Below are 57,671 nucleotides of genomic sequence, written 5' to 3' on the forward strand. Positions count from 1 at the left end.
TACTGCGTACCTGATCTGGTGTCAAAGGACCACCCTGTCCACAGCTGGCACCGCCCAATCCTGTAACCTTTGCATCGAGGTGCAAGTGAGTACCGCTGCTCTTTGGCAACTGATATGGATGTGCTGCCAAAGTCAACTCCTGCTGACTCCAAGGCAATGCTGAGGCAGACATAGTACTGTCAGAGATGAATACTACACCCTGCTGGCTGTCGTTGGTAACGGCACACCAACGAACCTCCTCGCGGTTGCCCTGTGCCTGTGGCTTAGGAAGCATGATGCCCTGCTCTGCTACCGGACTGTGGTACCAACCGATAAACTGGCTGGTCTTGCGGTCGTTGTAGTTGTTGACAGGTCCACGTCCATAATAATCATACTGATTCAACTCGCTTGGCAATACCATAGAATAGCCGATACGAGGCAAAATGACCTTAGAACGATTAGCACCGATGGCACTCTGCATCTCGATAGAACCATCCTTATAGATAGTATAAATCTGGCGTGAAGTGAACTTCAGGTCAGCATCTGTCAAGGCATGCTTGTTCTTCTCGAAGTTATAGCAAGACTCTGGGTCACGGTCGCGGTTGCTGTAATTCACATCGCATCCCTCCTTACCCTGACTCTCTACAGTAAAGTCGAGCTGGTAAGTACCATCCTTCTTGGCTGTATAGTTCCAGTTCTTCACTACATGCTGCAGGTCGTACAGACCATTCTTGAACCATGCATTGTGGTATCCGATACCGGCATCGTTGTCTGTAGGAGCACGATATGCATCGAGTTTAGGACCATTGCCATCCTTGATGATATCCTGACTGCCATACTTCAGGCTATAGATAGCACCGGTATTCAGGTCGAATGCCACCTGGAAATTGCCACCAATGATGTTGGCACGCTTAGCCGCCTTATCTACCGAAAGCTTCATCGCCTTACCGTTCTTGGCAACAGTAGCGATAGAAGGAGCAGCCACATCAGCGCCCTTCACTCTCAACTGCTCTTCCATCTGCGGATAACCCTTGGCAGCCCACGGCATATCCTTACCCAGAAGGAACTGGACTGTTACGAAGTACTCGCTCTTTGGATCGAGGCTTGCATAATCGTATGGCAAGGTATAGAAGCCCTTCTCGCGAGGACCCACGATATTCTTGGCACCCTGCAATGGCTGATTCTTTGAAATGCAGACGCCATCCTTATAGAGAGACCATACAATCTGATAATTCTTGAGAGGCTCGAAGTAGTTCTTGTTGAAGATTTCAATCTGTCCCTGCTTCATATCTACAGCCTTTACGCCTACATTCTGATAAACCTTCTTTACCTCATAGTACTGAGCCTTAGGTGAGAAGTCTGGGCGAAGGATACCATTCATACAGAACATACCATCGTTTGGCTTGTTGTCCTTACCGAAGTCACCACCGTATGCCCAGTAGGTCTGTCCGGTTACAGGATCCTGCTTATTAAGGGCCTGGTCAACCCAGTCCCAGATAGCTCCACCCATGAAGAAGTTGGTGCTCTCGATGGCATCCCAGTAATCAATCAGGTTACCGCAGGCATTACCCATAGAGTGAGCATACTCAGAGATGTGGAACGGATACTTCAGCTTGTACTTGCCCTGTACGGCTCCCTGAACCCAGGCGATGGAAGGATACTGGTTAGAACCCATATCCACGATATCATTGTTGCGCTCATACTGAACTGGGCGGCTGGTATCATAAGCCTTGATGGCATTATAGCAATCTACGAAAGTCTTGCCAGGACCAGCCTCGTTACCCAAACTCCAGATTACTACAGAAGGATGATTCACGGTAGCGTGTACCATCTCCATGTTTCTGGCGATATGAGCGTTGCGGAACTCAGGTACATGAGAAAGACTCTGCTTGCCATAGTAGTACTCATGGCTCTCGAGGTTAGCTTCATCCTCCAGATAGATACCATACTTATCGCAGAGATAATACCAGTAAGGTGCATCAGGATAGTGGCAGTTGCGCACATGGTTGATGTTTCCTCGCTTCATCAGGAAGATTTCATTCTCCATCTGCTCGCGGGTAGCAGTATGACCTAACAGTGTATTGTTCTCATGACGGTTGACACCCTTCAGCTTGATAGGCTGTCCGTTGAGATAGTAATATCTTCCAGCCAATCCGAACTCATCCTTCTCGGCAGGAGTCTCCTTGATTTCCACCTTTCTGAAGCCCACGATGGTAGAGAAGGTCTGAACCGTTCTGCCCTTGGCATCCTTCAATTCTCCTACCAGTGTATAACGGTAAGGAGCTTCTGCACTCCAGAGCTTCACCTTGTTGGCAGCATCGAGCGTAGTCTCCAGAACAATCTCGCCCTTGGAATTCAGTTTTCCTACGAGAGGAGTAGAAGCTGTAACGCCTTCCATCAGATCATTGTCGTCGGAATAGAGACGGTTGGCATAGAGTGAATACTGCAAGGTATAACCCTTGATGGCCTTCTTGGAAAGGTTCTGCAACTGGGCAGAGATATGTAAGGTGGCATGGCTGTAGGTTTCATCCAAGTCAGGAATAGCCTTGATGTCTCTTACCTGAACCTGTGGTTTGGCAACCAAAGCCACGGTGCGGAAGATACCTGGCAAGCGGAACATATCCTGACTCTCCAGGAAAGAACCGTCTGAATGGCGATAAACCTCTACTGCTACCGTATTCTCCTCACCCTCCTTATTAAGATAAGGTGTAATGTCGAATTCAGCCAGGTTGCGTGAGTTCTTGGAGAATCCCACATACTTACCATTTATATATAAGTAGAAGAATGAATCTACACCATCGAAGTTCAGATAGATCTGCTGACCCTTCCAGTCTGCAGGTACGGAGAAGGTTCTGCGATAAGATCCCACCTCATTGCGGTTGCGATAGGTCATCCAGTTGGTAGGAGGTGTACGCATCACTCCACCCTTCCAGTCGTTCATCGGCTGCCAGGAGTGCTGGAAGATGACACGCTGGTTAGAATAGAGCGGATCTCCATACTTGTTGTTTCCATCCTTCTGCAGACCTGCCAAATTCCAGTTCATCGGCACCTTGATATCGTCCCACTGAGAGACATCATAGTCTGTACGGTAGAAATCCTTGGGACGCTCATCAGGATTTGGAGCCCAATGGAACTTCCATAATCCATCGAGAGATTTCCAGTAAGAACTGTTTTCTGGTAAAACCTTTCTCGCCTCTTCGACATTGCGGAACGAGAAGAACCAAGCATGTGGCTGCTGCTTGTTGACAGCTACGGAATCAGGACTTTGCCACTCCCATCCCGTAGGCGCAGCCTGCTGATTGTAGAAGTAGCCTCCTAAAGTACCATCTGCCCATGCTGATGAGCAAATGAGTCCGGTTAAAAGTAATAAATAAGTTTTCTTCATAAGTTGATGTTATTGTTTCTAATTATATTCTTTGCAAAGTTACGCTTTTATTTTGAAAGAGCAAAATAGTAGGAGGGAAAAAGCGAGAAAATACCCGATTTTTTGAGATAAGCCTTTAATCTTTGCCCTACCCGATGATTTTTTCCCAGAAAAACTTGGCGGAATCACAGAAAAGCTGTATCTTTGTCGCATACAATCAATCTTATGGCAATATAGATATACTAAATATATTATTAATTAATAAATTCAATCTTAAACAAAGACATTTATGGTAAACAGATTCATTCTTAATGAAGTTTCCTATTTCGGTCCAGGTGCCCGCAAGGAGCTTCCTACAGTAATCGCTAGTCGTGGTTGGAAAAAAGCTTTGGTTGTAACAGACAAGGGCTTGATGAAATTTGGCGTTGCCAAGATGGTACTCGACGTATTGGACGAGGCTAACATCGCTTACGAGGTATTTGATGACGTAAAGCCAAACCCAACAGTTTCCAATGTTACTGCAGGTATTGAGGCTTGCAAGAATGCTGAGGCAGACTTCATCATCGCTATCGGTGGTGGCAGTTCTATGGATACCGCAAAGGGTATCGGCGTGGTTGTTACCAACCCAGAGTTTGCCGACATCGTTTCTCTGGAGGGAGTTGCACCTACCAAGAACAAGTGCTTGCCTATCGTAGCACTTCCTACTACAGCAGGTACCGCAGCAGAGACAACCATCAACTATGTGATTATCGACGAGAAGCGCCAACAGAAGATGGTATGCGTAGATCCTAACGATATTCCAGCCGTTGCTATCGTAGATGCTGAGCTGATGTATTCTTTGCCAAAGGGTCTCACCGCTGCTACCGGTATGGATGCGATGACTCACGCTATCGAGGGCTTGATTACCAAGGCAGCTTGGGAGATGAGTGATATGTTCGAGCTCAAGGCTATCGAGATGATTCATAAGTACCTGCCTATCGCAGTGAATGACCCTACCAATCCAGAGGGTCGCAACGGTATGGCTGTAGCTCAGTATATTGCCGGTATGGCATTCTCTAATGTAGGTTTGGGCGTTGACCATGGTATGGCTCACCCAATGAGTGCCCTTCATGATGTTCCTCACGGAGTAGCATGTGCCATCCTGCTTCCTACCGTGATGCGTTTCAATATGGAGGTAAGTGTACCTAAGTATGTACAGATTGCCAAGGTTGTTGGTGTTTACAAGGATGGTATGACCGACCAGGAGGCAGCAGAGGCAGCATGCAATGCTATCGAGGAGTTGTCTAAGTTGGTTGGTATTCCACAGCATCTCAGCGAATTGGGCATCACAGAGGCTGACATCCCTGCCCTTGCCGAGCAGGCATTCACCGATGTATGTACTCCAGGTAACCCTCGCGAGGTTTCTAAGGAGGATATCATCGCCTTGTATCACAAGATCTTGTAATATAGGCTAAAGATACAATAATTCTTTAATATTTTAATCGCCCTGAAAGGAACAAGCATAAATGATGCTTCACCTTTCAGGGCGATTTTTTATTCATTTAATCCCTCAACTTAGGCGCAAAGACGTTACTGAGAGGTTGCCATGATAGTACTGACAATGCGTAAAGCGGCTTGTAGCGCTTATTGCCTCACTATGGCACAACATTGCCCCTTACCAGGGCAATAACCTGCCATTGCCAGGCACAAAACGATACGTCGGGAGCTGGTAAAACAAGCTTTGAAAGTGGCTTGCTATTACGAAGGATTGCAAATTCGCCGGAACACCAGCGCAAGTCCGCTAGGCGTCCCGCCGGATTAAAATCCAGTGTAAAAAATGTTAACTGTATGGTTGAAACGGGCTAAGAGCTTTTGGGCTTTCAGCCCGTTTCAACCATACAGTTAGAAGTTTTTTCTTCAATCTTGTCATTCTCATAAATTGGCGAAATTGGTTTTGGTTGCGGCAAAGACAATATCGGCGAAACGACCTTTTCTATCGGGACTTCTTTTGCCTGTTTTTTATTCTTATCTTGTCGGGGCATTGTTGTTGGAGGCACGACCTCATCTTTAGGACGTGGAATAGACGGAAGTGCCTTATACTCTTTTCAAGCCTTTTCTAAAAACTTAACATATTCTGCATTACATTGAGCACGGTAATCCTCATACTCTGCCTTAGCATGTTTCCTGAATTTCTCGTATTGAGCATAGGAGTCATCCGTTTGAGCAGAAGATGTAAACATCGAAAATCCAAACAACAAACTGACCAATAAAAAACTTTTGAATCTTGCCATCACCATCTTATTTATTAAGTTTCCAACTTTTCCAGTCATTACCAATTAAAGGTGCCGACATGATAGAAGGAGATTGTAACTTACCATTCACTACTATAGATTGCTGCTCAACTTTCGTTTTAATATAATCGCCAAGTTCGCCTAACGTCACATCTCCCTTTGTCTCTCGCAATTTCTTCAATAGATAATAAGTAAACAAACCATGTTCGAACTCATTATAAGGATATGCTGTTTCATCTCCCTGCGCTGCAGAAAAAACGACCATGTTCCCTTGAGGAGCATTTTGCTTGACTTTGATGGCAACGCCACGTGTTGATGCTAGCATATCTCCATCTCGTTTTGCTCCACTAAAACATGCATCCAAAAATATAGTTACAGACTTGGATGGCATGTTTCCTAATGTTTTAAACAAGTCATCCAAGGCATAACCTGTTGTTACATCTGAACCATAACCATCTATTGGTAACAAATACCCATTTTTATTCTGTTCATCAGGAATACCATGTCCAGCATAATAGAAAATCACCTTTGCTTCTCCTCGATAAACTTTCATTACATTTTGAAGCCATTTAAGTTCATATTTGAGATTATTCAATGTTGCATCAGTCACATAATGAATGTTTTTCTCTGGCAATCCCAATGTCTTTCGGCAATACTCAGCAAATACACGTCCATCATTCTTTGCATACTGTACAGCCTTTTCCATTTGATATTTTTCATTAGCTATAACTACCGCAAAAACTTTTTCATTTTTCTTGACCACAATTGGAATATTATCATCAACGTCAACCTCCTTATAGGCTTTCATATACTTAGACAACTCAGTTTCTCCGATTTTTGCATAAAAATCAGGCGCATTCTTATTTATTGAATCATAGATTTCTTTTGCTTTTACTTTATCCCCCATTACCCAAAACAATTCTCCTTTAGCATCCATTGTATTACAAGGATAGTCTGAAATACCATTCTTTTTATAATGAGCAAGAGCCTGTTCTATTAATGCTTCTGCCTTGTCTATATTTTTCTCCACGGCATAACCATACATATACAACTTTGCCAATATACGATGCCCGACAATATCCAGAGTGTCATTTTTAATCGCCAACTCTGCATATTTTTTAGCCTGCGAATAGTCCGTTATACCTGTTTTTCCTGTATAAAACATGTCTGCTAAGAAATAATAGATGCCAGTTGTTATCCCATTATCAGCAGCCTTTTGAAACCACTTAAACGCCTCATTATAATTTTGAGCTACGCCGTCTCCTGCGTAATACATTTCTCCCAAATAGGCAAAAGCACTAGCAACCCCATTATCAGCAGCCTTTTGAAACCACTGAAAAGCCTCGCCATAATTTTGAGCTACGCCCTGTCCTTTACAATACATAACTCCCAACCCAACATAAGCATCAGCAGCCCCATTTTCGGCGGCTTTTTTAGTCCACAGAAATGCCTTTTCATAATTTTGAGCTACGCCCTGTCCGTTATAATACATAACTCCCAACCAAGAATAAGCACCTGTGACCCCATTATCAGCAGCCTTTTGATACCACTTAAACGCCTCATTATAATTTTGAGCTACGCCTTGTCCTTTATAATACATACCTCCCAACCCAGCATAAGCAACAGCAATTCCTTTTTCGGCGGCTTTTTTAGTCCATTTAAATGCCTCACCATAATTTTGAGCTACACCTTGTCCGTTATAATACATACCTACTAACCAACCATAAGCAACAGCATCTCCATTATCTACAGCCTTTTGAAACCACTGAATAGCCTCGCCATAATTTTGAGCTACGCCCTGTCCTTTACAATACATAATTCCCAACCCAACATAAGCATCAGCAGCCCCATTTTCGGCGGCTTTTTTAGACCACAGAAATGCCTTTTCATAATTTTGAGCTACGCCCTGTCCGTTATAATACATAACTCCCAACCAAATATAAGCACCTGTGCCCCCATTATCAGCAGCCTTTTGATACCACTTAAATGCTTCGTTATAATTTTGCGCTACACCAGTACCTTCATAATACATTTTTCCCAAATAGGCACAAGCTGATATATCTCCAGCATTTGCATCTTGCAAGACTTGTTTCAATTTAAATTGATCAACCTGCGCAACAGCCATTGTTGGAAAGAAGCAAATAAACAAAAGTACTATTACTGCTTGTCTTTTTACAATCCCAATCATCTCCATAATTACTCTATCTAATAGCCAATACTATAACTTTACATTTTGCAGCTGTCTGAGAGACTTATCCATATCGCTTTCAAAGAAACCTGGAGCAAACAGACCACTTGCTGCATTATTATTCAACTCCAAATAAATCTCATCATCTAAGCCTTCAGCAAAGTTACGAACATTATTTTCTATTCTATCTCTTTCTTCACTGTTTTTAGCCAAGCTATATTCTCTATCATATTGCTTTAAATAGCTATAAATTTCTTCTCGATTATTCATTTTCATCATAACCCCTCCTTGAATTATTATACATTTTCTTTTTTACTCACTATATACATCATTAATAGTAACCAATACCCCCTTCCTTCTTTCAAAAAAAGGAGTAATAACGCAATCTGTTTGGATTGTATTTACTCTACATAGATGCTTCTTACTAATCTTTTGCATATCTACAGAGATTAAAAAAGTCTAGCAAGGGCGTACAGAAACTACCTTTGCCACATGTCCCTCAGGAATTCCTGGTACTACTATCGAATAGCTAACAAGATATTTCTTTTCAAACTCCTCAATAGGAAGAGCGAATACTTTTAATTTCTTTTCCTTCATAATTTACTCCTTTCTTATCTTATTTCCTTGTTTATTTGTTACATCGATAATGCAACATTATGCTATCTTTTAAATATTTATTTTGTGCAAAAGTACACAGAAGTTTTTAAAATACCAAATATTTCCAGGTAAATCTACAAAAAAAACTTATATTTTCTTTGATTTTCAGGGAATTATTCGTATTTTGCAACGTTATAGATATAATTAGATTCTTCTAGTTCACTAGCAAACCTAACGAAAGCTACAGAAGGAATAGGTTCTTGTACCATTAGCAAGCGTAATAATCAATCGTAAAAAGCAATAGAAGTTGTCGGAACATATAGGAGAAGTTGCCGGAAAGATTAATATCTGTTTTCGGGGAAATTAATATCTCCAGCCGCACAACAGCTGTTGTGCGCTTGCATAACAGCTGATATGCGCTCGCACAACACGTGTTGTGCAAGCGGAAACCAACTGCTGTGCACCAACTTATCCAGTCTTTTCCTTTCTCGTATAATCGGACAAAACTCCTTTCACCATTAAGCTTCTGATAATCAGAAAGTATTAATGAGTGTAAAAGGAAAATTGAATTACGAATTCTTTTTTAGAATTTAGTGAAGTATAGCCTCAACATCTTAGAGCGGAGCATCATTTTATCGCCCTTGAGCTTCTCTTTGTAGAAAGCTTCTCGCAGATTATTGATACCATAGCTTCTGATGCTGTCATTCACAACGGTTGCAGGAATATCACCACCATTTTCTCCATGATCCTGATGCCAGTTGTTCTTGTAAGGCGAATGCAGAATCAGACTGTCACCAGTCTGTTCGAATCGGAAATAATAGCCACGGAAACTGTACATATTCGTGGGGGTAATACTGGCACAAGATATCAGCTTATGCTGCACTCCCCAGAATACACGTTCCCTGGAAAGGTCGAGATAGTTGCCCGTAGCCAACGTATCTACCCGTTCCAGATGCCAGAATCCATCAAGATCTCCATTATCGCTCGTCTCTAGGGTACAGGAACTCAGTACCAGACTGATAGCTGCTATCAAATATATTATTCTTTTCATTATCTTTTCTCTTTCATAAAGTTAGAACTTGACGATACCTTGTCTTGTCAGGGTAATCTGGAATCCTCTATTGTGTCCCAGCATCTCTGTACTGCCGAAATCCATTCCGTAAGCTGCCTTTACCGTATATCTTCTTAAGAAGTGGTAGCTGCCTTCTGCCATGAAGCTGACATTATGATGCTTCTTGGTAAATGGCAGGACATAGGTTCCCCATCCCTTCTGATAGGAGGCAAGTACACGATAGCCGAATTTATCGGAAGGCTGGCCATCGAATCCCAGGTGATAGGCGATGAAACGGTTATCCTTCACCTCAATCTTACCATCGGTATTATAGATTGGCGAACGATAGAGCGGATTACCCATTACCTGTCCCCAATGCTGCCAGCCAGTATAGTTACTGTGATTGTAATAATTGTCCATTCCAGCCAAATGATCAGGAATATTCACGGTATGATCATGGTTATATGGACCACTCTGATATTTGGTATGGATATACTCCAAAACAATATTTCGTAACCATCTGCCATATTTGATATTCAGTTCCGCACCCAGCATCATGTCCTGGAGGGAATACATAAAGAAGCGATGGCTTTTCTTGCTCTGCCACTCCTTTCCTTCGCCATATCCATTATAATCAAGCATAAACATCTGACTGTCATCCTCGAAGAAATGATCAGCATAAACGCCCAACTTCCAGGTGTCAGCATTATAGTTGATGCGCATGAGCCAAGACCCCAACTGGTTGCCGGCAATATTGGCATACTGACCTTCACCATCATCATGACCGCCAGGAATAAAAGCATGCCACATTCCCTTTAATCCACCTTCTGTAGCCTTGCATTTGAGTCCGCCATTTCCATCATAGGTGTATGGCTTGCCACCAAACTGTGCTGCCATTTCCAAGCCCAATTCTACACTCAAAGGGCAGAATGCGGCATCGTTTCCAATTCGCAGATAGCCTGCCTTGCTATGATAGAGCACACCTTCCGAATACTTGGATTTGCGCTGGGTGAAATCGTGCTGCCAGTTCTCATCGGTGAATTTTCCAAAAGCTATATGTCCCTTGAGTTGAACCCAATGATTAAAAATAGGTAGCGTCCAATATTCCGGCAAGGCTAACCTTACCTGCGGTACAGGTCGAGCGTTAATGCCCAGCGTCTGGCTACCACTGGAAAGCGTTTGGTTCTTCAATTCCATCGGATATTCTTTAGCACCCACACTGAGCACACCATGCAGCCATCTTACTTCTGCAAAAGCCTGCTGCACAATAAACCTGCTGGTAAAATGAGTGGGCAATGCCAAATCTACACCATAACCTACTCCCCATCTGCGCTGATTATCTGTGGATAGAGGGCGTATCAAACTACCTCTTAGATAGGCATTCGCCTCTTTCAGAGAACTTAAACCATAACGATTGGCATTGAGCCAAAGTGGTGTTTTGCCCTTTGAAAAAGTAGCCTGCATATCTATTCGGTATTCCAGGGCACTATCGAGTCTTAATTTTGTAGGTTCCGCATCTTCCTGCCAACAATATTGCGCCTTCACTGATTGCGGACACGCTACAGTGAGGAAGCAAAGCGAAACTAAACAGAAAACTTTCTTCATATCAATGTTTTATCTATAAAACTGCATAAACACTCATTTTATTGTAGTTTTTGCAGTTACTTTAACATTCCTTACGAAAAGTCGGTCTATAAACCTGGTTTGGAAAGATAAAATTCGCCAAAATACAATAATTCAACAATACATGCGTTACATTATATAAGATATAAGAATTAGATTAGTAAGGTTTTTGTAAACAAGATAAACAATGGAAAATAAAGAAGAACATCTCAAACAAATAGATGTGTTGGCAATAGCCAAGGAGATGAAGAAGCATAAGAAACTGTATCTGATAGCTCTTCCTGTCACCTTCGTACTCTCTTGCCTGCTCATCCTCTGCGTGCCAAGGTATTATTCAAGTACAGCAAAATTGGCTCCGGAAATATCAAGCTTCAGTTCGAGTTCATTAGGTGACATAGCCTCTTCATTCGGCTTCGACTTAGGAGGAAACTCTGCAAACGGTGATGCGATCTTCCCGGAACTCTACCCTGAGCTGATAGAATCCAACGACTTTATGGTCGGTATGTTTGATGTCAAGGTGAAATCTAAGGATGGAAGTATCAATACTACCTATTATGATTACCTTGCCAATCATCATAAATATCCTTGGTGGATGACAGGAATTCAAACTGTAAGAAAATGGTTTGCTGAACCAGATACAACAGTGGTAAAGAGCAAGAAGGCAAATCCTTTTCTATTAACCAAGCAACAGGATGAGATTGTCAAGCTGATGATGGATAATATCAAGTGTAATGTAGATAAGAAGAACTATGTGATTTCTATCTCCGTAGAAGATCAGGATCCTCTGATATGTGCAACCCTTGCTGATACGGTTCAGGCTAAACTTCAGGATTTCATCACCGACTATCGTACCAAGAAAGCGAAGAAAGACTTAGAGTACTACAAGAAGTTGAGCAGTGATGCCAAGTCAAAATATGAGCGCATCAGACAGCAGTATGGCAGTTATTCAGATGCCAATCAGGATGTGGTATTGGAAAGTTACCGCCTGAAAGCCAACGATATGGAGAATGAGATGCAGTTGCTTTACAACACATACACGAGTCTTCAGGCTCAGGTGCAGCAGGCTCAGGCAAAACTTCTGATGCAAACTCCAGCCTTTACGACCCTGCAGAGTGCATCTGTGCCATTGAAACCGGCAGGACCTAAGAGAATGCTATTTGTTCTCGGAATGACTTTTCTGGCTTTTATCGTCGTGACTGTATATTCAATTAGAAAAATGATTTTTAGAGAGTAGAAACAATAATAATAATAATGAGCAAAATGAATGAACATAATCACAGCAACTATTCCAAGCGAATAGCCACCAATACTTTGGTGCTATTTGCCAGAATGCTCATTATTACCATTGTCAATCTCTATACTGTGCGCTGGGTTCTGAAAGGTCTTGGTACAGAGGATTATGGCATATACAATGCTGTGGCTGGTGTGGTTACTACTGGCACCTGTATCAGCAGTGTTCTAGCGATGGCTACGCAGCGATTCTATTCTTACGCAATAGGTTTGGGTGAGAAGGAAAAGCTAACCAGAATATTCTCTGCCAGTGTGAATTTAGTTATTGTGTTTTCGATTATCACAATCCTTGTCCTTGAACTTGTAGGAAATTGGTTTGTTTCCACACAGATGACAATCCCTGCTGATAGACTGTCTGCTGCAAGCTGGGTGTTCCAGTTTTCTATATTCTCGTTTGTTTTTACCTTGCTTCAGATTCCATATATAGGAGCAATCTTCTCTAATGAAGATATGGGAGTATATGCACTCGTATCTTCTGTAGATTGTTTCTTAAAATTGATGATTGCGGCTTTAATCTGTATGTTTGGTTTCGATCATCTTATTTTATATAGTGGCGCCATGATGATGGAATCTGGCTTAGTGATGGTTGTTTATATGCTTGTTGCTTCTCGCAAATACATCGAATGCAGATATACGACAAAAGGAATAGACAAGGAGCTATACAAAGAATTGATATCATTCTCTGGATGGACATTTTATGGTGCTTTGTCTGGAATGGGCATGACTCAGGGAAGTATCATTTTGCTCAATATCTTCTTTGGTCCACTGGTAAATGCTGCATTTTGTATTGGCAACCAATTATACAATGCCATCAACACGTTGAGCAATAGTATAGTTGTTGCATTCCGGCCAACATTAATTAAATCCTATTCGTGCCAGGATATGCTATATATGCAGCAACTTTATTTTTATGCCAATAAGGCAATTTTGTATTTACTGTGTTTGGTTGCAATGCCTTTGATGTTGGAAACGGAATATGTACTGCAATTCTGGTTAGGATACAGCACTCCGGAAATCATACTCTTTTGCAGACTCTATATTATATATACGATAGTTTTGACTTTACATAATCCGATTACTATCATTATACAAGCTACAGGAAAAATCAGAAAGTATAGTTTATATGTAGAAAGTCTTACCATTATGAACATTCCAGTTTGTTGGGGACTATTTATACTAGACTGTCCTTCTTATACTATCTTTATCGTAATGATAGTCTTGTGTCTGATAGCTCATAATATAAGATTGGTGATGCTGAGAAAAGCTATTCCTGAACTGAAGCTGAGAAGTTATTATAAACATCTGATACTTCCAGCCTTCTTCATACTGGGTATAACGAGTATGTTGGAACTGTTCTTGCTTCAGTTACCGATAGCAGGTTTTCAAAGATTTGGGCTAATCGTGATTTCTTCAGTCATGGTAATGTCTATATTGATATACGTATGGGGCTTTTCGGAAGCCGAACGAAAATTATTGCATTCACTGATTCATAAGGTAGTGAATAAAAGGCAAACAATATTATAAAGGAAACAATAAATTATGGGATACATTTTACTATCAGTACTTTTGATAACGATTATACTTTGTTATCTGGAAGATTACATCAAGAGATATAGATTTTTTCTATATATCTTGATGGGATTCGTTATGGTTCTCATAGCAGGATTACGCGAAATTGGTCTGGATCCTGATTCTGAAAATTACGAGTATTCTTTCCAGCATTATTATCAGAGTTCTGAGATGGGTATGGTAGAACCATCGTTTACTCTCATATCTGCTATTCTAAATGTATTTACAGATAATGTGCATCTTTTGTTTTTAGTTTATGCATTACTGGGTGTCACTATCAAGCTATATGCATTCAAAAAAAACTTGCAATGCATTTTCGTGCCGTTGATGTTATATATAAGTTTCTACTTTGTATTGCATGAAATGACACAAATCAGAGCTGGAGTTGTGTCTGCTTTATTCTTGTTGGCTGTGTACTACATTGCTAAAAAAGAAAAAAGAAAAGCTTTGCTGCTAATTATAGTTGGTTCATTCTTCCACTATTCCTCCTTAGCTCTGCTACCAACACTTATGTTTGGCAATAAAGATTTCAACCGCAAAGAAAATATAATGATAGCGTTACTCATCCCCCTAAGCTATCTCATATATTTCGGTGGTATCAGTATGCTGCTGAATACAGATATTCCACTTATCGGTAACAAACTAGCCATCTACCAGCAGGCAATGGAAAAAGGAAAAATGACAGTAAACATAAATGTCTTTGATCCTGTACACCTTGTCTCCGTGATGTTGTTTTACTACACATTATATTTTCGAAAGACAATCACTGCCTTCAATGAAAACTATAATGTTGTAATAAAAATAGTGGCACTAGGGCTGTTCTTGCATACAAGTTTGGCTTTTCTCCCAGTTCTAGCTTTGAGAATCAGTCAGTTATACTGTATCGTTAACATTTTCTTATTTTCAGGGATCGTATATACATTCAAACAGAAATGGATGGGAATTACAATCCTGGTGTTATTATCGATATTCCAAATGTATCTCGCTTTACCTCATTATGGATTAGGTGATATCGTGAGATTTTAAATAAAGAAATACAATGAAAGCAAGAGTTATAGCTTTTTATCTGCCACAGTTTTACCCGATTCCCGAAAACGACAAGGTATGGGGACCGGGATTCACTGAATGGACGAATGTTGCCAAGGCTCGTCCGGTATTTCATGGGCACTATCAGCCTAGAATACCGGCAGATTTAGGTTTCTATGATCTTCGTTTGCCAGAGACTCGGGAGCAGCAGGCTCAGTTGGCACGCGAAGCAGGTATAGAAGGTTTCTGCTACTGGCATTATTGGATGGGTAATGGCAAACGTTTGTTGCAGCGTCCTTTCGATGAGGTACTGGATTCCGGCAAACCGGACTTCCCGTTTTGTCTCGCATGGGCCAACCATGATTGGAAAACAGGAACATGGGTGAACAAAGGTGGTAATCAGAAGATTTGCGAGCAGAAATATCCTGGAGACGATGATTATATTGCCCATTTTCATTATGTTCTTCAAGCTTTCAAAGACCATCGCTACATTACCGTAGATGGAAAGCCACTGTTCTTGATATTCGACCCTTACCACTTTAAGGATGTCCGTCATTTTATCCATCTCTGGCGTGACTTAGCCAAAGAAAGCGGATTGAAAGGTATTTACTTCGTTGCTATGTGCTCAGCCACAACCACCATAAAGCGCAATGAAGATGGCACTTTGAGCAGAGTAGTTCCTAATCTGGACAGTGCTTCTGAGGTTTATGAAAGCTTTATCAAACTAGGATTTGATGGCATTAATCCAATGGGGAAAAACCGCGCAGAAATGGTGTATCAAGGAAAATATTGCCGCATCATTCGAAGAGCATTACAAAAGAAGTTTTCCTTTCTGCCTCCGTTGAAATATGATTATCCGAAAGTGATGAAGCATTTCTATATGCCCGAAGACCAATGGAACAATGTATTCCCTACTCTCTTCCCACAATGGGACAGAACTCCAAGAGCAGGCAAGCATGAGGGGATATATGTAAACGCTACCCCACAGAATTTTGAGGAACATATCAGAGGGGCACTTCAAATTATTAGAAACAAACCGGAAGATAAGAAAATCTTATTCTTGCGTTCTTGGAACGAATGGGGGGAAGGAAACTATGTGGAACCAGACTCATTATATGGCCACGGTTTTCTAGATGCCATAAAAAATGAAATAAAAGCGGAATAAAATGGAAATAAAAATAATCCCGACAGGAGGACTTTGCAATCGACTGAGAGCTATCGCAACTACCATTACGATAGCAAAGCACTATAACTGTTCGCTATCCATCTATTGGAACAACAGTAGAGGGCTCAAGGCAAACTTTGCCGACTTATTCGAACCTATTCATATAGAAAAAGTGCATCTGATAGAGAATACGCAATGGCTATATCATATCAACGGAACCAAGGATTACCTTTTAAGAAAATGGTTCCTTCGGTTGGGTAATGAGCAAGTCGTTTTCAATCATAGCATCTATACACAAGGAGATATCTACCAGAAGTTGAAGAGTAATTATAAGGGCAACCTGCTCTTGATTTCTTGCTATCCTATGTGTACGGATTATCAAATTCAGAACATATTCGTTCCGAAAAGAGATCTTCAGCTGCGGATTGATCAAATAACCTCGACTTTCTCGAAAAATATGATTGGTGTTCATATCAGAAGAACAGACAACATAGCTTCTATCAATTCTTCACCAATAGATGTTTTTGTCCATCTTATGCAACTTGAAATAGAAAAAGATGATACAGTGAAGTTTTATGTGGCTAGTGATGATGAGAAGGTAAAAAAAGAACTGCAAGATAAATTCCCAGGAAGAGTCATTACATTAATGGATGATACCAGTAGAGACTCTCTCGAAGGTATGAAATTCGCAGTAGTGGATTTATTCTGTCTAAGTAAGACTAAAAAAATATTGGGTAGCGTGGCATCCTCCTATTCACAAATTGCAGCAGAAATTGGCGGTATCAAAGTAGAATATGCTAAATGTAATGAGAATTAAATAGTTTATGACACCAGAAATAAGTATCATCATACCAACTTACGCTCCTGGGGAATTACTCAGAATGTGTTTAGATAGCCTGGAGCAGCAAACTTTAGGCAAGGATGCGTATGAGGTTTGCCTCGTTTTGAATGGAGACAAAGAACCTTATTATGCCAATATAAAGGAGTATCTGAAAAATTATAAGATGAAGGTTCATTTGATTTATAGTGAGCACAAAGGTGTTTCGTTTGCTCGAAATCTAGGCATAGATTTTGCAAAAGGTAAATTCCTTACTTTCATTGACGATGATGATCTTGTAAGTCCAAACTATCTGGAACAATTAAGCAAAAACAGTTGCGACAATGGAATCACTGTTGCCAATATGATTGCTTTCAGAGGACAAGTTGAAAATGTGGCAGATCATTATCTCTCTTCGGCTTATCAGCGATATGATGTAGGGAAGAAAAAGAATGTTTTCCGTCATCGCAGCCTGCTGTCTAGTGCTTGCTGCAAGCTTATTCCCCGCCCATTGATTGGTGATATTCGCTTTAGAACGAATTTATCTCATGGCGAAGATTCCTTCTTTATGTTTATGGTATCGGCAGGTATCAAACAAATAAACGTTACACCTCCATCCGCCATTTACTATATTCGCAAGAGAGACGGCTCATCCTCAAGAAGCAAGGAGAATAGGCGCAAAAAGCAGAAAATGGAGATCAAGCTCTTCTATTTCTATACAAAAGAGTATTTCTCACATATAAAAAAATATAATTTGCTATTCTACGTAAGTCGCATTGTTGCAACTGCTTACAAATTGTTTCTAGAAGATTACGTAAGACCTCTGTAAAAGCATCTTGCTTCTTTTACAATATTAAGCTGTTTTGTTCGTTATAATATAAAAGGATAAAAGAGAATGGATAGGAACAGGTTAGTATCAGTTATCATGCCCACTTATAATGCCGGCAAATATCTTGCCGACAGCATAAGTAGTATCCTTGACCAAACCTATCTTGACCTGGAATTGCTGATTACAGATGACGGTTCCACGGATCCGGTAACTCTGGATATTCTGCACAAGATAGAGGAAAGGGATAGCCGGGTGGATGTGCTCTATCTTGACCACAACCATGGAGCAGGATACGCCCGGAACAAGAGCATAGAACGTGCCAGGGGAAGATACATCGCTTTCTGTGATAGTGACGACCGTTGGACACCGGATAAACTGGAAAAGCAAATCGCATTCATGAACCAGAAACAGTGTGCTCTATCCTGTGCCTCATACATCATCTTCAATTTGAACGAACAAAAATCTGTAGGCATCAATATCGCTCCGCCTAAAATCACCTTCTCTATGATGAAGCGGGATAATAAAATAGGTTGCCTCACTGCTATCTATGATACCCAACTGCTGGGCAGAAAATACTATATGCCCACTTTGCGCAAGCGACAAGATTGGGCACTCTTCCTGCAAATCCTGAAAGATTGCAAGGTGTGTTATTCCTACCCCAACCAGCCGCTGGCTGTGTATTGCCGCCACAAGCATTCCATATCCAGCAGCAAGATATCACTTGCCAAATACAATATAGCTGTTTATCGTAGCATTCTGGGGTATGGATGGTTGAAGGCTTGTTTCTACTTTGCTTTTTTGTTTTTGCCAACATACATTCTGAAGCTAATGAAGCGAAAACAGGATAGTTACTGCTTTGTTAAAAGAAAAGGATAGCTAAATGTAATATATCGCACAACTTTACGTTTATATAGTAAATGGAATAACTCTATATGAGAAATAGTATTGTTAAGACAAAAGTCATAGCAGATGGAATGAGTGCTATGGAGCGAAACGTCAAGCGAGCTGGCGACTTTCTGTTAGCAACAATCAGCTTACTGCTCGTTTCGCCTCTCATGCTTCTAATATATATAATGGTAAGATGTGAAGATGGTGGACCAGCTATTTTCAAGCAGGAACGAATCGGACGGTTTGGGCGCCCTTTCAACATCTATAAATTCAGAAGCATGACGGTGGATGCAGAAAAGAACGGTCCTCAGCTCTGTTCCCATAAAAAAGATAAGCGGCTTACCCATATCGGCAAGTTTCTGAGAAAACACCATCTGGATGAACTTCCTCAACTCTGGAACGTGATTTGTGGCGATATGTCGTTTATTGGTCCAAGACCCGAACGAAAGTTCTACATAGACCAGATTATGGAGCGTGACCCTAGATATAAGAATCTGTATCAGATTCGCCCTGGTGTTACTTCCTACGCAACCCTCTATAACGGATACACAGATACGATGGAGAAGATGTTGCGCCGCCTGGATATGGACCTATACTACCTGGAGCATCGTTCATGGTGGTTTGATGCCAGAATCTTAGGCAAGACTTTCATCAAGATTATCTTCGGAAGAGTGTTCTAAATTCATATAGAAAAGATTCGACCTGTACGGTTGAAATTACCCAATATGCCCTGAAAGGACAAAAGCTCTGAAATTGAATGCTTTTGCCCTTTCAGGGCGACTTTGTTGTATTTATTCTAAAACCCAGGGCGCTGCCCTGGGCTAAGAGCTTCTGCCCTTTCAGGGCGTATGGGATGTGGTTTATGACACACCCTCTTTTTTTGTTTCTTACAGATGATTCGAAAGCCCCAGCAAAGCCAAGGCAGCCTCATTATATTCATTGATGACATCAGCCTGCTTCATACCCATATCTATCGCTTCCTGCAAGGCATTGGCATACTCCACATAGCTGATTTCGCCACTCTCATACTCGGCAGTACTAAGGCGAACGATTTCTTTTGCCTTGGAAATGTTCTCGCCGTTATAATAAGCCATGCGTTTGGCTGCATTCTGGAAACGGTTGTAGCCTAGGCGATAATCACGTTCCTTTTCTCTCCGCTCCTGCTGCATCTCCAGTTCTGCTACCTCACGATTCTTCTTGGCAGCCTTCACCTTTGCCTTGATAGCACCATAGAAGAGAGGCACGCCTACTCCAATCTCAAAGCCGAAGAAGTTACCCTCGGTAAAACGCTGACGGTCGATGTGGTAAGGATCCCAACTGGAAATGAGTGCCTGGGTGCGAAGCGTAAGCGAAAGTGATGGCGCATAACCCGTCTTGGCGCACTTCACCTCCTTATCGAGTGCCTTCAGCCGGTCTTGCTGATACTGCGCATCAGCAGTCTGCTGATAGTTGAAGGTTCCGCTGACAGGAGATTGCAGTGCAATGAGATAAGATTCTGCTGGCAAAACTGGCTGATCGGTATTCAATAATGCCATCAGTTCTAACTGCTTGTTCTCAGCCACACTCTTCACATTTACCATCTCTAAATGGTTTTCATTACGCAAGCGCTCGGCAGTAAGGAACTCCAGCTGTCTGGCTTCGCCTGCCTTGTAACGCTTCTCGGCAACATCGCAATAACGGTCGAGGATAGAATCCTGACGCTGAAGGATACTCAGACGATGAGTCTGATAGAGCATCGCATAATAAGCAGAAGCAATCTCAAGCTTAATCTGCTGATTAGTTACACCCAGACGACTTTTTTCTGCCTGAGTTTCTGCCTTCAGCTGACCACGGCGGGCGGTATAAACCGTTGGAAATTCGATGCCCTGTGAAAATGCAAGAGCATTATCGGTATCGCCGCTTGAAGCCGGATTCTGTCCGAAAGCAATCTCTGTCTTGTCCACATCCCATGCCGTTCCTTCCATTACCTTGGCACGTTCTATCGATTTTCGTCCAGCCTGCAACGTCAGGTTCTGCTTATCTGCCAACTGGAAACACTGCTCCAAAGTCATCTTCGTGCCGGGAATGGTGGCATCGAAAAGCTGAGCCTTTGCCTCTGAAGGGGCCAGCAGCATCAAAACTGCTGCCAGCCCGAATATAGTTTTCTTTTTTCTCTTGTTCATCCTAAATGTTTTATGTTATCTTCTTAATTGCCTATTTCTTGGTGAATGTCTTGTAGATAGCAGGCAACACCAGCAAGGTGAGCAGCGTACTGGTTATCAGACCACCTATCACCACCGTAGCCAGTGGGCGCTGTACCTCTGCTCCATCACCCTGGGAAAGTGCCATTGGCAGGAAACCCATAGAGGCAACAAGTGCCGTCATCAAGACAGGACGCAAGCGAACCATACAGCTCTCAATGATGCGATGATGAATTAACTCTGTCACTCCACTGGATGCTGACAGTTTGTCAGCAGTCTTTTCTTCACGCTGCATCTGGTTCATCTGTCCGATAAGTACGATTCCATTGAGCACCGCTACACCAAAGAGGGCTATGAAGCCGACACCTGCCGAGATGCTGAAAGGCATACCTCTGAGCCACAAAGCCCAGACGCCTCCGATGGCAGCCAGCGGAATGGCAGAGAAGACGAAAAGCGACTCACGGACATTCTTCACCGTAGCATAGAGCAACAGCAAGATAATGACAAGCGCTATCGGTATTACTACCATCAGACGGTTGGTAGCACTCTGCAGGTTTTCAAATTCACCACCATAATTATAATAGTAGCCATCCGGCAACTTCAGCTTTTCATCGAGAATCTCCTGGATGTCCTCCACGGTACTCTGCACATCCCTGCCCTTCACGTTGAATCCAACATAGATGCGGCGGGCACCATCCTCATGAGAAACCTGAGCCGGCGCTGGTGAATAATCAATATCTGCCACCTGAGACAACGGAATGTCCGTACCATCCTTGAGAGGTATGCTCAATTGCTCAAGCGACTCTACGTTGCGCTGCGAAGGATCCATACGCAGCACGATATCAAACTTCTTGTCACCTTCGTAGAGAGAACCAGCCACGGCTCCGGCAAAGGTGGTTTCCAATATCTCACTGATATCATCCACACTAACCCCGTAGGCAGCCATCTTTTCATGGTTGTATTTTACCTGGATTTGAGGCAAACCGGCAACTTCCTCCACAAAGATACCGCTCACGCCCGGCACATCTTCTATCATTTTCTTCACCTTGCCTGCCTGCTGAGTGAGCACGTCCAGATCATCACCAAATATCTTGATAGCCACATCCTGCTTGATACCTGTCAGCAACTCATTGTTGCGCATCTGAATAGGTTGAGAAATCTCAGCTTCCAATCCAGGAATGGCACTCAAGGTTTCCTCCATCTTCTCCATCAGTTCTGGAGTAGTCTTGGCAGAGGTCCATTCAGCCTTCGGTTTCAGTGCAATCATGATGTCGGCACGTTCTACCGGCATCGGGTCGGTAGGAATCTCTGCACTACCTATACGGCTTACAACCTGCTTAATCTCAGGATATTCCTTCTTGAGCAGCTTTTCAGCCTTGCTACAACTCTCCACCATCTGCGACAATGAAGTTCCCTGCGACATACTCATCTCCACGGCAAAGTCTCCTTCTTCCAGACTTGGGATGAATTCGCCTCCCAGAAATTTGAAGCCCACGACACTGACGCAGAAAAGAGCCACAGCACCAGTGATGACATCCTTGTTACGTGCCAAGACCCAGACGAGAACCGGTCGGTACCATGCCTGCAACTTTTCTATCACGCGGTCGGAGAATGTTTTTCGGGTATGTACCTTTCTACTTAACATTAGCGAACTTGCCATCGGCACATAGGTAAGCGAGAGAATGAAGGCTCCCAGAATGGCAAAGAATACAGTAAGTGCCATAGGACGGAACATCTTTCCTTCGATTCCTACCAGTGTCATCAGCGGAATATATACAATCATAATGATGATTTCACCGAACGCAGCACTCTGACGGATTCGGGAAGCAGAGAAATGAACTTCCTCGTCCATCTGTTTCTGGGTCAGGGCAAATGGGGTTGCTGCTCCACCATTCTGACATTGAGCAAGATAAGCAGCACGAACTTCCGGCTGCGAGAAATGACCGGTATTGATATGTGTCACCACAGCTTCAACAATGATGACCGCAGAATCCACTATCATACCAAAGTCGATGGCTCCCAGCGACATCAGATTTCCGTCGATGCCAAAGGTCTTCATCATACCGAAGGCAAAGAGCATACTCAGTGGGATGACACTTGCTACAACAAGTCCGGCTCGCCAGTTACCTAGGAAGATAACAAGTACGAAAATGACGATAAGTCCGCCTTCAATCAGGTTGCGGGCGATGGTGCCCTCTACTCGGTCCACCAGGTTGGTTCGATCGATAAACGGTTCGATAACTACTCCTTCCGGAAGCGATTTCTGAATCTGATTGATTCGTTCCTTAACATTTTTGATAACTTCCTGGAAGTTCTCGCCCTTGAGCATGATGGCGATACCAGCCACCACCTCGCCTTCGCCATTGCGGGTGACGGCACCGAAACGGGTGGCATGGCCCAACTGAACCTTTGCCACATCGCCCACCTTGACAGGTGTTCCATCCACCGTCTTTACCGTGATGTTGGCAACATCCTCCAGATTCTTCACCACACCGATGCCTCGGATATAATACTGGTTGGAATTCTGCTCGATGTAGCTGCCACCCGTATTGGCATTGTTGCGCTGCAAGGCTTCAAACACCTCGTTTACGGAGACTCCGCTGGCGTTCAGTTGGTCGGTATTGATAGCCACCTCATATTGCTTGACATAGCCGCCCCAACCGCTTACTTCGGCAACGCCCGGGGTTCCGGAAAGCTGTTTACGCACAATCCAGTCCTGCATGGTTCGGAGCTGGGTGAGCGAGTATTTATGCTCGTATCCCTCCTTGGCACGAATGGTATAGTGGTAGATTTCGCCCAATCCGGTGGCAATAGGTCCCATCTCGGTTTCGGTGTTCTTTGGCAGTTCTTTCTCCAACTGTTCCACTACCTGACTCACCTGCGAACGTGCCCAATAGATATCGGCGGCATCGTCGAAGACAAGCGTGATGACCGAGAGTCCGCTTCTTGAAATGCTACGGCGTTCCTGGATGCGGGGGATATTTGCAAGCGCCATTTCTACAGGAGTGGTTACATATTGCTCCACCTCCTGAGCTCCCAGCGAAGGAGCCTGAGTGATGACCTGTACTTGATTATCTGTAATGTCCGGGGTGGAATCGAAAGGAAGATGCACCAGCGACCAGACACCCCATATCGCCAGGGCTATAGAGAGTACTCCAATCACCAGTTTGTGGCGAATGGAATAAGTAATAAGTTTCTGAAACATAAGCTTTAATCTAAAAATGATTCGTTGAAAACTATTAAAGCTTAATGTGCATGCTCGCTATGTTCGCCTGTAAGCGAAGCCAGATAATAAGCGTTCGCAGTTACAATCTTCTTGCCGGCAGCTCCATTCTTACCCTTCAGTAGATGGTTGCAAAGCTTCACCTCTGTATATTTACCATCCGAAGCGCCTGTGGTCACCTCATGACGGGAGAAGCTGTAGTTACCCTTGCTGGGAGCTCCATTGAGAGCGAAGACATACTGCTTTCCATCTGCGCTCACAATTGCATGGGATGGCAAGGCGAGACACTGCTGGCTACCTGTAGCTATCTTTCCGCTTACATACATACCTGCGAAAAGCTTTCCGCCATGGCTATTGCCTGAAGAAGAATGCAGATAACTCTTCACGCTTGCTGCATCCAGCTTTACGTGAACAGCAACGGCTTTCGAATTATCGTTAAAGTATTGGTTCATGCCATATACCGTGCCTGAAAGCTTTACGCCAGGCTGATTAGTCAGGTTTATGGTCACCCGATTGCCCACCTTGACCTTCGCCAAATCCTTCTCGAAGACATTGAGGTCGCATTCCACTGCCTGGGTGTTTCTAATCTTCATCAGAGGAGTCTGCATATCAGCATAACTACCCAGACTGGCAGTCATCTCGCTCACGATGCCGGAGATAGGCGCATGCAAAGGGAACGCTGTGGTAAACTTGCCTTTGGACACAGCGGAAGTAGAAATACCCATCTGGCTGAGCTGTCTGCCAATACCCAAAAGATTGGCATGAGCCACTTGGTAATCTTTCTTTGTCTGCTGTAAGGTACGCTTCACACCTGCTCCCTGCTTACTGAGCAGAAGTTGGCGCTCCAAATCAGCCTTGGCAAGTTCGCACTCCTTGGCAGCAGAGTAATACTCACGCTGAAGACTTACCACATCTGTATTTTCAACGGTAGCAACAACCTGTCCCTTATGAACAAGCTGCCCTTCTTTTACAGAAATAGATTTCACGATACCGCCCATCAAAGAGGCAACATCACCCATCGCCTGTGCACGCAGTACGAGCGATCCTTTCGCTTCTATGGTGGCATCCATCTCACGCTCCACAGCTTCACCCATCTTCAAATCTACGGTGCTGACCTGCTTGGCAGTCAACGGAATATGATCAAAATCTACTTCTTCTTCATGTTCATGCTCATGTTCCTCATGTGCATGAGCCTCTGAACCGGTTTGTTTCGCAAAGAAAGCGAATCCAGCCCAGGCAATCGCCGTAACGGCGACAATCAAAATTACTCTTTTCATGTTTGTATTTTCCTTCTATTTTATAATTCTACACTACAATTTGACACAACGAATCTTATCAAAAATCCGTTGGCAAAAGTACACAGAAAATCTTGCAACTCAGTTGCATTCGAATCTTCAAACCGATTTTTGCAACCGAGTGGCAAACTTGTAAAATCATAAAATAGAAGGAGGGCCCCGTCTGCTATAGCCTGCCGCCAACCCCTCAACAAGCGGAGAAGCTGCCACATGCTGCCATCTCACTGAAATGAGTGAGAGACGAGGGAAGGTTAAAAGGGAAGAACAAGACAGGATCATGAACTGATGGCTCTCATCTACCAGCAACTTGCGGATACCCTTCACCATCTTGGAATTGACGACAAACTGATGCATTTGACGAACGCTGCAGTTCTCACGATCGCTATTATTTTCCTGATTATGATGTTCGGTATGTTCATCATTGATGTTGCCATCCTGCTCGCATTGCTCCTGAATCATACAGATACGACCCATGTGGTGATGATGGGGCATCACCGTAGATAGCAATATACTCAATGTAGCTATCCATAGACCAAATATGTATAATCTTCTTTTTCTCATTCGCAAATTGGCTACAAAAATACAGAATTTTTGTTATATTACCAAGAAAGAAAGATGATTTTATAGCATTTTTTCTAAAAAAAACTAAAAGGCAAGTACCTATACTCCGATGATTGCCGTGTTTTAAGTAAAATTTAGTATCTTTGCAATCAAAATTAGTACATAAATAAAAATGAAAAAGTTTATTGCAGTTTTACAGTTACTCTTAGTAGTAATGTTGGCTCATGCGCAGATGATGAACCCTGTGAAGTTCTCAACCTCGCTCAAGACCAATGGAACCGCTGTAGCGGAAATCGTGTTTAATGGAAAAATCCAACCGGGATGGCATGTCTATTCTACAGGTTTGGGCGCAGACGGACCTATTTCAGCCACTTTTAACGTAAACAAGCTTGACGGTGTAGAACTCGTAGGCAAGTTGCAGGCTCGTGGCCATGAAATTTCAAAGTTCGACCCTCTCTTTGAGATGAAGTTACGCTTCTTCGAGGGTAGCGCCACTTTCGTACAGAAAGTGAAGTTCACCAAGCCTAACTATCGTATCGATGCTTATTTAGAGTATGGCGCTTGCAGCGACCAGAATTGCCTTCCTCCTAGCGAGGCAAGCTTCAAGCATAGTGGCAAATCTCCTGCTGTAGATGGCAAGGATGCTGTCAGCCCTGAAGATGCGAAAGCTAACGGAATGACAGAAGATCCAGCAGCTATCGCTAAGGCGAAAGCAGACTCTTTGGCTCAGCTTGCCGTAGCAGAGAAAGTAGATAGCACAGCTAATATCGATTCTTCATTCTCTGTAGATGGTGATGATGCTAAGGCTTGGTGGAAACCGGTTGTAAAGGAGCTTCAGGCGTTTGGTGGCAACAATGACATTGCCAACCATTCACTCTTCTATATCTTCATTATTGGTTTTGTGGGCGGTTTGCTCGCTCTTGTAATGCCATGTATCTGGCCTATCATTCCTATGACAGTAAGCTTCTTTCTGAAGCGTGCCAAGAATGACAAGAAGAAGGGTATCCGCGATGCGATCACTTATGGTTTGAGTATTGTCATCATATACTTGGCACTCGGTCTCACCGTTACTGCCATTGCAGGTCCTAGTACCCTCAATGCGCTTAGTACAAGTGCGGTATTCAACATCATCCTCTTCTTGCTTCTGGCAGTCTTCGCATTCTCATTCTTCGGATGGTTTGAAATCAAGTTGCCAGACAGTTGGGGTAATGCTGTAGATAATAAAGCTTCCAGCACAACCGGACTCATCAGCATCTTCCTGATGGCGTTCACACTCGTGCTCGTAAGTTTCTCTTGTACCGCTCCTATCATCGGCTTGCTTCTGGTACAGACAGTTACATCGGGTGACTGGTTGGCACCAACCATTGGTATGTTTGGTTTTGCCCTTGCTCTCGCCTTGCCATTCACCCTCTTTGCACTCTTCCCATCTTGGTTGAAGTCAGCTCCTAAGTCTGGTTCTTGGATGGAGACCATCAAGATTGTGCTTGGTTTCATTGAGCTTGCTTTCTCTTTGAAGTTCTTGTCTGTAGCAGATTTGGCTTATGGCTGGCACATTATGGATCGCGAGGTATTCCTCTCACTCTGGATTGTCATCTTCGGCCTGCTCGGTCTCTACCTGATTGGCAAGTTGAAATTCCAGGTAGATGCCATCGGCGGTGACCTCAACAAGCCAATGCCAGTAGCTTGCATTATGCTTGGTCTTTGTTCTTTGGCTTTCTCTGTTTATATGATTCCTGGTCTTTGGGGTGCTCCATGCAAGGCTGTAAGTGCTTTTGCCCCACCAGTAAATACCCAGGATTTCAACCTGAACACCAAGGTGGTAGAACCGGCTTATAAGGACTACGAGGAAGGTATGGCAGCAGCAAAGGCAGCAGGCAAGCCTGTACTGATTGACTTTACCGGCTACGGTTGTGTCAACTGCCGTAAGATGGAGGCTTCAGTCTGGACAGACCCTAGTGTTACTGACATTTTGACAAAGGACTACGTACTCATCTCTCTCTATGTAGATGACAAGACTCCATTGCCACAGCCTATGGAGGTGACTTTCAATGGCGAAAAGCGTACATTGAGAACCATCGGTGACAAGTGGAGCTACTTGCAGGCAAGCAAGTTTGGTGCTAATGCCCAGCCATTCTACATTCCTGTGGATAATGAGGGAAATCCTCTGAACGCTGCATTCAGCTTCAAGGAGGATGTCAGTGCTTATCTTGACTTCTTGCATAAGGGTCTTGATAACTATCGTAAGTAATAATTAACTTTTCATAAGGCGGGAGTGGCATGTTATTTGCTATTCCCGCTTTTGTAATTAAAGTATAACACTATAAAAAGAGGAATTTATGAACAATAAAGAAGTTCCAGTCCTGCTTTTGACAGGCTATCTGGGCAGTGGTAAGACTACCCTGCTCAACAAGATTTTGGCTAACAAGAAGGGTATCAAATTTGCCGTTATCGTCAACGATATCGGTGAGGTGAATATTGATGCAGCTCTCATAGAGAAAGGTGGTGTGGTAGGTCAGAAGGATGATTCCCTGGTTTCACTCCAGAATGGATGTATTTGCTGTACCTTGAAGATGGACCTTGTAGAACAGCTCAAGGAAATCGTAGATATGAAGCGTTTCGACTATATTGTAATAGAGGCAAGCGGTATCTGCGAGCCTGCACCTATAGCACAGACCATCTGCTCTATCCCATCCCTGGGTCCTCAGTATATCAAGAACGGTATCTTGCGCCTAGACAGCATCGTTACTGTAGTTGATGCACTTCGTATGAAGGACGAGTTTGCCAATGGTTCTGATTTGATGAAGCCAAACCTTGATGAGGAGGATCTCGCTTCTCTCGTCATCCAGCAGATGGAATTCTGTAACATCATCCTTCTCAATAAGGCCGCAGATGTAGAGCCTAAGGAGTTGGAGCACCTGAAGCAGATTATCCGCGCTATCCAGCCTAAGGCAGAGATTTTCGAATGTAACTATGGTGATGTAGATCTCGATCTGATTGTCAATACTCACAAGTTTGACTGGCAGACTGTTGCATCATCAGCAGGCTGGATTCAGGAAATCGAATCTGAACGAAGCGGAGAAGAGGACCATGAAGAAGAAGAGCATGAGCATCATCATCACCATGATGAAGACGATGACGAGCACGAGCACCACCACGATCACGAGGATCATGAACATGGTCACCACCATCATCATCACGATCATGACCATGACCACGAAGGTGGCGAGGTCGAGGAATATGGTATTGGAACCTTCGTATATTATCGCCGCAAGGCATTCGACCTGGGTCTCTTCGATGAGTTTGTTGCAAGAAAATGGCCTCGTGACATCGTTCGTGCCAAGGGTATCTGCTATTTTGCTGATGAACCAGACATGTGCTATGTTTTCGAGCAGGCAGGTCAGCAGAAGACTGTCAAGCAGGCTGGTCAGTGGCTCGCAACAATGCCAGCCGACCAGCTCGCAGAACTGCGCAAGAACAATCCGCAGCTTGAGAAGGAATGGGATGAGAAACTTGGTGACCGTATGATCAAGATTGTATTCATCGGTCAGCACATCAAGGACCAGAAGGATGCTATTATCGCCGAACTTGATAAGACTTTAGCACTCTAAGGGAAGTCGCCCTGTCAGGCAAAAGCATGAAGATATTTATGTTTTTGTCCTCACAGGGCGTTATATTTTACTTGTAAAACTTAAGAGATAATAGCGCATTTTAACTACCGAAAAGATGAAAAAACCAGAAATTAAAGGAAAAATGCGGGTAAAAATGCAGTTTTTTCTTCGTTTGTACTTTTAATTCGTTTTTTTTTGTTAAATTTGCACCCGATTAATAAATAATTAAGTGAATATACAAAGAAATGAAGACCGATTTTCGACCTGCATATATTAAGGACTTTGAGGCGTGTTGGAACATCATTGACCAGGCTCGTCGCTCTATGATTGCATCAGGACGTCATCAGTGGACTAATGACTATCCTGCCGAGCACGATATAAAAGACGACATCAACAATGGTAACGCATACGTACTTACCGTAGATGGCGAGGTGGCTGTCTATGGTGCAGTAGCACTCAATGGTGAACCACAGTACGATTTTATCGATGGCGACTGGCTTACCACAGGCGATTATTATGTAATACACCGCTTTGCTACGTTGCCTAAATATCAGCGTGAGGGTTTCGCACGTATATTTATTAATAAGGTGAATAGTCTCTGCGAGGTAGAAAAGGTTCCTAGCATCAAGGTAGATACCAATTTCGATAATCTTCCGATGATTAACTTGCTCTCTTCCATGGGCTTCTGCATCTGCGGAAGAATCAACTATGGGAACAGAGGTATGCGCTTTGCTTTCGAAAAGCAAACGATACAGCCACAAATACAATAACGATTTACAGACATTATGGAGGATAAATTAAATAGAATGAGAAGCTTGGTCAATCAACTGAACCAAGCTTCTGATGTTTATTATAACGGCAAAGGTGAAATCCTTACCGATTACGAATGGGATGCCCTGTTTGACCAACTCAAGAAGCTGGAAGAGGAAACCGGCGAAATTCTCCCCGATTCCCCTACCAACAAAGTTTCTGAAGATACGATCGTCGGTCAGAAGGAAGAACACGAGTTCGCAGCTCTCTCTCTGGCAAAGACCAAGAAGGTCAGCGACCTCGTCAAGTGGGCAGAAGACCGCCCTATCTGGATTTCCTGGAAGCTGGATGGCCTCACCTTGGTTGTGACATACGACAATGGCAAACTAACCAAGGTGGTGACTCGCGGTAATGGTCATATTGGCACCAACATTACGCATCTGGCACCAGCTATCAGTGGTATTCCGCAGTCCATCAGCGAAAAGGGACATCTCGTGATTCGTGGCGAGGCTGTCATCTCCTATGCCGACTTCGAGCAGTTTATCATCGAAAGCGAAGGTGATTACGCCAATCCCCGCAATCTTGCATCCGGATCTCTTTCTTTGAAAGATGTAGAAGAAGTAAAGCAGCGCCATATCCAATGGATTCCTTTCACCCTGGTTTATTGCGAACAGGAAATCACATCATGGGGCAAAAGAATGCAGTGGTTGGAAGAACAGGGTTTTCATCCGGTAGAACGCCAGAAGATAGAGCAGCCAACTTCTGATAACATCCAAAAGGAAATTGATGCTTTTACGGCTAAGGTGACCAACAAAAAGAATCCTTTCCCTGTAGATGGGCTCGTCATCTGCTACGATGATACCTCCTATGCAGCTACTGGTTCCGTAACAGGTCATCATGCAACAAGAGCTGGTTACGCCTTCAAATGGCAAGATGAGCACGCCGATACCGAACTCGACCACATCGAATGGTCGTGTGCAGCCAATACCATCACTCCTGTGGCTGTCTTCAAGCCTGTAGAACTGGAAGGCACAACTGTTCAGCGAGCCTCTCTCTGCAATGTAAGCGAATGCGAGCGTTTGGGTATCGGAGGCAAGGGAACCCGATTGCAGGTCATCAAGGCCAACAAGATTATCCCAAAGGTAATCAATGTGACAGAATCACTGGGTGTCTTTGAAATTCCTAAAGAGTGTCCTGTCTGTCATGCAGAAGCTATCGTCAGAGAAAGCGAAAGCGGCACGAAAACACTGCATTGCACCAACCCGCATTGCGCGGCGAAGCAGTTGAAGAAGTTCACGAGATTCGTGAGCAAGGAAGGTTTGAACATAGAAGGTATTTCAGAACAGACTATCTGGAAACTGGTAAACGAAGGCCTGATCAGTGAATATGCAGACTTTTATCATCTTTCCGATCATGCCTATGTCATCTCTTCCTGGGAAGGATTCGGAAAGAAGAGTGTAGGCAATATGCTGGAAAGCATCCGCAAAAGCCGAAATACAGATGGGCGTCACCTGCTCTATGCGCTGAACATCCCGCTGTGTGGAGGTGATGTTGCCAAAAAGCTGATTGAACGCTATCCTGTCAAGGAACTGATAGAAACCGCACGGCTCTGTATGTTTGATGATGAGTTTGCCAGCATCGATGGCATCGGTCCTGAAAAAAGCGCCAAATTCATCGCCTGGTTCAAAGATGACAACAACTTCGCTCATGTACAGCATCTGATGAAGGAACTGACCATTACAGAACAGGCACCTGTAGAAAAAGGTACGCAGTGTGATGGACTAACCTTCGTTGTAACGGGTGATGTTCATCATTATAAAAACCGCAACGAGTTGAAGGCCTACATCGAGAGTCAAGGTGGCAAGGTGACGGGAAGCGTAAGCAAGAGCACCAACTATCTGATTAATAACGATGCAGCCTCGCAAAGTTCAAAGAACAAGAAGGCTCATGAACTCAACATCCCTATCATCACGGAAGATGAGTTCGTTGAGAAATTCGGATAAAAAGAAATCCCTTAGACTTCAATAAGCCTAAGGGATTTTTATTTGGTTATTCTTGAATTAGTGCGTTCCGCAATATTGTCCCATAAAAAGGATACCGCCACTCTGGCTGTCCTGAATCATATACACGAATGGACGGTCAGCGATGAACTCCACATTTCTTGTCTCCTCAGGTGCCATGGCAGTCAGCATCACGGCAGCTGTTACAGCAGCAGCCTTTGTTCCCTGCTCATTCACCTCTATCTTTGCCTTCTGGAGCATCTTGCTTACAGAGAAATTGCCGTCAGCAAAATGACTGAAGTTCGCTTTGCCTGCCACAAACATAGAAGGAGCACCCAAATCACTGATGATCGCATTCAGAGGCAGTTCCTGCTCGATGGTAAATTTAGGCAACTTGAGATTCACCATACAGTTTTCCATATTCTGCGAAATCTGATTCAGCTTCTCTTCATCCAATCCTTTCATCATTTCCTGGATATTCTTGCCCTCATTTGGCAGAAGTACCAGCATGCGATAGCTGCCATTGCCATAAGGAAGATCTACAGCCTTGAAATCCTTGTTCTCAGCATAGAAGAGCTTCTTTACCTGATGCATCATTTCTACTTTCTGGATATCACGTGTATAGCCACGGAAGTTCTCCAGCTTAGTGTCCTTGGCATTGAACTTGTTCTGCCATGTTCCCTTGAAATAGATGGCATTCATCAAATACGATACTGCATCGGCTGAAACCTGATCAATAATACGGGGAATCATGCCGTTGGTCTTTTCCTTACACCAGCCATTGATGCGGTCTGTTGACTTGGAAGAGGTGAAATCCAGACTTTCGATACCTGCCTGATAGTTATCACTTACCTGCTGGGAGAAATCCTTGTTCAGCTTGAAGTTCTTGTTTACTGCGATATAATTGGCAATATTAACAGTTGTCTGCTTGTCTTGATGACTGGCATTAAGAAGCATAGCCTTATAAAGCTCATTCAGATCGTTGACAGAAATTCCTTCGCAACCGATAGCTTTCAATATCTCCTGCTGCGTGATTCCATCCGCACCATTTGCCAGCATTCCCATCAGATAAGACACGCTCATAGGTGAAATCACCTTAGACTCCATATCTGTAACCTTATTGAAGAGGCGAAGCGCAAATGCATTGTTTTTCTTCACTATATCCTGCTGAGCGTCAGAAAGAACGAGATAGCTATTATCCAAATCCTCTTCATTCTTACCCATTTCGCTGTCCTTGCTTGCATTGGAATCACCGTTTATTTTCTTGCTGCTAGCACAAGAAGTCATAGCCATTGCAGCCATCATCATCAGGGCTGCCATAGTTATCTTACTGTCATTTCTCTTTTTCATAATCTTTTAATTTTGTTGATAATCTGTCTATGAAATGCAAGTTGCTGCGATTCCTTGCATCGGAAGGCTAAAATTTAAGACTCGTTAACTGCCTCCTTACCTGGCAACACACGCAAATGATATCTGTTACCATCAAAGTCAACACGCATCAGACTCTGAGGTTTGGTTATCTTGGCTAACTCAAGAGCCACATGCCCCATCGTTCTGCGAAGATTCAATTCGATACAAGATACAAGCTCTAACTGGCCATCCTTTGCAGCAATCATCATATCTACTCCAAACGGACCATTATAGTTTTCCTTTAACGCAGGTTCAACTATATCTATAATCTTCTGTCTTGCAGAGAAAAGCGCATCTTCACTGATGTATTTCTTCATTATATCAATCTTCTCTTCTTCAGAGCAGAGCAAGTTGCCAGTATAGGCATTTTTGACAGTATCGAAGAGCGAGAGTCCCAGATAGTGAACCTTGCCGTCACGCATCTCGAATTCCATACCGAAATCTTTCACCTTATTATAATATGGCTCTACGGTAACGCCACCCTGTCTGAAGATGATGTTGCTTACCCAGCGTTGGAAAGCCGGATATTCACCATTTGTCCGGAACTCATCGGCAGAAACATATTTCACGCCTCTACCACTGCTGCTCCAAGGAGCCTTGACAACAGCCTTGCCCCACTTCATTACGCATTCCTTAACCAGAGCAAAGTTATCTGCATATACTACATCCTGCTGCAAATGTTCAGCGGCCCATTGGCGGCTGCTTATCGCGCGTACCTTATCTAATACCTCATCAGTAGGCAGCATGATTTCCGGCAAACCGATACGTTCCAGCTCGCCTTTCAGACTCAAGTCCCATCCCCAAGGATGCACGCAGTCTATAAACTCCGTCTTAAGCAGATGTTCAAGCTGCAGTTTGGTTATAAACTCAACTTTTTCCAACAGATGCTCACCCAAATGGCGCACCTTGTCGCGTGCATTGTCGATGTCGTCAACAAGCACCAAGTCACCCTGATCTGCCCACAAGGCAGGAATAAATGCAAGGTCGCTTCGCAACTGTCTTCCTGCATGAGGCGCGGTAAACTGTCGCAAATGAGCGGCCAATGCCAAATCGTGTTCTGGATTGAAGATATGTAGTTTCATACTGCAAAGATACAAATTATTGAGATAAAAACGGCAAAAGAAGGTAAGTTTTACTTAGAAAAGTGCTAAATAATGAAAAAAATGTTAGTTTTTGCTATCTAGAGTTTGCAAATTTAAAATATATTATTACCTTTGCATCGTAAAAAACAAATATGAATCAATATTAAACGCATGGAAGAAGCATTCTTCAGAACACATACATATCTAGTTGAGCATATAGATGCTCCAGTCAGACGAACCTTGATGGATGAGATTGACTGGAACGACCGTATGATTGGCATCAAAGGCACTAGAGGCGTAGGTAAATCTACCTTTCTCCTCCAGTATGCCAAGGAACACTTTGGACCATACGATCGCAAGTGCTTGTATGTGAACATGAACAACTTCTATTTCCAGAGCAGAGGTATTGCCGATTTTGCAGGTGACTTTGTGAATCAAGGTGGACGAACACTTCTGATAGACCAGGTGTTCAAACAGCAGGACTGGAGCAAAGAACTCCGCAAATGCTACGATTTGTATCCTGAGTTGAAAATTGTGTTTACCGGTTCCAGCGTAATGCGCTTGAAGGAAGAGAATCCAGAACTCAATGGCATCGTGAAGAGTTACAATCTCCGTGGCTTCTCATTCAGAGAATATATCAATCTGAAGACGGGCAACGATTTCCAGCCATACGAGCTCGAAGATATTCTCCGCAATCATGAACACATCATCAAGCAGATCCTTCCCAAGGTGAGTCCGATGAAATACTTCAATGATTATCTGCATCATGGCTTCTACCCATTCTTCTTGGAACAGCGTAACTTCACAGAGAATCTACTAAAGACAATGAACATGATGACCGAGGTTGACATCCTCCTCATCAAGCAGATAGAGCTGAAGTATCTGCCAAAAATAAAACGCCTGTTCTACGAGTTGGCTGTCGAAGGCGCCAAGGCTCCCAACGTGAGCCAGCTGGCCGAAAGCATCAATACAAGTAGGGCAACCGTGATGAACTACATTAAGTATCTGGCTGATTCCAGACTCATCAACATGATCTATCCAGAGGGGCAGGATTTTCCGAAGAAACCATCTAAGGTGATGATGCATAATACTAACTTGATGTACGCTATCTATCCTATACAGATTGACAAGCAGGAAGTGATGGAAACATTCTTCGTCAATTCACTTTGGAAAGACCACAAAGTTCATCAGGGCGGTAAAGACCACTATTATACAGTGGATGGCAACAGGAAATTCAGAATCTGTGATGCACAAACTCCCAACAAGATGCGTAGTAATCCAGATACCATCTATGCCCGTTACAATACGGAGGTGGGCAAGGACAACAAGATTCCGTTATGGCTCTTGGGATTCCTGTATTAACGAAATTTCGAAAAGAAGAATTAAATACAAAACATTTTTAATATTTTATCTAAAAGTAAAATGGCTAAAGAGAAAAAATTTATCACTTGTGATGGTAACACAGCTGCCGCACACGTAAGCTACATGTTTACAGAGGTTGCTGCTATCTACCCTATTACTCCATCATCACCAATGGCGGAGCATGTAGATGAATGGGCTGCCAAAGGTCGTAAGAACCTTTTCGGTCAGCGAGTTTCTATCCAGGAAATGGAGTCTGAGGCTGGTGCTGCTGGTGCAGTTCACGGTTCTCTCCAGGCTGGTGCCTTGACTTCAACTTACACTGCTTCTCAGGGTTTGTTGTTGATGATTCCTAATATGTACAAGATTGCTGGTGAGTTGCTCCCTTGCGTGTTCAACGTATCAGCTCGTACATTGGCTTCTCACTCACTTTGTATCTTCGGTGACCACCAGGACGTAATGGCTTGCCGCCAGACTGGCTTCGCTATGTTCTGCTCAGGTTCTGTTCAGGAGGTTATGGACCTCTCTGCAGTTCCTCACTTGGCTACATTGGAGACAAAGGTTCCTTTCATTAACTTCTTCGACGGTTTCCGTACTTCTCACGAGTACCACAAGATCGAGGAGATGGATATGGAAGACATCCGTCCATTGGTTAAGGAAGAGTTCATCGAGGACTTCCGTAACCGTGCTTTGACTCCTGAGCGTCCTGTTACTCGCGGTACCGCTGAGAACCCAGAGACATTCTTCACACACCGTGAGGCTTGCAACCCTTACTACGATGCAATCCCTGAGGTAGTAGAGAAGTACTGCCAGGAGATGACTAAGATCACTGGTCGTGAGTACCACCTCTTCAACTACTATGGTGCTGAGGATGCTGAGAACATCATCATCTTGATGGGTTCTGCTACAGAGCCAGCTCGTGAGGCTATCGACTACTTGAACAAGCAGGGCAAGAAGGTTGGTATGGTTGCAGTTCACCTGTTCCGTCCATTCTCTGTTGACTTCTTGAAGAAGACTATCCCAGCTACTGTTAAGCGTATCGCTGTTCTCGACCGTACTAAGGAGCCAGGTGCAGAGGGTGAGCCATTGTACCTCGACGTTAAGTCAGCTCTCTACGATGACGAGCGCAAGCCATTGATCGTTGGCGGTCGCTACGGTCTCGGTTCTTCTGATACAACTCCAGCTAAGATCGTTGCAGTATTCAAGAACCTCGAGTTGCCACAGCCAAAGAACCACTTCACTGTAGGTATCGTTGATGACGTTACATTCACTTCTCTCCCAGAAGAGGAGGAAATTCCAATGGGTGGTGACGATTTGTTCGAGGCTAAGTTCTACGGTTTGGGTGCTGATGGTACTGTTGGTGCTAACAAGAACTCAGTTCAGATTATCGGTAACAATACCAACAAGTATTGCCAGGCATACTTCTCTTACGACTCTAAGAAGTCTGGTGGTTTCACCTGCTCTCACTTGCGTTTCGGCGACAGCCCTATCCACAGTGCTTATCAGGTAAATACTCCTAACTTCGTAGCTTGCCACGTACAGGCTTATCTCCACATGTACGATGTAACACGTGGTTTGCGTAAGAACGGTTTCTTCCTGTTGAACACTATCTTCGACGGTGAGGAGTTGGTTAACTTCATCCCTAACAAGGTAAAGCGTTACTTCGCTCAGAACAACATCACAGTTTACTATATCAACGCAACTAAGATTGCTCAGGAGATTGGTCTCGGCAACCGTACCAACACCATCCTCCAGTCTGCATTCTTCCGTATCACAAAGGTTATTCCTTTGGATCTCGCTGTAGAGCAGATGAAGGCATTCATCGTTAAGTCTTACTCTAAGAAGGGTCAGGACGTTGTTGACAAGAACTTCGGCGCTGTTGACCGTGGTGGTGAGTACAAGCAGTTGACAGTAGATCCAGCTTGGGCAAACCTCGCTGACGATGAGGCTAAGGAGGATAACGCTCCAGCATTCGTTAAGGAGCTCGTTCGTCCTATCAACGGCCAGGCAGGTGACCTCTTGAAGGTTTCTGACTTCGTTAAGCACAACACAGTTGACGGTACATGGCAGAATGGTACAGCAGCATTCGAGAAGCGTGGTGTTGAGGCATTCGTACCAGTATGGAACGTTGAGAACTGTATCCAGTGTAACAAGTGTTCATTCGTTTGTCCTCACGCAGCTATCCGTCCATTCGTATTGACCGATGAGGAGCTCGCAGGCATCGAGGGTCTCGAGACTCAGGATGTAAAGGCACCTAAGGCTTTGGCTGGAATGCACTTCCGCATCGAGACTTCAGTACTCGACTGTCTGGGTTGTGGTAACTGTGCTGACGTCTGCCCAGGTAAGAAGGGTGAGAAGGCGTTGACAATGGTTCCATTCAACGTTGACGCAGAGGATATGGTCAAGGAAGCAGCTAACTGGGAGTACCTCGTACACAACGTAGCTTCTAAGCAGGATCTCGTTGACATCAAGCAGAGCCCTAAGAACTCTCAGTTCGCTCAGCCATTGTTCGAGTTCTCTGGTGCTTGCTCTGGTTGTGGTGAGACTCCATACGTTAAGTTGATTTCTCAGCTCTTCGGTGATCGTCAGATGATTGCTAACGCTACTGGTTGTTCTTCTATCTACTCAGCTTCTATCCCATCTACTCCATATACAAAGAACGCTAAGGGTCAGGGTCCTGCATTCGACAACTCATTGTTCGAGGACTTCTGCGAGTTCGGTCTCGGTATGGTAATGGGTAACAAGAAGATGAAGGAGCGCATCGCTCACTTGCTCGAGGAGGCTAAGGCTCAGGAGCATGTTCCTGCTGAGTTCGTAGCTGCTGCTGACAAGTGGATGGCTAACATGAACGATTCTGAGGGTTCTAAGGAGGCTGCTGCAGAGTTGAAGCCTCTCATCGCTGCCGGCGCTGAGAAGGGTTGCCCTATCTGCAAGGAGCTCAAGACTTTGGATCACTACCTCGTTAAGCGTTCACAGTGGATCATCGGTGGTGACGGTGCTTCTTATGATATCGGTTACGGTGGTCTCGACCACGTATTGGCTTCTGGTGAGGATGTTAACATCCTGGTACTCGATACTGAGGTTTACTCTAACACTGGTGGTCAGTCTTCTAAGTCAACACCTCTCGGTGCTATCGCACAGTTCGCTGCTCAGGGTAAGCGTATCCGTAAGAAGGATCTCGGTTTGATGCAGACTACATACGGTTACATCTACGTTGCTCAGGTAGCTATGGGTGCTGACAATGCTCAGACATTGAAGGCTATCCGCGAGGCTGAGGCTTATCCAGGTCCATCACTCATCATCGCTTACGCACCATGTATCAACCACGGTTTGAAGCGTAAGGGCGGTATGGGTCGTTCACAGCACGAGGAAGAGTTGGCTGTTGAGTGTGGTTACTGGCACTTGTGGCGTTACAACCCACTGTTGGCTGATGAGGGTAAGAACCCATTCACACTCGACTCAAAGGCTCCAAACTGGGAGAACTTCCGCGACTTCCTGCTCGGTGAGGTTCGTTACCTCTCTGTACAGAAGGCATTCCCTAAGGAGGCTGATGAGCTCTTCTCTCAGGCAGAGAAGATGGCTAAGCTCCGTTACCAGACTTACGTTCGTAAGAGCCAGGAGGACTGGAGCGAGCAGATCTAATCAAAGAAGATTTTAGATTCTAACATAATGGGCCTTGGTTGCTATTTTGGCAACCAAGGCTTTTTCTATCTTCCCCTGATGCTGCCATGATACCTAGCGTGCGAGGTATCTAAGAGGGTGTTCAGTATTCAGTATTCAGTTTTTTCGCGATAGTTACCCTTTCTATGGTTATAAATTATAAGTAATTATTTTATATTATATATATATATAATATACTATCTATACAGAGGGTGGTAACAAGAGCGAAAAAAACTGAATACTGAATACTGAATACGTTCCCCTATAATCGGGTATTACTTCGTAATATGCTGATTTATATCGCAAAACATAGTTTTCGATACCGCAAAAACATAGAGATGCGCCCCATAAGAAATAGAGTCCGTTTTTTAACGAAGTTTCAAATCGTAAGTGTTTTGCTGAAAATCACTCCTTATCACATGCAAAAATTTGGTAGATGCCGAAAATCTTCGTACCTTTGCACCAGCAATCGAAGGAACAGCCTATTGTGCCGAAAACCGGTCATCTATGAAGACCAGGGCGGGGCTTAAATGATGGCAGACGCCGGTCATCTATGAAGACCCAGAACCGGTCATGGTTATTCCCAGTTATTTTCATTGTATATTACTTTTTTTTTCGTATCTTTGCAACAAATTTCGTAAAAATGAGTTATTATATAATAAATAGCTAGTTATAGGATCATAAATGAATAGGAAAATCATGAAGATGAAGATAAATAAAATGAGGAAACAGTTCATCCTCTTCCTTCTGCTTGTTACGGCAGCAGGTTCAGCCTTCGCACAGACTTCCACCATGACCGATGATCAAGTGATGAGTCTGGTAGTGAGAGAGCATGAAAGGGGGTCATCAAATGCCCAGATTGTTACCAAACTGATGCAGCAGGGTGTAGATATCTCTCAGATTCGACGGGTAAGAGACAAGTATCAGCGCCAGTTGAAGCAAGGTGGGGTTACTGGTACTTCCGCCCAACTGCAAGGGAAGGAAACCTCTCGTCTTCGTACCAACAATGGTAAACACCGTGAAGATTATGGTAAGGGAATCAGCGAAGAATCGAAGAACTACAGCAACTATCGCATCACTGCACAGAAGGATGATCAGTATAAACATACTTTCGATGAGAATGACGAGGAGTATATGGATTTCCAAAACGAGATGGATGGTATCATCCCAGATACTGCGATGATGATTAAACGTCTCCTTGCTGAACGGGAAGCGAAAATCAAGAAGGTTTTCGGAAGAGACATCTTCAATAATAAGGAGTTGAGTTTCGAGCCAAATATGAATATTGCCACTCCACAGAACTATCGCTTAGGTCCTGGAGATGCGGTTATCATTGACATCTATGGCGCATCCCAGAAAACCATAGAAAGCACCGTTTCTCCTGATGGCGAAGTTACCATCGAAGGCTTTGGACCTGTATCGGTGGCTGGTTTGACCGTAGCTCAGGCAAATGCCCGACTTCGCAATACACTGGGTAGCAGATACCGTTCGAGCAAGATAAAACTCACTGTAGGACAAACCAAGACCATTATGGTCAATGTGATGGGCGAAGTAAAAACTCCAGGCACCTATACCCTATCTGCCTTTGCCACCGTTTTCCACGCACTCTATATGGCAGGAGGCACCAACGACTTGGGTACATTGCGAAACATCAAGGTTTATCGCCATAACAAACTGGTTACCGTGGTAGATATCTATGATTACATTCTCAATGGCAAACTGACCGGCAATGTACGCCTGGCAGATAATGATGTCATCGTTGTGGGAGCCTACGACTGTCTGGTTACGATTACCGGAAAGGTAAAGCGCCCGATAATTTATGAAATGAAGAAAAACGAGAGCGTGAACTCTCTTCTTAAATATGCTGGCGGATTCACAGGAGATGCTTACAAGAAATCAGTTCGCATCCATCGCAAGACTGGCAGAGACTATTCAGTATATAACGTAGAGGAATTCGATTTCTCCAGTTTCCATATCGACGACGGCGATTCTGTAAGCGTAGATTCCATTCTCCCCCGCTACAGCAACACCGTAGAAATCAAGGGAGCCGTCTTCCGACCAGGTATGTACAATCTAGGAGATCAGATCAACAGTGTCCGCACATTGGTAGAACACGCAGAGGGATTGACAGAGGATGCCTTTACGGCACGTGCCGTCATGCATCGAATGAAATCGGACAGATCGCTGGAAGTAATAGCTGTAGATATTGCAGGCGTGATGAATGGTACTGTGGCTGACATTCCACTCAGGGAAAATGATGTCCTTTTCATTCCGACAAGACAAGAAAAGATTTCAGAGAGAACGCTCACCATCCGCGGAGAAGTACAATATCCGGGAATCTATCAATATGCAGAAAATGAAACGATTGAGGATTTCGTGCTGCAGGCTGGTGGACTGACCGACAAGGCTTCAACGATTAATGTTCTGGTAAGCCGAAGAGTAAATGACGCTAAAGCCACAAAACCAGACAGCATTATAGCCAAGACCTACACGCTCGCCCTGAAAGATGGTTTCGTGGTGGATGGCACACCAGGATTCAAGCTGATGCCTTTCGATGAAGTGAGCATCCGCAAGAGCCCAGCCTATACGGAACAGCAGAACGTGATGATTGAAGGTGAAGTGATGTTTGGAGGCACCTATACCCTTGATCGCCGCAATGCCAGATTAAGCGATCTCTTCAAGAAGGCTGGAGGAAGCACAGACCAGGCATATATCAAAGGCGCCCGTCTGATGCGTAAGGCAAATGAAGCTGAAAAAACACGCATGGAGGCAGTCCTGAAAATGCAGAGAGAACAACAGCAGAAAAATCTTCTGCAGTTGGCTGCAAGCAGTAATAATGCCAGTGCCATTACCCAGACTGCAAAAGATGCGCAGAATGCTGATCTGTTGAAGTTCAGCGTTCCAGAAGAATATCCTGTAGGCATCGACTTAGCCGAAGCGCTCAAGCATCCGGGCAGTGATGCAGATATGATTTTGCGTGAGGGTGACAGGCTGATTGTTCCACAATACAATGGAACCGTGAAAATCAACGGTTCTGTGATGTACGCCAATACGGTAGCCTATGAAAAGGGCAAGAGCATTGCCAGCTACATAGATGAGGCGGGTGGATTTGCATCTGATGCCAACAAGAGCAAGGCTTATATTATCTATATGAATGGTAAGGTGGCTAAGGTTGGGCATGGAGCCAAGGCTCAACCTGGTTGCGAGATTGTTGTTCCATCCAAGATGAAACGCAAGATGACAGTGGCTGAAACCATGAGCATGGGCAGTAGTCTTTCCAGCATCGCTGCCATGATTGCAACAATTGCCAATCTCAGCAAATAATGATAATGAAAATCCAAAGAACAAAAAAGCAGGTAACGATCTTCCGTTACCTGCTTTTTTCTTATACTTTTTATACTTTTTCCTTGTTCTTTGATTATTATATGGACATTTTATTGTTGCTTCAGATACTCTGCACACATTTCTGCACATCTTTCGCCATCCACACCTGCTGAAACAATGCCACCTGCATATCCGGCACCCTCACCACATGGGAAGAGACCTTGGATACGGACATGCATCAAGGTTTCTCTGTCACGTACGATGCGGACTGGTGAAGAGGTGCGGGTCTCCATCGCAATCAGAGTTGCCTCATTGGTGAGAAAACCATGCGCATTCTTTCCAAAAGTCTTAAAGCCTTCCTGCAGGCGCTTGGAAACAAAAGATGGCATCCAGAAATGAAGCGGACTGCTGATCAAACCAGGAGCATAACTGCTTTTTGGCAAATCATAGCTCAAACGGTTGTTTACAAAATCAGCCATACGCTGAGCCGGAGCAGTCTGCTTCATATTCGCCTGCTGCCAGCACTGCTTCTCTACCCTTTCCTGGAAATGCATCATAGCCAGAGGATCCTTCAATTCCTCTTCCGACTGTACAACATCTTCAGGATGTGTCTCTACCACCATACCGGAATTACTCCAGGCAGTACCACGGTTGCTAGGACTCATACCATTCACCACCAGCTGCTCCGGACCAGTAGCTGCAGGAATCACAAAACCGCCAGGGCACATACAGAAACTATATACACCATGACCATCTACCTGAGTTACAAAACTATACTCGGCTGCAGGAAGATACTTTCCTCTGCCGTTCCTGTTGTGGTACTGTATCTGGTCAATGAGCTGGGAAGGATGCTCCAGTCGAACACCGACGGCAATACCCTTGGCTTCGATTTCAATCTTCGAAGAAGCCAGATAGCGATAGACATCCCGGGCACTATGACCTGTTGCAAGAATCACCGGTCCACGATAATTCTCCTCTGCACCTGTTGCCAGGTTAACAGCTTCAACCCCAATCACACGGTCACCTTCCAGGATAAAACGAGTCATCTTGGTCTGAAAATGCACCTCACCGCCACTATTGATAATCGTATTGCGCATATTCTCTATCACGCGAGGCAACTTATCTGTACCGATATGAGGATGGGCATCTGCAAGGATGTTCGTATTGGCACCATGCTGGCAGAAAACATTCAGAATCTTATCCACGCTACCACGCTTCTTGCTTCGGGTATAAAGCTTGCCGTCGCTATACGCTCCTGCACCACCTTCACCAAAGCAATAGTTACTCTCACTATCCACCTTCTGAGTCTTGGTGATGTTGGAAAGGTCCTTTTTACGCTCACGCACGTCCTTGCCGCGCTCCAGGACAACAGGGCGATATCCCAGCTCTATCAAACGTAAGGAAGCAAAGAGACCGCCGGGGCCCTCTCCTACCACAATGACTCTCGGACGCGAACTTACATCAGGATATTCCGTATGGACATACTGATCATCCTGAGGCATTTCATTGATATAGGCACGTACCTTCAGATTCACGAAAATGGTACGTTGGCGGGCATCAATACTGCGTTTCAGTACACGCACCTTATTCAAGGTTCTTGCATCCAATCCTTTTTCTTTAGCCAGATAGCGCTTGATACCCTCTTCATTGGCTGCCTGCTCTGGCAGAATTCTAATCTGATATTCCTGAATCATAGTTTTAATTTTGAACTTTGATATTTGAACTTTGATTTCTAAAGTGTCATTGTTGCCAACACATCAAATGTATCCAATTGATACATTGTAAATTTACCATTCTCTAAAGTAGCAAACGTTGGCACATTACCACCCTTAGGGAAGGTGATGCTACCCGTGTTGACAATAGCTTTTCCTTCGTCATTGTGAGACAGTTCCCAAAGATGCGAATGGCCATAAATCATTGCATCGTAAGGACCCTTTGGCATATTATCCTTATTGTAAATATGTCCATGGGTCAAGAGATAGCGCTTACCATTATCTACCAGCAGCGCATAGGTTTCCATAATTGGGAAGTCGAGGAGCATCTGATCTACTTCTGCATCACAGTTGCCTCTGACAGCAACTATCTTGTCAGCCAGGGCATTCAGTCGTTCCACAATCCCTTTAGGATCAATACCTTCTGGGATTCTATTACGCGGACCATAGTTGATGATGTCACCCATGATACACATCATATCACACTTTTCCTTCTCAAAGAAATCGAGAACTTTTTCCAAGGCTGGCAAGCAGCCGTGAATATCTGAGAATAATAAATACTTCATTGTGCTTATCTATATCTGTTTCTGTTTCAATTTAACATCCGCAAAAGTACGCAAATTATCCGAAACCTCCAAACTTTTCGAGAAGATTTAACGCTTTTATCATATATAATAATGTATAGAAAGTATTTTAAGCTATAAAAAACTACAAAAGAATGAAAAATACCTGCAAAATGCCACTTTTTCTTAGTTTTCTTTGGCAGTTTGCTATATATTTAGTACTTTTGCCCACAAGTTCTGCTTCGGCCCCGGTCGTTTCGGGGGGAGCATTACAATACCAACGCAAAATTCAATAACGTATGAAAGTATTAAAATTCGGCGGAACATCAGTTGGTTCCGTAAAAAGCATCCTCAGCTTGAAACGTATCGTTGAAAATGAGGCAAAGAAACAGAGTGTAGTGGTTGTCGTGAGCGCACTTGGCGGTATCACTGACAAACTCTTACAAACCTCTCAGCTTGCCCTCAAGGGTGATGAATCATGGAGAGTCGAATTCGATGCCATGGTTGATCGCCACCATAAGATGATAGATACCATCATCACCGACACAGCGGATAGAGAAAATCTTTTTAAATCAGTTGATGCCCTCTTCGAACAGTTGAAGAGCATCTACTTCGGTGTGTATCTGATTCACGACCTCAGCGAGAAGACCCAGGATGCTATCGTGAGCTATGGAGAAAGACTCAGCTCGAAGATTGTTGCCACACTGATTCGTGGTGCCAAGTGGTTTGATTCACGTAACTTCATCAAGACAGCTCGCCTCAATGGCAAGGGGAAACATACCCTCGACAGCGAGTTGACTAACAAATTGGTGAAGGATGCCTTCGCTGACCTGCCTCGCATTTCTCTCGTTCCGGGTTTCATCAGCCGTGACAAAGATACAGATCGTACCACAAACCTCGGTCGTGGTGGTAGTGACTATACGGCAGCTATCATTGCAGCAGCATTGAATGCGGAAGTCCTTGAAATCTGGACTGACGTAGATGGATTCATGACAGCCGATCCACGTGTCATCAAATCAGCTTATACGATCAACGAACTGAGTTATATTGAGGCTATGGAGCTTTGCAACTTCGGAGCAAAGGTTATCTACCCTCCAACCATCTACCCGGTTTGTGTCAACAATATCCCAATCAAGGTAAAGAATACCTTCAATCCAGATGCTCCTGGTACCATTATCAAGAATAAGATAGATAGTGACCAGAAACCTATCAAGGGTATCTCTTCTATCAATGGTACTGCGCTCATCACTGTAACCGGTCTTTCCATGGTGGGTGTCATCGGTGTAAACCGCCGTATCTTTACTGCTCTGGCTAACGAGGGTATCTCTGTATTCATGGTTTCACAGGCTTCTTCAGAGAACTCTACATCTATCGGTGTACGAGAGCAGGATGTAGATGAAGCAATCAACGTATTGAACCGCGAATTCCACAATGAGATTGCAGATGGAGCCATGTATCCTATGCATGCAGAAACCGGACTTGCTACCATTGCCATCGTGGGTGAGAACATGAAGCATGCTGCAGGTATTGCCGGTAAACTCTTCGGTACACTGGGTAGAAGCGGTATTTCTGTCATTGCATGTGCTCAGGGTGCTTCTGAGACCAACATCTCTTTTGTTGTCAAGAGCGATTACTTGAGAAAGTCACTCAACGTATTGCACGACAGTTTCTTCCTTTCAGAATATAAGGTTCTCAACCTCTTTATCTGTGGTGTAGGTACCGTAGGCGGAAAATTGATTGAACAGATCAAAAAGCAGTCGGCAGACTTGATGGAACGCAGCAAGTTGAAGTTGAATGTTGTGGGTATTGCTTCTTCCAAGAACGCCATCTTCAATCGTGAGGGACTCGACCTGGAGAACTATCAGGCAGAACTGAAGAATTCCTTGCCTAGTACACCGGAACTCCTTCGCGATACCATCCTCGCCATGAATATCTTTAATAGCGTATTCGTAGATTGTACAGCAAGCAAGGATGTTGCAGCCTTATACCAGAGTCTTCTGGAGCATAACGTAAGTGTGATTGCAGCCAACAAGATAGCAGCTTCAAGCGAATATGAGAACTACGAGAAGTTGAAGAAGACTGCCATTCAGCGTGGTGTATTCTTCCGCTTCGAAACGAATGTGGGTGCAGGTCTTCCTATCATCGGAACCATCAACGACCTTCGAAATTCCGGAGATAAAATCCTTAAGATAGAGGCGGTTCTCTCAGGAACGCTCAACTTTATCTTTAATGCCATTTCAAGTGTTGTTCCATTCTCTGAGACTGTGAAACTGGCAAAGGAGAAGGGTTACAGTGAGCCAGATCCACGTATCGACCTCAGTGGCATGGATGTCATCAGAAAGCTTGTCATCCTCTCCCGTGAGGCTGGATATCGTGTAGAACAGGAAGATGTAGAAAAGAATCTTTTTGTACCTAACTCTTTCTTCAAGGGTAGCATTGATGACTTCTGGAAGAAACTGCCACAGCTCGATGCCGACTTTGAGGCTAAGCGCAAGACTCTGGATATGGAGCACAAACGCTGGCGCTTCGTTGCCACCCTTGACAAGGGAAAGACCAGTGTAGGTCTGCAGGCTGTAGGTCCTGAGCACCCATTCTACAATCTGGAAGGTTCCAACAATATCGTATTGCTCACCACAGAGCGCTACAAGGAATACCCTATGATGATTCAGGGATATGGTGCCGGTGCCAGCGTAACAGCAGCCGGTGTCTTTGCCAACATCATGAGTATTGCCAACGTTTAATTTCACCGTATCAATCAATAAAGGATAACAATTATGAAGCATATTATTATTTTAGGCGATGGCATGGCCGACCACCCAGTAGAAAGACTGGGTGGAAAGACCTTGCTTCAATACGCCCATACACCATATATGGATATGCTTGCCAAGAAAGGCAAGACTGGAAGACTCATTACTGTACCCGACGGTTTTCTGCCTGGTTCAGAGGTAGCCAACAGCTCTATCATGGGTTACGACCAGAATGAGGTTTACGAAGGACGTGGTCCACTGGAGGCAGCCAGCATCGGCTACGAGTTGAAGCCAACCGACCTGGCGCTTCGCTGCAACATCATCAACGTGCAGGATGGCAAGATCATTACGCACAATGGTGGTAACCTGGAGACAGAAGATGCTGATGTACTCATCAAGTATCTCAATGAAACCCTGGGAAAGGACTATCCTGATGTAGAATTCGTAACAGGTATCCAGTATCGCCATCTGCTCGTGGTGCATCATGGCAACAAGCACATAGAATGTGCTCCACCTCATGATCATCCTAACGAGAACTGGCATGATTTGCTCGTAAAACCTATCCTGCCGGAATCAGAAATAGAAGAGGGACATATCTCATGCAGCGATACAGCCGCTCTTCTGAACGAGTTGATTATCAAGAGTAAGGAACTCCTGGAAAATCATCCTTTCAATATAGAACGCAAGAAGCGTGGCGAGCGTATGGCAAACCTGATCTGGCCTTGGGGCGGTGGTTACCGTCCACACATGCTGACTCTTTCGCAGATGTATCCTCAAATCAAGAAGGGCTCTGTGATCTCTGCCGTTGACCTGATTCGTGGTATCGGTCATTATGCTGGTCTTCGCAACATCATCGTAGAGGGCGCTACAGGCCTTTCTGATACGAATTACGAAGGCAAGGCTGCAGCAGCTATCCAGGCTTTGAAGGATGGAGACGACTTTGTCTATGTCCATGTGGAAGCAAGTGATGAGGCAGGTCATGATGGTGATTTGGAATTAAAGCTCAAGACTATCGAATATCTCGACCAGCGCTTGATCAAACCTATCGTTGATGAGGTGAACACATGGATAGAACCTGTCTGCATTTCGGTTTTGCCAGACCATCCTACCCCAGTGGAGGTCCGTACTCACGTGAAGGAACCAGTTCCTTTCCTCATCTACTATCCAGGTATCGAACCTGATCAGGTAGAGGAATACGATGAGGTGAGTTGCGTAAGCGGTAGCTATGGATTGCTCCAGCTGCAAGACTTCATGAAAGTCTTTATGGCAATCAATTAAAAAATAACAACTTAATGATAGTTATCCGAAAGCTAATCATCAAGTTCAAAGTTCAAATCTCAAAGTTCAAAGTAAAAATGAAATATTATTCAACAAATAAGAAAGCACCGATCGCCGATTTACACAAGGCGGTAGTTAAAGGTTTGGCAGAAGACCGTGGTCTCTATATGCCGGAAATCATCAAGAAGTTGCCACAGGACTTCTTCGACCATATCGAGAAGCTGAGCTTCCAGGAAATTGCATACCAGGTAGCTGATGCCTTCTTCGGCGAGGATGTAGATGCAGATTCTCTGAAGAAGATAGTATATGATACCTTGGCATTCGACTGCCCTGTTGTAGAGGTAGAGCCAAATATCTACTCTTTGGAATTGTTCCATGGCCCTACTCTCGCCTTCAAGGATGTAGGTGCCCGTTTCATGGCTCGCCTGCTCCAGTACTTCGTTCGTCAGGAAGGTAAAGAGGAAGTCAACGTTCTCGTAGCAACATCGGGTGATACAGGTTCTGCCGTTGCCAATGGTTTCCTCGGTGTAGAGGGAATCCACGTTTACGTGCTTTATCCAAAGGGCAAGGTGAGCAAGATTCAGGAGAGCCAGTTCACTACCCTCGGTCAGAACATCACAGCCCTTGAGGTAGATGGCGTTTTCGATGACTGCCAGGCGCTGGTTAAGTCTGCGTTCATGGACGAGGTGTTAAACAAGCACATGAAGTTGACTTCTGCCAACTCTATCAATGTAGCCCGCTTCCTGCCTCAGGCATTCTACTATTTCAATGCATACGCCCGCATGAAGGAGAAGGGCTTGGCAGACAAGCTGGTCATCTGCGTACCTAGCGGTAACTTCGGTAACATCACAGCCGGACTCTTCGGTCATGAAATGGGCTTGCCAATCCATCGTTTCATCGCTGCCAACAATGCCAATGATATCTTCTATGAGTATCTCCAGACCGGCAAATATAATCCACAGCCTAGCAAGCAGACCATAGCCAATGCTATGGACGTGGGTGATCCTTCAAACTTTGCCCGCATCTATGACCTCTACAAGGGTAATCACGATGCCATCGCTGCATACATCAGCGGAGCTACCTACAAGGATGAGCAGATAGCAGACACGATGAAGAAGTGCTATAATGAGACCAAGTATGTACTTGATCCTCACGGAGCTTGTGGCTATCAGGCTTTAAAGGAACAGTTGAAGCCAGGTGAGGTCGGTGTATTCCTGGAGACTGCTCACCCAGCCAAGTTCAAGGAGAAGGTGGATAGCATCCTCGGAACCGACATCGAAATTCCTGCACGTCTTGCAGAATTCATGAAGGGTGAGAAGAAGAGCATCCAGATGACCAAGGACTTTGCATCATTCAAGAATTATTTGATGAACGAATAAGTATGAAAATCGTTATCTTAGACGGCTATGCAGCTAATCCAGGAGATTTGGATTACCATCTCCTGGAACAGCTTGGCGAGGTAGTGGTTTATCCCCGCACTTCTGATGAAGAAAAAGTGGAACGTGCCAAGGATGCAGACATCATCTTGTTGAACAAGGTACAGATGGATGCAGAAACATTGGCACAGCTTCCTAACTTGAAGTACATCGGAATCCAGGCTACTGGTTTCAATGTAGTGGATATAGCTGCTGCCAAGAAACAAGGTATCATCGTTACCAACATCCCAGCCTATAGCACGGATAGTGTGGCACAGATGACCTTTGCCCTCATTCTCGCTGTTACCAACCGTGTAGAACATTACACTCAGGAAAATAGAAACGAGCGATGGGCTTACAACAAGGATTTCTGCTATTGGGATACCCCTTTAATGGAACTTGCAGGCAAAAAGCTTGGCATTATGGGATTGGGCAACATCGGTATGAAGGTTGCAAATATCGCCCGCCAGTTCGGTATGGACGTTTGCGCCTGCACCAGCAAAAACTCTAGCGACCTTCCTGAATGGATTCAAAAGGTCAGCAAGGATGGACTGCTTGCCACAAGTGATATTCTCACCCTGCATTGTCCTCTCTCAGATGATACCTATCACCTTATAAATAAGGAGAATATCGAAAAGATGAAGGATACGGCCATTCTGGTGAATACCGGTCGCGGACCATTGGTAGATGAAGAGGCTGTTGCAAAGGCTTTGCACGACCAGAAACTCGGTGCTTATTGTGCGGACGTGATGAGTCAGGAACCACCTTCTAAAGAGAATCCTCTTTTTAAGGAGCCTAATGCCTATCTCACTCCTCACATTGCCTGGGCTACCTTTGAGGCTCGCAAGCGCTTGAATAGCCAGGTAGCTGCCAACGTAAAGGCTTTTCTTGAGGGAAACCCAATTAATGTGGTGAACCCATAAATTGTATATTTATTTCGATAAAATAAGTAAACCGCTTATTCCCTAGATTTTATGGGGGGATAAGCGGTTTCATCAGCTGGATTACTGGAACCTATCGTCTTCTTACCAGAATATAGATGATAACAGGTGCACCAAAAAGAGGAGTAACGGCATTGAGCGGAACGATTCCCCCATCTGATGGCAGTGAACAGAGAAGATTACATAGAAGGGCAATAGCCGCCCCCATCAGCATTGTAACTGGCAGAAGCTGTCGATGATTTTCCGTACCAACCAGCAGACGTGCTATATGAGGAGTGGCAAGTCCAATAAAGGCTATAGGACCACAAAAGGCAGTAACTACTGCAGTAAGCATACCGGTTATGATGAGCAGGGCTATTCGAAGTTTCCTGATAGGAAAACCTAGATTCTCCGCATATTGCTCCCCCAACAGCATTGCATTAAGCGGCTTGATGAGTAAAAGGGAGACCAATAGACCGAGGATGGCAAATGGCACAAACCATCTCACCTCGTCCATAGAAACATTGCCGAAACTTCCCATTCCCCATATCAGATAGGATTTCACACCTTCTGCCGTACTGAAGAAATTCAATAACGAGATGGCGCTGCTGGCAAGATAACCTACCATCAAACCGATAATAAGAAGGACTGTATGACTTCTAACAATGGCAGAAAAAGCTGTGATGATTCCCATCACCAGCATTGCACCTGCAAAGGCTGACACCAGAATAGCCATGAATCCACCAATAGCATAACCACATTCTTCATCCAGAAAACCCAGACAGAGATTATTCAGACTAATGTTGCCTCCAAAGGCTAACATAACGATGGCAACAGCCAATCCTGCTCCACTGCTGATTCCAAAAACATCCGGTCCTGCCAGAGGATTACGGAAAGCTGTCTGGAGCAGTAAACCGCTTGTGGCAAGAGCTGCACCAGAAAGCAAAGCCGTGATGGCCTGCGGAAGACGCGATTCGAGGATAATATAGCCATAAGTATCAGAGACAGCCTGATTCCCCGTCAATGCACCTACCACCTCCCTGTATGGAATGCTGACGCTACCCCATATCAAATTACCGAAGAACAGCAGAACGATGGCAACCACCAGGACAATAGAGATAATGACCTTGTTCATGGTTTCTATTGTAATTGACGATGATAGAATCTCAAAGCTCCCAACATTCTGATATCCTTTGCATACTTCGAGAACTTAGCGTGATCAGCAGGATGTGAAAGGAGGATAAACTCACGAAGCAGGATTTCAGGATGAAAACTGGTGAGTTCAAAATAGGGCTCTGTACTGGTGTCCACTTCGTAAATCTGCGGATTGGCAAAGCAATGAAGAGCTTTGTAGCCATCATACTCCTGAAGCAATTGGGCACGTGTTAATGGTGCACCGCCGAAATACTTGAATGCCCAGACATCAATATCTTTGCCTTTTGAAAGAATCTGCTCAGGACTCATCGCAAGACTTCCACTATGCGAATCGTCTTCAAAGACATAACGGGCGTTGGCATCCTTTAACAAAATACCTATAGTACTCTGTCCTCCAGGTACATACCATACGCTTCCCGTTTTTCTTTCGGTCAACACCGACAGACCTTGCGGCAACTTCTTGGCAACAGCCTTCAGCTGCTGATAATCCTGTTCTATGCGCGTAAAGAGCGAGTCCGCATTCTTATCAAAAAGCATCCCATAAAACTTCATCCATTCTGCTCTCCCCAATGGCGAAGTCTCCATATAATCGGCAGCTTCAATGATGGGAATATGAAGTTTATCCAACTTACCATACCCTCCGCTGTTCTCGAAAGGAGAAACCAGGAGAGCCTCCGGCTTCAAGGAGATGATACGTTCAATATCCGGTTGCATGCTGGAACCACAATCCACCACTCTCTTCCTGATATCTGGAATATTGATATAATTCATATCACATACGCCACTAATGGCATTCTTGCAACCCAGTTCATACATCAGCTGACAATGAGGTCCCGTGAAGACCACGCTGCTAGTTACCGGGGTACGGACCGTATCAGTAGCGCATCTGGCAGATGATGAACGGCGCTTGGCAAGTTGGGTTACCGTTTCATTACCCTCTTTCCCTTTAGGCACCAGAATGTAGCGATGCAGAAGAGTTCCCTCTTTCCAAGGATTGGCAAGAATCACCTCAGTATATTCTTCTCCGTGCTTCACCATCGTGAGATGCTGCGCATACTTTAACGGGATGGTATCCCCTGCATCCATATTATCTCCAGCCTGCGTCTTACCCATCTGGCAGGATGCAAAAAGAGAAGCTAGCCCCAAGAACAAAGCTGACTTAAAAATCCTATGATTGATAAATATCTGTTTCATCGTTAAACATAATTATAAAATCCGTCTGCAAAAGTACAAAGAAAAAATAAGGCAGACAAGTTTTCTGCAAAAAAAAATGCTCCGGGAAAGTATTGGAACCTTTCCCGGAGCAATAATCATTATTTCTAAAAGAGTTCAGGCAATATTACTTGCTCTCCTCCTCAGCCTTCTTGGTCTCAGCAGCTGTAGGACCATAGTAGCCATAGTAAGCCTGGTAACGAGTGTAACCCCAGTTAGCCTGAGTCTTCTCTGGGTCGAGCTCCTTAGCCTTGTCGAGAACCTTGATAGCCTCCTGGTAAACCACCTTGCGGCCATTTGGATCCTGCAAGTTACCAGCCTTGCTGTTGTAGCAAGCACCGAGGTAAACCAAAACTACAACGTTGTCTTGCTTTGCGTCAAGAGCCTGCTTGAGGCACTTGATAGCATTGTCTGCATCATTCTTCTGGATATACATCATACCCTTGTTAGCGAGAGCAACGAAGTTCTTAGGATTCTTAGCGATAGCGCCATCCAAAAGCTCCATCTGCTCCTTCTCCATCTTCATAGAAGAATACATAGCGTTCAAACCATCAAGGATGACATCGTTAGTCTGATCCTTATCGAAGAGAGCCTTCAGCTTGTCAACATAAGCCAAAGAATCAGCCTTAGTCTTCAAACCATCCTTCATTACATAGAGCTTGAGGTTGAGAGCATCCTTAGCCTCCTTCTCGCTTGTCATAGCGATGTCGCAATACTTCTCGCAACGAGCAGCATCCTTAGCCTGATAAGCATAGCGAGCAGCGAAGAGAGCTACCTGACCGATATAATCCTTCTCAGCATCCTTCTGCTTAGCATCAATGCCAGCGAAGAGAGGATCAGAATCAGTATCGAGGAATGCACCCCAGTACTTCAACACCTCATCTGCCTTATTGTTCTGAGCTGCAGCCTGACCTGCGTTTACGAGCTGCTGACGTGCACCCCAAACACGTGATGCATTGCCATTGAACTTAGGAGCCACCTTACCCTTAGCGTTAGGAAGCTGATCGTACTTATAGCACTCAATAGCATTCATCAATGCATTGTAAGCACCCTCGTTCATAGCATTCTCATCCACTGGATCATTCTTCTTCATGATCTGATTGGTCTGCTGGATGCTCTGCTGGTCGTTGAAAGCCTTCATTCCGAGATCAACAAGCTTGTTGTAAGCCTTTGCCTTCTCAGCATCGTTAGCCAACTGACCCAAATTCTGCTTAACCAAAGCCTCAGCCTCAGCATAAGTCTTAGCCTTCAGCACTGCCTTGAGGGCATCGCTGTCTCCTGCGAATGCTGATGTGGTACCTAGTACCATCATTGCAGCAACGATTAACTTTTTCATTTTGTTTAAAGTTTAAAAAGTTGAAATTTATATTTTTTTACGCGTCTTCAATATAATGTGAACGAGCGTTCAGGATGTTACTCCTGAACGTTCTCGTCTTCTTGATTCTCCAACTCAGTTTCAGCCTCGACAACTTCTTCTGCTGTCTTGGCACCCACTGTGTCATTCTCAATCTCCTCGCTCTTCTTGGCCCAGGCAGAACGGCTCTCCTCCTCTACCGAAGCTTCAAGCTCTGAGCTCATCACCTTACATACGCTGGCAATGACATCATTTTTCTTTGTCAGATTGATGAGGCGAACACCCTGAGTTGCACGACCCATCACGCGGCAGTCTGCCACTGCAAGACGAATCACGATACCACTCTGGTTGATGATCATCAGGTCGTTTTCATCAGTAACGTTCTTGATAGCAACCAGACGACCGGTCTTTTCGGTGATGTTGAGTGTCTTCACACCCTTACCACCACGGTTGGTAACACGGTAATCAACTACGTCTGAACGCTTACCATAACCCTGCTCACTTACTACCATGACCGTCTCCTTCTCTGGATCATTGACTACAATCATACCAATCAATGCATCATCACCCTCATCGAGACGCATACCACGAACACCGGTAGAAGTACGTCCCATGGTGCGGATCTGATTCTCATCGAAGCGAACGGCACGACCATTGCGGTTAGCGAGAATCAACTCATTATGGCCATTGGTCAAGCGAACATCTACCACCTCATCGCCTTCAACGATATTGATGGCAATCACACCGTTGGCACGAGGACGAGAGTATGCTTCCAGACAGGTCTTCTTGACTGTACCATTCTTGGTAGCGAAGACTACATAGTGGCTATTGATGAACTCTGCATCATTCAATCCCTTCAATCGGAGGAATGCGTTTACCTGATCATCGCTCTCAATGTTGAGGAGGTTCTGGATTGCACGACCCTTGGAGTTGCGGTCGCCCTCTGGAATCTCGTAGCACTTCAACCAGTAGCAGCGGCCCTTCTTGGTGAAGAACAGCATCGTCTGGTGCATTGTTGCAGGATAGATATACTCGGTAAAGTCCTTATCACGGGTGCGGGCACCCTTGGCACCAACACCACCGCGAGCCTGCTCACGGAACTCTGACAATGGAGTACGCTTGATGTATCCGAGATGACTGACTGTGATAACCACAGGATCGTTTGGATAGAAGTCCTCTGGATTAAACTCGTGATCGTCTGGCTTGATCATAGTACGACGTGCATCGCCATACTTCTCCTTCACCTCATTGAGTTCATCCTTCATCACCTTCTTGCAAAGTTCTGGATCGTTCAAGATCTGGTTCAAGTAGTCGATGGTCTTCATCAACTCATTGAATTCATTGTGCAACTGCTCCAGGCGCAAGCCAGTTAACTGGCTGAGGCGCATGTCAACAATAGCCTTACTCTGCAGTTCGTCGAGTTCAAAACGCTTCTCCAAGTTGCGCTGAGCATCAGAAGGAGTCTTGCTGGCACGGATGATATGAACCACCTCATCAATATTATCGCAGGCGATAATCAATCCCTCGAGGATATGAGCACGCTCCTGTGCCTTCTTCAATTCAAACTGGGTACGACGGATTGTAACATCATGACGATGTTCAACGAAGTACTTCACGCATTCCTTCAAACTCAGAAGACGTGGACGGCCATTAACAAGAGCGATACAATTTACTGAGAAAGAGCTCTGAAGAGCTGTCAACTTGAAGAGTTTGTTCAAGAGAACATTAGCATTCGCATCACGCTTTACATCAACCACGATACGCATACCCTGGCGGCCAGACTCATCGTTAACATTGGCAATACCATCCACTCTGCCTTCCTTGGCAAGATCAGCAATAGCCATCACGAGCTGCTCCTTGTTGACACCATAAGGAATCTCGGTGATGACAATCTTATCATGATTTTCACCAGACTCGATTTCTGCAGTAGCACGTACCACGATTCTACCCTTACCGGTCTCGTAGGCATCCTTCACTCCCTGGATACCATAGATGGTAGCACCAGTAGGGAAATCAGGAGCAGGGATATACTGCATCAAGCCGTCTGTATCAATATCATTATTGTCGATGTAAGCACAGCAGCCATCAATTACTTCACCCAGGTTGTGGGTAGGAATATTGGTAGCCATACCTACAGCAATACCGTTACCGCCATTTACCAGCAGATTAGGTATCTTGGTAGGCATTACGGAAGGTTCCTGGAGTGT

39 protein-coding genes (2 of these 39 only partly in view) are annotated in these 57,671 nt (G+C 44.4%); 20 read left to right on the forward strand and 19 right to left on the reverse strand.

What is annotated here, in order from left to right:
• Positions 1-3,364, reverse strand: partial view of a glycoside hydrolase family 2 TIM barrel-domain containing protein gene (locus CFT61_RS00765; RefSeq protein WP_089542589.1) — the 5' portion only. 551 nt of this gene lie to the left of the window's left edge; the window shows 3,364 of its 3,915 coding nt (coding positions 1-3,364); the start codon lies at positions 3,362-3,364; its stop codon lies off the left edge, out of view.
• Between the two features lie 268 nt (positions 3,365-3,632).
• Between CFT61_RS00765 and fucO the strand changes: the two genes are divergently transcribed.
• Entirely contained in the window at positions 3,633-4,787 is a 1,155-nt protein-coding gene (gene fucO / locus CFT61_RS00770; protein WP_089542590.1) for a lactaldehyde reductase, read from the forward strand.
• Positions 4,788-5,427: 640 nt separating this feature from the next.
• Here the strand turns inward: fucO and CFT61_RS00775 are convergent.
• The 6 genes from CFT61_RS00775 to CFT61_RS00795 all read right to left on the reverse strand — a co-directional run bounded on the left by CFT61_RS00775 (position 5,428) and on the right by CFT61_RS00795 (position 11,054).
• Positions 5,428-5,613, reverse strand: coding sequence for a hypothetical protein (locus CFT61_RS00775; RefSeq protein ID WP_176425458.1), 186 nt, complete (start codon positions 5,611-5,613; stop codon positions 5,428-5,430).
• A 7-nt stretch (positions 5,614-5,620) separates the two neighbouring features.
• A complete protein-coding gene (locus tag CFT61_RS00780; protein WP_089542592.1) occupies positions 5,621-7,807 on the reverse strand; it encodes a caspase family protein in 2,187 nt (728 codons plus the stop codon).
• 24 nt (positions 7,808-7,831) lie between these two features.
• Positions 7,832-8,080: a hypothetical protein gene (locus tag CFT61_RS00785; protein ID WP_089542593.1), complete on the reverse strand. Its 249-nt coding sequence runs from the start codon at positions 8,078-8,080 to the stop codon at positions 7,832-7,834.
• A 180-nt stretch (positions 8,081-8,260) separates the two neighbouring features.
• A complete protein-coding gene (locus CFT61_RS16750; RefSeq protein WP_176425459.1) occupies positions 8,261-8,398 on the reverse strand; it encodes a hypothetical protein in 138 nt (45 codons plus the stop codon).
• Positions 8,399-8,981: 583 nt separating this feature from the next.
• Positions 8,982-9,449: a lipocalin-like domain-containing protein gene (locus CFT61_RS00790; protein WP_089542594.1), complete on the reverse strand. Its 468-nt coding sequence runs from the start codon at positions 9,447-9,449 to the stop codon at positions 8,982-8,984.
• Positions 9,450-9,470: 21 nt separating this feature from the next.
• Positions 9,471-11,054, reverse strand: coding sequence for a capsule assembly Wzi family protein (locus CFT61_RS00795; RefSeq protein WP_089542595.1), 1,584 nt, complete (start codon positions 11,052-11,054; stop codon positions 9,471-9,473).
• A 205-nt stretch (positions 11,055-11,259) separates the two neighbouring features.
• Here CFT61_RS00795 and CFT61_RS00800 point away from each other — a divergent pair, with 205 nt between their 5' ends.
• The 8 genes from CFT61_RS00800 to CFT61_RS00835 all read left to right on the forward strand — a co-directional run bounded on the left by CFT61_RS00800 (position 11,260) and on the right by CFT61_RS00835 (position 19,336).
• Positions 11,260-12,306 carry a hypothetical protein gene (locus CFT61_RS00800; protein WP_089542596.1) on the forward strand — a complete coding sequence of 349 codons (1,047 nt, stop codon included), beginning with the start codon at positions 11,260-11,262 and terminating at the stop codon, positions 12,304-12,306.
• A 17-nt stretch (positions 12,307-12,323) separates the two neighbouring features.
• On the forward strand, positions 12,324-13,886 hold the full coding sequence (locus CFT61_RS00805) for an oligosaccharide flippase family protein (RefSeq protein ID WP_142990520.1): 1,563 nt from the start codon (positions 12,324-12,326) through the stop codon (positions 13,884-13,886).
• A gap of 15 nt (positions 13,887-13,901) precedes the next feature.
• Complete coding sequence (locus tag CFT61_RS00810) at positions 13,902-14,957, forward strand: EpsG family protein (protein ID WP_089542597.1); 1,056 nt, start codon at positions 13,902-13,904, stop codon at positions 14,955-14,957.
• Positions 14,958-14,970: 13 nt separating this feature from the next.
• Positions 14,971-16,122: a glycosyltransferase WbsX family protein gene (locus CFT61_RS00815; RefSeq protein WP_089542598.1), complete on the forward strand. Its 1,152-nt coding sequence runs from the start codon at positions 14,971-14,973 to the stop codon at positions 16,120-16,122.
• Between the two features lies 1 nt (position 16,123).
• Positions 16,124-16,939 carry a hypothetical protein gene (locus tag CFT61_RS00820; RefSeq protein WP_089542599.1) on the forward strand — a complete coding sequence of 272 codons (816 nt, stop codon included), beginning with the start codon at positions 16,124-16,126 and terminating at the stop codon, positions 16,937-16,939.
• A 7-nt stretch (positions 16,940-16,946) separates the two neighbouring features.
• Complete coding sequence (locus CFT61_RS00825) at positions 16,947-17,768, forward strand: glycosyltransferase family 2 protein (protein ID WP_089542600.1); 822 nt, start codon at positions 16,947-16,949, stop codon at positions 17,766-17,768.
• A 66-nt stretch (positions 17,769-17,834) separates the two neighbouring features.
• Positions 17,835-18,644: a glycosyltransferase family 2 protein gene (locus CFT61_RS00830; protein WP_089542601.1), complete on the forward strand. Its 810-nt coding sequence runs from the start codon at positions 17,835-17,837 to the stop codon at positions 18,642-18,644.
• Positions 18,645-18,700: 56 nt separating this feature from the next.
• Complete coding sequence (locus tag CFT61_RS00835) at positions 18,701-19,336, forward strand: sugar transferase (protein WP_089542602.1); 636 nt, start codon at positions 18,701-18,703, stop codon at positions 19,334-19,336.
• Between the two features lie 207 nt (positions 19,337-19,543).
• On the opposite strand, the gene CFT61_RS00840 is transcribed toward CFT61_RS00835, so the two are convergent.
• The 4 genes from CFT61_RS00840 to CFT61_RS00855 form a co-directional block, all read right to left on the reverse strand.
• On the reverse strand, positions 19,544-20,818 hold the full coding sequence (locus CFT61_RS00840; protein WP_089542603.1) for a TolC family protein: 1,275 nt from the start codon (positions 20,816-20,818) through the stop codon (positions 19,544-19,546).
• A 31-nt stretch (positions 20,819-20,849) separates the two neighbouring features.
• Entirely contained in the window at positions 20,850-24,041 is a 3,192-nt protein-coding gene (locus CFT61_RS00845) for an efflux RND transporter permease subunit (protein ID WP_089542604.1), read from the reverse strand.
• Between the two features lie 41 nt (positions 24,042-24,082).
• Complete coding sequence (locus tag CFT61_RS00850) at positions 24,083-25,336, reverse strand: efflux RND transporter periplasmic adaptor subunit (RefSeq protein ID WP_089542605.1); 1,254 nt, start codon at positions 25,334-25,336, stop codon at positions 24,083-24,085.
• Positions 25,337-25,492: 156 nt separating this feature from the next.
• A complete protein-coding gene (locus CFT61_RS00855) occupies positions 25,493-25,870 on the reverse strand; it encodes a hypothetical protein (protein WP_142990521.1) in 378 nt (125 codons plus the stop codon).
• Positions 25,871-26,087: 217 nt separating this feature from the next.
• Here CFT61_RS00855 and CFT61_RS00860 point away from each other — a divergent pair, with 217 nt between their 5' ends.
• From CFT61_RS00860 to ligA, 4 genes are all read left to right on the forward strand, one after another.
• Positions 26,088-28,163 (forward strand): protein-disulfide reductase DsbD family protein, encoded by a 2,076-nt coding sequence (locus tag CFT61_RS00860; protein ID WP_089542607.1) that lies wholly within the window; start codon positions 26,088-26,090, stop codon positions 28,161-28,163.
• A gap of 88 nt (positions 28,164-28,251) precedes the next feature.
• Entirely contained in the window at positions 28,252-29,523 is a 1,272-nt protein-coding gene (locus CFT61_RS00865) for a CobW family GTP-binding protein (RefSeq protein ID WP_089542608.1), read from the forward strand.
• A gap of 245 nt (positions 29,524-29,768) precedes the next feature.
• Entirely contained in the window at positions 29,769-30,293 is a 525-nt protein-coding gene (locus CFT61_RS00870; RefSeq protein WP_089542609.1) for a GNAT family N-acetyltransferase, read from the forward strand.
• 15 nt (positions 30,294-30,308) lie between these two features.
• Positions 30,309-32,276 (forward strand): NAD-dependent DNA ligase LigA, encoded by a 1,968-nt coding sequence (ligA, locus tag CFT61_RS00875; protein WP_089542610.1) that lies wholly within the window; start codon positions 30,309-30,311, stop codon positions 32,274-32,276.
• Between the two features lie 57 nt (positions 32,277-32,333).
• Here the strand turns inward: ligA and CFT61_RS00880 are convergent, their stop codons facing one another.
• Entirely contained in the window at positions 32,334-33,623 is a 1,290-nt protein-coding gene (locus tag CFT61_RS00880) for a serpin family protein (protein ID WP_089542611.1), read from the reverse strand.
• A gap of 74 nt (positions 33,624-33,697) precedes the next feature.
• Positions 33,698-34,765 carry a hypothetical protein gene (locus CFT61_RS00885; RefSeq protein ID WP_089542612.1) on the reverse strand — a complete coding sequence of 356 codons (1,068 nt, stop codon included), beginning with the start codon at positions 34,763-34,765 and terminating at the stop codon, positions 33,698-33,700.
• 171 nt (positions 34,766-34,936) lie between these two features.
• Here CFT61_RS00885 and CFT61_RS00890 point away from each other — a divergent pair, with 171 nt between their 5' ends.
• From CFT61_RS00890 to CFT61_RS00900, 3 genes are all read left to right on the forward strand, one after another.
• Positions 34,937-36,127, forward strand: a complete 1,191-nt coding sequence (locus CFT61_RS00890; protein ID WP_089542613.1) for an ATP-binding protein — start codon at positions 34,937-34,939, stop codon at positions 36,125-36,127.
• A gap of 60 nt (positions 36,128-36,187) precedes the next feature.
• Entirely contained in the window at positions 36,188-39,766 is a 3,579-nt protein-coding gene (gene nifJ / locus CFT61_RS00895; RefSeq protein ID WP_089542614.1) for a pyruvate:ferredoxin (flavodoxin) oxidoreductase, read from the forward strand.
• 738 nt (positions 39,767-40,504) lie between these two features.
• Positions 40,505-43,108, forward strand: coding sequence for an SLBB domain-containing protein (locus CFT61_RS00900; RefSeq protein WP_089542809.1), 2,604 nt, complete (start codon positions 40,505-40,507; stop codon positions 43,106-43,108).
• Positions 43,109-43,218: 110 nt separating this feature from the next.
• Here CFT61_RS00900 and CFT61_RS00905 read toward each other — a convergent pair whose 3' ends face one another.
• Positions 43,219-44,802 carry an NAD(P)/FAD-dependent oxidoreductase gene (locus CFT61_RS00905; protein WP_089542615.1) on the reverse strand — a complete coding sequence of 528 codons (1,584 nt, stop codon included), beginning with the start codon at positions 44,800-44,802 and terminating at the stop codon, positions 43,219-43,221.
• A 38-nt stretch (positions 44,803-44,840) separates the two neighbouring features.
• On the reverse strand, positions 44,841-45,386 hold the full coding sequence (gene yfcE / locus CFT61_RS00910; protein ID WP_089542616.1) for a phosphodiesterase: 546 nt from the start codon (positions 45,384-45,386) through the stop codon (positions 44,841-44,843).
• A 296-nt stretch (positions 45,387-45,682) separates the two neighbouring features.
• On the opposite strand from yfcE, the gene thrA reads away from it, so the two are divergent.
• From thrA to CFT61_RS00930, 4 genes are all read left to right on the forward strand, one after another.
• Positions 45,683-48,124 (forward strand): bifunctional aspartate kinase/homoserine dehydrogenase I, encoded by a 2,442-nt coding sequence (gene thrA, locus CFT61_RS00915; RefSeq protein WP_089542617.1) that lies wholly within the window; start codon positions 45,683-45,685, stop codon positions 48,122-48,124.
• 33 nt (positions 48,125-48,157) lie between these two features.
• Entirely contained in the window at positions 48,158-49,408 is a 1,251-nt protein-coding gene (locus CFT61_RS00920) for a cofactor-independent phosphoglycerate mutase (protein ID WP_089542618.1), read from the forward strand.
• Positions 49,409-49,485: 77 nt separating this feature from the next.
• Complete coding sequence (gene thrC / locus CFT61_RS00925; protein ID WP_089542810.1) at positions 49,486-50,787, forward strand: threonine synthase; 1,302 nt, start codon at positions 49,486-49,488, stop codon at positions 50,785-50,787.
• A 2-nt stretch (positions 50,788-50,789) separates the two neighbouring features.
• The gene (locus CFT61_RS00930) at positions 50,790-51,746 is read left to right on the forward strand and encodes a D-2-hydroxyacid dehydrogenase (protein WP_089542619.1); all 957 of its coding nucleotides are present in this window, start codon (positions 50,790-50,792) and stop codon (positions 51,744-51,746) included.
• A 91-nt stretch (positions 51,747-51,837) separates the two neighbouring features.
• Here CFT61_RS00930 and CFT61_RS00935 read toward each other — a convergent pair whose 3' ends face one another.
• The 4 genes from CFT61_RS00935 to gyrA form a co-directional block, all read right to left on the reverse strand.
• A complete protein-coding gene (locus tag CFT61_RS00935; RefSeq protein ID WP_089542620.1) occupies positions 51,838-52,878 on the reverse strand; it encodes an iron ABC transporter permease in 1,041 nt (346 codons plus the stop codon).
• Positions 52,879-52,883: 5 nt separating this feature from the next.
• On the reverse strand, positions 52,884-54,092 hold the full coding sequence (locus CFT61_RS00940; RefSeq protein WP_089542621.1) for an ABC transporter substrate-binding protein: 1,209 nt from the start codon (positions 54,090-54,092) through the stop codon (positions 52,884-52,886).
• 145 nt (positions 54,093-54,237) lie between these two features.
• On the reverse strand, positions 54,238-55,446 hold the full coding sequence (locus CFT61_RS00945) for a hypothetical protein (RefSeq protein WP_089542622.1): 1,209 nt from the start codon (positions 55,444-55,446) through the stop codon (positions 54,238-54,240).
• A 77-nt stretch (positions 55,447-55,523) separates the two neighbouring features.
• Positions 55,524-57,671 carry the 3' portion of a DNA gyrase subunit A gene (gyrA, locus tag CFT61_RS00950; protein ID WP_089542623.1) on the reverse strand. It continues 465 nt past the right edge of the window, so 2,148 of the gene's 2,613 nt are visible here — the last part of the coding sequence; its start codon lies off the right edge, out of view — the gene reads right to left on this strand; it ends in the stop codon at positions 55,524-55,526.

Source organism: Segatella copri, assembly GCF_002224675.1.
In the GTDB taxonomy this organism is placed as follows: domain Bacteria; phylum Bacteroidota; class Bacteroidia; order Bacteroidales; family Bacteroidaceae; genus Prevotella; species Prevotella copri_U.

What these genes read in the sequence shown, in the direction of transcription:
- CFT61_RS00830 (WP_089542601.1), top strand. Translation starts at nt 17,835, where the DNA reads ATGGATAGGAACAGGTTAGTATCAGTTATCATGCCCACTTATAATGCC.
- CFT61_RS00825 (WP_089542600.1), top strand. Translation starts at nt 16,947, where the DNA reads ATGACACCAGAAATAAGTATCATCATACCAACTTACGCTCCTGGGGAA.
- CFT61_RS00885 (WP_089542612.1), bottom strand. Translation starts at nt 34,765, where the DNA reads ATGAAACTACATATCTTCAATCCAGAACACGATTTGGCATTGGCCGCT.
- CFT61_RS00820 (WP_089542599.1), top strand. Translation starts at nt 16,124, where the DNA reads ATGGAAATAAAAATAATCCCGACAGGAGGACTTTGCAATCGACTGAGA.
- CFT61_RS00790 (WP_089542594.1), bottom strand. Translation starts at nt 9,449, where the DNA reads ATGAAAAGAATAATATATTTGATAGCAGCTATCAGTCTGGTACTGAGT.
- CFT61_RS00870 (WP_089542609.1), top strand. Translation starts at nt 29,769, where the DNA reads ATGAAGACCGATTTTCGACCTGCATATATTAAGGACTTTGAGGCGTGT.
- CFT61_RS00865 (WP_089542608.1), top strand. Translation starts at nt 28,252, where the DNA reads ATGAACAATAAAGAAGTTCCAGTCCTGCTTTTGACAGGCTATCTGGGC.
- CFT61_RS00795 (WP_089542595.1), bottom strand. Translation starts at nt 11,054, where the DNA reads ATGAAGAAAGTTTTCTGTTTAGTTTCGCTTTGCTTCCTCACTGTAGCG.
- thrA (WP_089542617.1), top strand. Translation starts at nt 45,683, where the DNA reads ATGAAAGTATTAAAATTCGGCGGAACATCAGTTGGTTCCGTAAAAAGC.
- CFT61_RS00775 (WP_176425458.1), bottom strand. Translation starts at nt 5,613, where the DNA reads ATGGCAAGATTCAAAAGTTTTTTATTGGTCAGTTTGTTGTTTGGATTT.
- CFT61_RS00785 (WP_089542593.1), bottom strand. Translation starts at nt 8,080, where the DNA reads ATGATGAAAATGAATAATCGAGAAGAAATTTATAGCTATTTAAAGCAA.
- CFT61_RS00935 (WP_089542620.1), bottom strand. Translation starts at nt 52,878, where the DNA reads ATGAACAAGGTCATTATCTCTATTGTCCTGGTGGTTGCCATCGTTCTG.
- fucO (WP_089542590.1), top strand. Translation starts at nt 3,633, where the DNA reads ATGGTAAACAGATTCATTCTTAATGAAGTTTCCTATTTCGGTCCAGGT.
- CFT61_RS00815 (WP_089542598.1), top strand. Translation starts at nt 14,971, where the DNA reads ATGAAAGCAAGAGTTATAGCTTTTTATCTGCCACAGTTTTACCCGATT.
- CFT61_RS00940 (WP_089542621.1), bottom strand. Translation starts at nt 54,092, where the DNA reads ATGAAACAGATATTTATCAATCATAGGATTTTTAAGTCAGCTTTGTTC.
- CFT61_RS00905 (WP_089542615.1), bottom strand. Translation starts at nt 44,802, where the DNA reads ATGATTCAGGAATATCAGATTAGAATTCTGCCAGAGCAGGCAGCCAAT.
- thrC (WP_089542810.1), top strand. Translation starts at nt 49,486, where the DNA reads ATGAAATATTATTCAACAAATAAGAAAGCACCGATCGCCGATTTACAC.
- yfcE (WP_089542616.1), bottom strand. Translation starts at nt 45,386, where the DNA reads ATGAAGTATTTATTATTCTCAGATATTCACGGCTGCTTGCCAGCCTTG.
- CFT61_RS00945 (WP_089542622.1), bottom strand. Translation starts at nt 55,446, where the DNA reads ATGAAAAAGTTAATCGTTGCTGCAATGATGGTACTAGGTACCACATCA.
- CFT61_RS00860 (WP_089542607.1), top strand. Translation starts at nt 26,088, where the DNA reads ATGAAAAAGTTTATTGCAGTTTTACAGTTACTCTTAGTAGTAATGTTG.
- CFT61_RS00920 (WP_089542618.1), top strand. Translation starts at nt 48,158, where the DNA reads ATGAAGCATATTATTATTTTAGGCGATGGCATGGCCGACCACCCAGTA.
- CFT61_RS00835 (WP_089542602.1), top strand. Translation starts at nt 18,701, where the DNA reads ATGAGAAATAGTATTGTTAAGACAAAAGTCATAGCAGATGGAATGAGT.
- CFT61_RS00880 (WP_089542611.1), bottom strand. Translation starts at nt 33,623, where the DNA reads ATGAAAAAGAGAAATGACAGTAAGATAACTATGGCAGCCCTGATGATG.
- CFT61_RS00845 (WP_089542604.1), bottom strand. Translation starts at nt 24,041, where the DNA reads ATGTTTCAGAAACTTATTACTTATTCCATTCGCCACAAACTGGTGATT.
- nifJ (WP_089542614.1), top strand. Translation starts at nt 36,188, where the DNA reads ATGGCTAAAGAGAAAAAATTTATCACTTGTGATGGTAACACAGCTGCC.
- ligA (WP_089542610.1), top strand. Translation starts at nt 30,309, where the DNA reads ATGGAGGATAAATTAAATAGAATGAGAAGCTTGGTCAATCAACTGAAC.
- CFT61_RS00930 (WP_089542619.1), top strand. Translation starts at nt 50,790, where the DNA reads ATGAAAATCGTTATCTTAGACGGCTATGCAGCTAATCCAGGAGATTTG.
- CFT61_RS00840 (WP_089542603.1), bottom strand. Translation starts at nt 20,818, where the DNA reads ATGAACAAGAGAAAAAAGAAAACTATATTCGGGCTGGCAGCAGTTTTG.
- CFT61_RS00805 (WP_142990520.1), top strand. Translation starts at nt 12,324, where the DNA reads ATGAGCAAAATGAATGAACATAATCACAGCAACTATTCCAAGCGAATA.
- CFT61_RS00900 (WP_089542809.1), top strand. Translation starts at nt 40,505, where the DNA reads ATGAGGAAACAGTTCATCCTCTTCCTTCTGCTTGTTACGGCAGCAGGT.
- CFT61_RS00800 (WP_089542596.1), top strand. Translation starts at nt 11,260, where the DNA reads ATGGAAAATAAAGAAGAACATCTCAAACAAATAGATGTGTTGGCAATA.
- CFT61_RS00850 (WP_089542605.1), bottom strand. Translation starts at nt 25,336, where the DNA reads ATGAAAAGAGTAATTTTGATTGTCGCCGTTACGGCGATTGCCTGGGCT.
- CFT61_RS00780 (WP_089542592.1), bottom strand. Translation starts at nt 7,807, where the DNA reads ATGGAGATGATTGGGATTGTAAAAAGACAAGCAGTAATAGTACTTTTG.
- CFT61_RS16750 (WP_176425459.1), bottom strand. Translation starts at nt 8,398, where the DNA reads ATGAAGGAAAAGAAATTAAAAGTATTCGCTCTTCCTATTGAGGAGTTT.
- CFT61_RS00890 (WP_089542613.1), top strand. Translation starts at nt 34,937, where the DNA reads ATGGAAGAAGCATTCTTCAGAACACATACATATCTAGTTGAGCATATA.
- CFT61_RS00810 (WP_089542597.1), top strand. Translation starts at nt 13,902, where the DNA reads ATGGGATACATTTTACTATCAGTACTTTTGATAACGATTATACTTTGT.